Annotated in this window: 54 protein-coding genes (1 of these 54 only partly in view); 31 read left to right on the forward strand and 23 right to left on the reverse strand. The window is 72.6% G+C overall.

All coding sequences use genetic code 11. The features are described from left to right. Positions 1-80: 80 nt before the first annotated feature. The 4 genes from ACTWLT_RS20330 to ACTWLT_RS20345 form a co-directional block, all read right to left on the reverse strand. Positions 81-512, reverse strand: coding sequence for a hypothetical protein (locus ACTWLT_RS20330; protein WP_252417053.1), 432 nt, complete (start codon positions 510-512; stop codon positions 81-83). Between the two features lie 210 nt (positions 513-722). Next, complete coding sequence (locus ACTWLT_RS20335; protein WP_445319750.1) at positions 723-1,928, reverse strand: cation:proton antiporter; 1,206 nt, start codon at positions 1,926-1,928, stop codon at positions 723-725. Between the two features lie 5 nt (positions 1,929-1,933). Beyond that, on the reverse strand, positions 1,934-2,434 hold the full coding sequence (locus ACTWLT_RS20340) for a cation:proton antiporter regulatory subunit (protein ID WP_445319751.1): 501 nt from the start codon (positions 2,432-2,434) through the stop codon (positions 1,934-1,936). Between the two features lie 263 nt (positions 2,435-2,697). Then, complete coding sequence (locus ACTWLT_RS20345; protein ID WP_445319752.1) at positions 2,698-3,834, reverse strand: epoxide hydrolase family protein; 1,137 nt, start codon at positions 3,832-3,834, stop codon at positions 2,698-2,700. An 85-nt stretch (positions 3,835-3,919) separates the two neighbouring features. Here ACTWLT_RS20345 and ACTWLT_RS20350 point away from each other — a divergent pair, with 85 nt between their 5' ends. From ACTWLT_RS20350 to ACTWLT_RS20390, 9 genes are all read left to right on the forward strand, one after another. Beyond that, positions 3,920-4,573 carry a TetR/AcrR family transcriptional regulator gene (locus tag ACTWLT_RS20350; RefSeq protein WP_445319753.1) on the forward strand — a complete coding sequence of 218 codons (654 nt, stop codon included), beginning with the start codon at positions 3,920-3,922 and terminating at the stop codon, positions 4,571-4,573. 86 nt (positions 4,574-4,659) lie between these two features. Continuing rightward, the gene (gene clpB / locus ACTWLT_RS20355; protein WP_445319754.1) at positions 4,660-7,251 is read left to right on the forward strand and encodes an ATP-dependent chaperone ClpB; all 2,592 of its coding nucleotides are present in this window, start codon (positions 4,660-4,662) and stop codon (positions 7,249-7,251) included. A gap of 114 nt (positions 7,252-7,365) precedes the next feature. Beyond that, positions 7,366-7,746: a hypothetical protein gene (locus ACTWLT_RS20360; RefSeq protein ID WP_252417061.1), complete on the forward strand. Its 381-nt coding sequence runs from the start codon at positions 7,366-7,368 to the stop codon at positions 7,744-7,746. A 113-nt stretch (positions 7,747-7,859) separates the two neighbouring features. Then, entirely contained in the window at positions 7,860-8,462 is a 603-nt protein-coding gene (locus ACTWLT_RS20365; protein WP_445319755.1) for a DUF4178 domain-containing protein, read from the forward strand. A gap of 91 nt (positions 8,463-8,553) precedes the next feature. After that, complete coding sequence (locus ACTWLT_RS20370; protein ID WP_445319756.1) at positions 8,554-9,378, forward strand: hypothetical protein; 825 nt, start codon at positions 8,554-8,556, stop codon at positions 9,376-9,378. A gap of 72 nt (positions 9,379-9,450) precedes the next feature. After that, positions 9,451-10,116: a hypothetical protein gene (locus ACTWLT_RS20375; RefSeq protein ID WP_445319757.1), complete on the forward strand. Its 666-nt coding sequence runs from the start codon at positions 9,451-9,453 to the stop codon at positions 10,114-10,116. A 10-nt stretch (positions 10,117-10,126) separates the two neighbouring features. Continuing rightward, a complete protein-coding gene (locus ACTWLT_RS20380; RefSeq protein ID WP_252417065.1) occupies positions 10,127-10,936 on the forward strand; it encodes an SDR family NAD(P)-dependent oxidoreductase in 810 nt (269 codons plus the stop codon). A 169-nt stretch (positions 10,937-11,105) separates the two neighbouring features. After that, a complete protein-coding gene (gene pyrE, locus ACTWLT_RS20385) occupies positions 11,106-11,642 on the forward strand; it encodes an orotate phosphoribosyltransferase (protein ID WP_252417066.1) in 537 nt (178 codons plus the stop codon). Between the two features lie 57 nt (positions 11,643-11,699). Continuing rightward, the gene (locus tag ACTWLT_RS20390; RefSeq protein WP_007454255.1) at positions 11,700-12,077 is read left to right on the forward strand and encodes an ArsR/SmtB family transcription factor; all 378 of its coding nucleotides are present in this window, start codon (positions 11,700-11,702) and stop codon (positions 12,075-12,077) included. 167 nt (positions 12,078-12,244) lie between these two features. Here the strand turns inward: ACTWLT_RS20390 and ACTWLT_RS20395 are convergent, their stop codons facing one another. After that, on the reverse strand, positions 12,245-13,066 hold the full coding sequence (locus ACTWLT_RS20395) for a DedA family protein (RefSeq protein ID WP_252417067.1): 822 nt from the start codon (positions 13,064-13,066) through the stop codon (positions 12,245-12,247). A gap of 161 nt (positions 13,067-13,227) precedes the next feature. Between ACTWLT_RS20395 and ACTWLT_RS20400 the strand changes: the two genes are divergently transcribed. Together ACTWLT_RS20400 and ACTWLT_RS20405 are read left to right on the forward strand one after the other, a co-directional pair. Further along, complete coding sequence (locus ACTWLT_RS20400) at positions 13,228-13,707, forward strand: SigE family RNA polymerase sigma factor (RefSeq protein WP_445319758.1); 480 nt, start codon at positions 13,228-13,230, stop codon at positions 13,705-13,707. Positions 13,708-13,709: 2 nt separating this feature from the next. Further along, the gene (locus tag ACTWLT_RS20405; protein WP_445319759.1) at positions 13,710-14,768 is read left to right on the forward strand and encodes an LCP family protein; all 1,059 of its coding nucleotides are present in this window, start codon (positions 13,710-13,712) and stop codon (positions 14,766-14,768) included. A gap of 21 nt (positions 14,769-14,789) precedes the next feature. Here ACTWLT_RS20405 and ACTWLT_RS20410 read toward each other — a convergent pair whose 3' ends face one another. Then, positions 14,790-15,002, reverse strand: a complete 213-nt coding sequence (locus ACTWLT_RS20410) for a hypothetical protein (RefSeq protein WP_252417070.1) — start codon at positions 15,000-15,002, stop codon at positions 14,790-14,792. 122 nt (positions 15,003-15,124) lie between these two features. Between ACTWLT_RS20410 and ACTWLT_RS20415 the strand changes: the two genes are divergently transcribed. Both ACTWLT_RS20415 and fbaA read left to right on the forward strand, forming a co-directional pair. Continuing rightward, positions 15,125-15,508, forward strand: coding sequence for a phage holin family protein (locus ACTWLT_RS20415; protein ID WP_445319760.1), 384 nt, complete (start codon positions 15,125-15,127; stop codon positions 15,506-15,508). A 159-nt stretch (positions 15,509-15,667) separates the two neighbouring features. Continuing rightward, positions 15,668-16,693: a class II fructose-bisphosphate aldolase gene (gene fbaA / locus ACTWLT_RS20420; RefSeq protein WP_089018268.1), complete on the forward strand. Its 1,026-nt coding sequence runs from the start codon at positions 15,668-15,670 to the stop codon at positions 16,691-16,693. Positions 16,694-16,746: 53 nt separating this feature from the next. Here fbaA and ACTWLT_RS20425 read toward each other — a convergent pair whose 3' ends face one another. After that, positions 16,747-17,946 carry an LOG family protein gene (locus ACTWLT_RS20425; protein WP_445319761.1) on the reverse strand — a complete coding sequence of 400 codons (1,200 nt, stop codon included), beginning with the start codon at positions 17,944-17,946 and terminating at the stop codon, positions 16,747-16,749. A gap of 249 nt (positions 17,947-18,195) precedes the next feature. On the opposite strand from ACTWLT_RS20425, the gene ACTWLT_RS20430 reads away from it, so the two are divergent. Beyond that, positions 18,196-18,624: a DUF3151 domain-containing protein gene (locus tag ACTWLT_RS20430; protein ID WP_252417074.1), complete on the forward strand. Its 429-nt coding sequence runs from the start codon at positions 18,196-18,198 to the stop codon at positions 18,622-18,624. A gap of 52 nt (positions 18,625-18,676) precedes the next feature. On the opposite strand, the gene ACTWLT_RS20435 is transcribed toward ACTWLT_RS20430, so the two are convergent. Together ACTWLT_RS20435 and ACTWLT_RS20440 are read right to left on the reverse strand one after the other, a co-directional pair. After that, complete coding sequence (locus ACTWLT_RS20435) at positions 18,677-20,284, reverse strand: MinD/ParA family ATP-binding protein (RefSeq protein WP_445319854.1); 1,608 nt, start codon at positions 20,282-20,284, stop codon at positions 18,677-18,679. A gap of 777 nt (positions 20,285-21,061) precedes the next feature. After that, on the reverse strand, positions 21,062-22,078 hold the full coding sequence (locus ACTWLT_RS20440) for a diacylglycerol kinase family protein (RefSeq protein WP_445319762.1): 1,017 nt from the start codon (positions 22,076-22,078) through the stop codon (positions 21,062-21,064). 124 nt (positions 22,079-22,202) lie between these two features. Here ACTWLT_RS20440 and ACTWLT_RS20445 point away from each other — a divergent pair, with 124 nt between their 5' ends. From ACTWLT_RS20445 to purD, 3 genes are all read left to right on the forward strand, one after another. Then, entirely contained in the window at positions 22,203-23,492 is a 1,290-nt protein-coding gene (locus ACTWLT_RS20445; RefSeq protein WP_252417077.1) for an adenylosuccinate synthase, read from the forward strand. A gap of 325 nt (positions 23,493-23,817) precedes the next feature. Further along, a complete protein-coding gene (locus ACTWLT_RS20450; protein WP_445319763.1) occupies positions 23,818-24,306 on the forward strand; it encodes a DUF559 domain-containing protein in 489 nt (162 codons plus the stop codon). Between the two features lie 91 nt (positions 24,307-24,397). After that, positions 24,398-25,648 carry a phosphoribosylamine--glycine ligase gene (purD, locus tag ACTWLT_RS20455; RefSeq protein WP_445319764.1) on the forward strand — a complete coding sequence of 417 codons (1,251 nt, stop codon included), beginning with the start codon at positions 24,398-24,400 and terminating at the stop codon, positions 25,646-25,648. Positions 25,649-25,664: 16 nt separating this feature from the next. Here purD and ACTWLT_RS20460 read toward each other — a convergent pair whose 3' ends face one another. The 3 genes from ACTWLT_RS20460 to ACTWLT_RS20470 form a co-directional block, all read right to left on the reverse strand. Further along, entirely contained in the window at positions 25,665-27,227 is a 1,563-nt protein-coding gene (locus ACTWLT_RS20460) for an AMP-binding protein (protein WP_445319765.1), read from the reverse strand. Positions 27,228-27,448: 221 nt separating this feature from the next. Further along, positions 27,449-28,663 carry an acyl-CoA dehydrogenase family protein gene (locus tag ACTWLT_RS20465; RefSeq protein ID WP_445319766.1) on the reverse strand — a complete coding sequence of 405 codons (1,215 nt, stop codon included), beginning with the start codon at positions 28,661-28,663 and terminating at the stop codon, positions 27,449-27,451. 1 nt (position 28,664) lies between these two features. After that, positions 28,665-29,117, reverse strand: a complete 453-nt coding sequence (locus tag ACTWLT_RS20470) for an SCP2 sterol-binding domain-containing protein (RefSeq protein WP_445319767.1) — start codon at positions 29,115-29,117, stop codon at positions 28,665-28,667. A 69-nt stretch (positions 29,118-29,186) separates the two neighbouring features. Here ACTWLT_RS20470 and ACTWLT_RS20475 point away from each other — a divergent pair, with 69 nt between their 5' ends. Next, positions 29,187-29,825: a TetR/AcrR family transcriptional regulator gene (locus ACTWLT_RS20475; protein ID WP_252417082.1), complete on the forward strand. Its 639-nt coding sequence runs from the start codon at positions 29,187-29,189 to the stop codon at positions 29,823-29,825. Between the two features lie 17 nt (positions 29,826-29,842). On the opposite strand, the gene ACTWLT_RS20480 is transcribed toward ACTWLT_RS20475, so the two are convergent. Beyond that, positions 29,843-30,490, reverse strand: coding sequence for a DedA family protein (locus tag ACTWLT_RS20480; protein WP_445319768.1), 648 nt, complete (start codon positions 30,488-30,490; stop codon positions 29,843-29,845). Between the two features lie 170 nt (positions 30,491-30,660). Here ACTWLT_RS20480 and ACTWLT_RS20485 point away from each other — a divergent pair, with 170 nt between their 5' ends. Together ACTWLT_RS20485 and ACTWLT_RS20490 are read left to right on the forward strand one after the other, a co-directional pair. Beyond that, positions 30,661-31,812: a sensor histidine kinase gene (locus tag ACTWLT_RS20485; RefSeq protein WP_445319769.1), complete on the forward strand. Its 1,152-nt coding sequence runs from the start codon at positions 30,661-30,663 to the stop codon at positions 31,810-31,812. Next, entirely contained in the window at positions 31,809-32,450 is a 642-nt protein-coding gene (locus tag ACTWLT_RS20490; RefSeq protein ID WP_445319770.1) for a response regulator, read from the forward strand. Before ACTWLT_RS20485 ends, ACTWLT_RS20490 begins: the two co-directional genes overlap by 4 nt. A gap of 12 nt (positions 32,451-32,462) precedes the next feature. Here the strand turns inward: ACTWLT_RS20490 and ACTWLT_RS20495 are convergent, their stop codons facing one another. The 7 genes from ACTWLT_RS20495 to ACTWLT_RS20525 form a co-directional block, all read right to left on the reverse strand. Then, positions 32,463-33,080, reverse strand: a complete 618-nt coding sequence (locus ACTWLT_RS20495; RefSeq protein WP_445319771.1) for a DedA family protein — start codon at positions 33,078-33,080, stop codon at positions 32,463-32,465. Between the two features lie 71 nt (positions 33,081-33,151). Continuing rightward, complete coding sequence (locus ACTWLT_RS20500) at positions 33,152-34,414, reverse strand: adenylosuccinate synthetase (protein WP_445319772.1); 1,263 nt, start codon at positions 34,412-34,414, stop codon at positions 33,152-33,154. Beyond that, on the reverse strand, positions 34,411-35,370 hold the full coding sequence (locus ACTWLT_RS20505) for a hypothetical protein (protein WP_445319773.1): 960 nt from the start codon (positions 35,368-35,370) through the stop codon (positions 34,411-34,413). The genes ACTWLT_RS20500 and ACTWLT_RS20505 overlap by 4 nt, the downstream gene beginning before the upstream one ends. A 9-nt stretch (positions 35,371-35,379) precedes the next feature. Beyond that, the gene (locus ACTWLT_RS20510) at positions 35,380-36,351 is read right to left on the reverse strand and encodes a serine/threonine protein kinase (protein ID WP_445319774.1); all 972 of its coding nucleotides are present in this window, start codon (positions 36,349-36,351) and stop codon (positions 35,380-35,382) included. Beyond that, a complete protein-coding gene (locus ACTWLT_RS20515; protein ID WP_445319775.1) occupies positions 36,348-37,103 on the reverse strand; it encodes an NUDIX hydrolase in 756 nt (251 codons plus the stop codon). Before ACTWLT_RS20515 ends, ACTWLT_RS20510 begins: the two co-directional genes overlap by 4 nt. Before the next feature lie 93 nt (positions 37,104-37,196). Continuing rightward, complete coding sequence (locus tag ACTWLT_RS20520; RefSeq protein WP_445319855.1) at positions 37,197-38,114, reverse strand: MaoC family dehydratase; 918 nt, start codon at positions 38,112-38,114, stop codon at positions 37,197-37,199. 35 nt (positions 38,115-38,149) lie between these two features. Continuing rightward, positions 38,150-39,550 carry a 3-oxoacyl-ACP reductase gene (locus tag ACTWLT_RS20525; protein ID WP_445319776.1) on the reverse strand — a complete coding sequence of 467 codons (1,401 nt, stop codon included), beginning with the start codon at positions 39,548-39,550 and terminating at the stop codon, positions 38,150-38,152. A gap of 55 nt (positions 39,551-39,605) precedes the next feature. Here ACTWLT_RS20525 and ACTWLT_RS20530 point away from each other — a divergent pair, with 55 nt between their 5' ends. From ACTWLT_RS20530 to purB, 4 genes are all read left to right on the forward strand, one after another. Then, positions 39,606-40,898, forward strand: coding sequence for an acetyl-CoA C-acetyltransferase (locus ACTWLT_RS20530; RefSeq protein ID WP_445319777.1), 1,293 nt, complete (start codon positions 39,606-39,608; stop codon positions 40,896-40,898). Positions 40,899-41,079: 181 nt separating this feature from the next. Then, positions 41,080-42,099: a glycosyltransferase family 2 protein gene (locus tag ACTWLT_RS20535; protein WP_445319778.1), complete on the forward strand. Its 1,020-nt coding sequence runs from the start codon at positions 41,080-41,082 to the stop codon at positions 42,097-42,099. Beyond that, positions 42,092-44,455 (forward strand): hypothetical protein, encoded by a 2,364-nt coding sequence (locus ACTWLT_RS20540; RefSeq protein ID WP_445319779.1) that lies wholly within the window; start codon positions 42,092-42,094, stop codon positions 44,453-44,455. Before ACTWLT_RS20535 ends, ACTWLT_RS20540 begins: the two co-directional genes overlap by 8 nt. A 51-nt stretch (positions 44,456-44,506) precedes the next feature. After that, positions 44,507-45,931: an adenylosuccinate lyase gene (gene purB, locus ACTWLT_RS20545; protein WP_445319780.1), complete on the forward strand. Its 1,425-nt coding sequence runs from the start codon at positions 44,507-44,509 to the stop codon at positions 45,929-45,931. Positions 45,932-46,133: 202 nt separating this feature from the next. On the opposite strand, the gene ACTWLT_RS20550 is transcribed toward purB, so the two are convergent. After that, positions 46,134-46,697 (reverse strand): YbjQ family protein, encoded by a 564-nt coding sequence (locus ACTWLT_RS20550; protein ID WP_445319856.1) that lies wholly within the window; start codon positions 46,695-46,697, stop codon positions 46,134-46,136. A 24-nt stretch (positions 46,698-46,721) separates the two neighbouring features. Further along, on the reverse strand, positions 46,722-47,405 hold the full coding sequence (locus tag ACTWLT_RS20555; protein WP_445319781.1) for a S1 family peptidase: 684 nt from the start codon (positions 47,403-47,405) through the stop codon (positions 46,722-46,724). 355 nt (positions 47,406-47,760) lie between these two features. Here ACTWLT_RS20555 and purS point away from each other — a divergent pair, with 355 nt between their 5' ends. From purS to ACTWLT_RS20575, 4 genes are all read left to right on the forward strand, one after another. Beyond that, entirely contained in the window at positions 47,761-48,024 is a 264-nt protein-coding gene (gene purS, locus ACTWLT_RS20560) for a phosphoribosylformylglycinamidine synthase subunit PurS (protein WP_252417098.1), read from the forward strand. Continuing rightward, entirely contained in the window at positions 48,021-48,704 is a 684-nt protein-coding gene (gene purQ, locus ACTWLT_RS20565; RefSeq protein WP_252417099.1) for a phosphoribosylformylglycinamidine synthase subunit PurQ, read from the forward strand. The genes purS and purQ overlap by 4 nt, the downstream gene beginning before the upstream one ends. Positions 48,705-48,831: 127 nt before the next feature. Then, positions 48,832-51,522: a phosphoribosylformylglycinamidine synthase subunit PurL gene (gene purL / locus ACTWLT_RS20570; RefSeq protein WP_445319782.1), complete on the forward strand. Its 2,691-nt coding sequence runs from the start codon at positions 48,832-48,834 to the stop codon at positions 51,520-51,522. 4 nt (positions 51,523-51,526) lie between these two features. Next, positions 51,527-52,282, forward strand: coding sequence for a 2-phosphosulfolactate phosphatase (locus tag ACTWLT_RS20575; protein WP_252417160.1), 756 nt, complete (start codon positions 51,527-51,529; stop codon positions 52,280-52,282). A 150-nt stretch (positions 52,283-52,432) separates the two neighbouring features. Here the strand turns inward: ACTWLT_RS20575 and ACTWLT_RS20580 are convergent, their stop codons facing one another. Further along, positions 52,433-54,454, reverse strand: coding sequence for a carboxypeptidase-like regulatory domain-containing protein (locus ACTWLT_RS20580; RefSeq protein ID WP_445319783.1), 2,022 nt, complete (start codon positions 54,452-54,454; stop codon positions 52,433-52,435). A gap of 160 nt (positions 54,455-54,614) precedes the next feature. Here ACTWLT_RS20580 and ACTWLT_RS20585 point away from each other — a divergent pair, with 160 nt between their 5' ends. From ACTWLT_RS20585 to purM, 3 genes are all read left to right on the forward strand, one after another. Continuing rightward, positions 54,615-54,968: a sterol carrier family protein gene (locus ACTWLT_RS20585; protein ID WP_445319784.1), complete on the forward strand. Its 354-nt coding sequence runs from the start codon at positions 54,615-54,617 to the stop codon at positions 54,966-54,968. 170 nt (positions 54,969-55,138) lie between these two features. Beyond that, on the forward strand, positions 55,139-56,677 hold the full coding sequence (gene purF, locus ACTWLT_RS20590) for an amidophosphoribosyltransferase (protein ID WP_328422359.1): 1,539 nt from the start codon (positions 55,139-55,141) through the stop codon (positions 56,675-56,677). A 61-nt stretch (positions 56,678-56,738) separates the two neighbouring features. Further along, on the forward strand, positions 56,739-56,886 hold the start of the coding sequence (gene purM, locus ACTWLT_RS20595) for a phosphoribosylformylglycinamidine cyclo-ligase (protein WP_252417104.1). 1,007 nt of this gene lie beyond the right edge of the window; 148 of the gene's 1,155 nt are visible here — the first part of the coding sequence; its start codon is at positions 56,739-56,741; the stop codon falls past the right edge of the window.

The following is a 56,886-nucleotide window of genomic DNA, read 5'->3' on the forward strand; positions in this document are numbered from 1 at the left end:
TGCGGGTCGGGACGCGGTGGTTCTCGCGGCGGGGGTCCCGACCCGTTCGCCGTTCAAGGACCGCGGGTGCTCGTCCGGCCTCAGCCGAGGCGGCGGTTCTCGCGGACCAGGCCGCCCTCGCACCAGTCGCGGTAGACGAAGAGGTCCGGTCGGGCCAGCAGGACGCGGCCGTTGTGCGCCCAGATCTTCATCAGCTCGTCGCCGTCGCGCTCGGCCTGCTCGACCAGTTTGCGGAAGCGGCGCTTGGGGTGCGCGCGGAAGTTCGTCCGGATGCCGTCGGCCGCGTAGATGTAGAGGCAGTGCAGCGCGAAACGGCGCGCCGGGCAGGCGGGATCCATCGCCAGCTCGAAGAGCGTCAGCACCAGCCGGTCACCGGAGACCAGCAGGTCCCAGTCGGGTGGCATGGAAGCCAACGGCACCGAATCGGGCTGGTACGCCCAGGCTCGCAACTCCGCCGGAGTCGGATCGACGGGGTTGGCGAAGCCGTGGAACGTCGACTCCTGCACGCTCACCGGCCAACCTTCCGCTCTCGCCCGCGACGGCACCGGCCATCCGCGAACCCTGGCTGCTGCGGCGAAACGGTAACCCGCCGTCGGGTGCTGCGGTAGCCCTCGTTGGGAGCAATTCAGCAACCGTTGGCCTGGCCGGGCCAACTGGATGGTCGAGCGGACACACGCGCCGCCGCCGCCGCTCAGAATGCGGGAAACGGCGGCGGCGACGCGTCAGTCGCTGACCGGAACCGGCTCCCGCCGCTGGGCCGCCGCGCGGGTGCGCAGCCACCGCTTGAACCACGGGAAGTCGGGCAGGCGGGCCAGCATCGGCCCGGTCACGACGGTGATCAGAACGTACGCCGTGGCCAGCGCGGCCAACCGCGGCTCGACGCTGCCGGCGGCCACCGCGAGCCCGGCGATGACGATGGAGAACTCACCTCGGGGTACGAGTGCCAGGCCGGCCCGCCAGCGACCGGGTTCGGCGATGCCGACCCGACGGGCCGCGAGGTAGCCGGTGAGCGTCTTCGTGGCCATGGTGACCACGGCCAGCGCGAGCGCCGGCAGCAGCACCGGCGGGATGTCCCGAGGGTCGGTCACCAGGCCGAAGAAGACGAAGAACACCGCGGCGAACAGGTCCCGCAGCGGGGAGAGCAACTCGGTCGCGTGGTGTGCCACCGGGCCGGAGAGCGCGATGCCGACCAGGAACGCGCCGACCGCCGCCGAGACCTGGAGCTTCGCCGCGAGACCGGCGATCAGCAGGGTCAGACCGAGTACGCCCAGCAGCAGCGCCTCCGGGTCCTTCGCCGACAGGGCGGACGAGATCAGGTGGCCGTAACGGATGGCGACCACCAGCACGAGCAGCACCGTGCCCACCGCGATGGCGAGCGCGATGCCGCCACCGAGCAGGCCGGTCCCGGCCAGTACGGCGGTGACCAGCGGCAGGTAGAGCGCCATCGCCAGGTCCTCGATCACCAGGACCGAGAGGATCACCGGGGTCTCCCGGTTACCGAGCCGGCCCAGGTCGGCGAGAACCTTGGCGATCACGCCGGAGGAGGAGACCCAGGTGATGCCGCCGAGCACCAGTGCGGCCACCCAGTCCCAGCCGAGCAGCAGGGCGAAGGCCGCACCGGGCAGCGCGTTGAGTACGCCGTCGATCAGCCCGGCCGGGGCCGCCGAGCGGAGGTTGCCGACAAGTTCGTTGGCCGAGTACTCCAGGCCGAGCATCACCAGCAGCAGGATGACGCCGATCTCGGCGCCGACGGCGAAGAACTCCTCGCTGGCGTTGAGCGGGAGCAGCCCGCCGTGCCCGAACGCGAGCCCGGCGAGCAGGTAGAGGGGGATGGGCGACAGACCTACCCGGCGGCTGAGCCGGCCGAGGATCCCGAGCAACAGCAGCAGCGCGCCGACTTCGACGAGCAGTGTGGTGGATTCGTGCATCCGCCTCAGCCGTCCGGGTCACTGTCGGCGAGGATGGCGGACACGCCGTCGAGACCCCTGCGGGTCCCGACGACGACCACCACGTCGCCGGCTGCGAAGCGGAAGGTGGGAAGCGGCGAGACGATGACCTCGCCGTCGCGCAGCACCGCCACGATGGAGGCGCTGGTGCGGGTACGCGCCTTGGTGTCACTGAGTTGCCGGTTGACGTACCGCGACCCTGCCGGGATGGCGATCTGCTCGGTGAGCAGGCCGGCGGCCTGCTCGCGCAGCCCGGAGAGCTGACCGAGCATCAGCGACGCGCCGAGGATGTCGGCCAGGGCCTCCGCCTCGTCGTCCGTCAGCGGGATGTCCGCCTGGCAGGAGTCGGGATCGTCGGGATCGTAGAGGACAAGATCACGGCGGCCATTGCGGTGGGAGACAACGCCCAGTCGGCGTCCGGACTCCGTCACCAGATCGTGGCGTACCCCGATGCCCGGTAAGGCGGTCTGCTCGACACGTACTCGCACCCGCCAAGGCTACCGCTCGGTGAACAGAAGGCAGATCTTGCGCGGAACCGGCCCTTCTGGGCCGGACATGATCCACTCAGAATCGCTGACATCGGGGTGTCCCGGCAGTTCGGACGCCCCGATTTCCGGGAAGCCGAGTGGATCTACCGCCCGCCTGCCCCGCCGAGTTGGTGGGTGATGTCCTAACCGATTCAGCTCCATAGGCGCCGGACGCGCCGGTGCCCGTCCCGGCAGAGCAGGGCGGGCAGCCGAGCACGCGCTGGTCAGCGAAGGCTGGCGAAGAACGCGCGGATGTCCGCGACCAGCACTTCGGTCGCCTGGTGGGCCGCGTAGTGGCCCCCGACGTCACCGCGGCCGTCGACGTCGGTGTCGTACGCCGTCCACCGGACGATGTTCGCGTGGTCCCGGTCGGCGAAGCGGCGGATGGACTGGAAGTCGCCGGGGAACATGGCCAGCGCCGTCGGCACGGTGGTGGGGCCAGTCGTCGGCTGGTCGGCGTGTGCGTCCTCCCAGTAGAACCGGATCGCCGAGGCGGCCGTGCCGGTGAACCAGTAGAGCGCCACGTTGGCCAGGATGAAGTCGGCGTCCAGGCTCTCGTCGAAGAGTTGGGCGTTCCAGGCCAGCAGCCCGACCGGGGAGTCGGCCAGCCCGAACGCCAGGGTCTGCGGCTGCTGACTGTGGACCTGGTTGAAGGAGAACTTGTTCTCGTAGAACCACTGGAGGTGCGCGAGCGCCGCCTGGTCCGCCTCGGAGAGGTCGGCGAACTCGGCAGGGTCGCCCGAGGGGAACGAGAAAATCTGGGTGACGTGCACGCCGAGCACGCGCTCCCCGTCGGTCCGGCCCAACTCGGGGGCGATCATCGAGCCGGCGTCGTTGCCGACCGCGCCGTACCGGTCGTACCCCAGTCGGTTCATCAGCTCGGCCCAGGCGCGGGCGGTGCGGAACCGGTTCCAGCCGGTGCTGCGGGTCGGGCCGGAGAACCCGAAGCCCGGCAGCGACGGGATGACCAGGTGGAAGGCGGGCGCGTCGGGTGCCGTCGGCTCGGTGAGCGGGGCGATCACGTCCAGGTACTCCAGGACCGAGCCGGGCCAGCCGTGGGTGAGCACCAGCGGAGTGGCGTCCGGGCGGGACGACCGGACGTGCAGGAAGTGGATCTGCTCGCCGTCGATCTCGGTGACGAACTGCGGGTGGGCGTTCAGCCGGGCCTCGACCGCGCGCCAGTCGAACCCGTCCCGCCACCGGTCGGCCAGCGCACGCACCCGGTCGTTGCTCATCCCGTACGCGTCGCCGGCGCCCGGAAGGTCGGCGGGCCAGATGGTGCGACCCAGCCGGCCGGCCAGGTCGTCGAGGGCGGTCTGCGGGATCTCGACGCGGAAGGGACGGATCGCGGTGCCGGTCATCTCGGTACTCCTTCGGAACGGAATGTTTCGTTCTGCAATCACAGTAGCAGACCGGAACGATCCGTTCCACTGTTATCCTGGAGTCATGCCGACTCCCCCCGGAAAGACCGACGCGCCGCTGGCTGGTCGCCGTGCCCAGGCCGCGCGCAACGACGAGGTGATCCTCGAAGCCGCGCGCGAGGTCTTCCTCGACGACCCGAAGGCGCCGATCGCGGCCGTCGCCGAACGCGCCGGCGTCGGCATCAGTGCCCTCTACCGGCGGTACGCGGGCAAGGAGGACCTGCTGCGCCAGCTCTGCCACGACGGGCTGCGCCGGTACGTCGCCGAGGCCGAGGCGGCCCTCGCCGCGCCGGACGACTGGGCCGCCTTCGCCGGGTTCCTGGCCCGCGTGGTCGACGCCGACGTGCACTCGCTCACCGTCCACCTGGCCGGCACCTTCACCCCGACCGAGGAGATGGGTCGGGCCGCGATGCGCGCCAACGAGCTGGCCACCGTGCTGTTCGAGCGTGCCCGCGCCGGCGGGTGGCTGCGCCCCGACGTGGTCGTGCAGGACCTCGGGCTGGTGCTGGAGGCGTGCGCCGCGGTACGCGTACCCGATCCGGAGCGGACCGCGCAGCTGCGCCGCCGGCAGCTCGCGGTGCTGCTGGCCGGACTGTCGACCACTCCGGACGCGGATCCGTTGCCCGGCCCGCCCCCGGCGGCGGGGGAGTTCGACTGGCGGTGGCGCCGCCGCGAGTGATGGGTGTCACAGCGCTAGGGTTGAGTGGAATACGCTCAACTCTGGTTGTGTCCAACCCAATGGACAACGCCGATCCGGGGGAGCCCATGAACACCGAACGCCTCACCACCAAGAGCCGCGAGACCATCACGGGTGCCGTCGCACTGGCCAACCAGCGCGGCCACGCGACCGTGGAGCCGTGGCACCTTCTGCTGTCCCTGCTGGACACCGACGGCTCGACCGCCGCCGGCCTGCTGCGCGCCGTCGGGTCCGACCCCGCCGAGCTGCGCCGGGCCGCCCAGCGTGCGGTCGATGCCCTGCCCGCCGCACGCGGCTCCAGCATCGCCGAGCCCACGCTGGCCCGGGAGTTCGTCAACGCCATCGGCGCCGCCGAGCAGATCGCGCGGCCGTTGGGCGACGAGTACACCTCCACCGAGCACCTGCTGGCCGGCCTGGCCCGGGTGGGTGGTGCGGTGTCCGGCGCGCTGAAGTCGGCCGGCGCCACCGAGGACGCGCTGATCGCCGCCTTCCCGACCGTTCGGGGTGGAGACCGGCGGGTCACCACGGCCGACCCGGAGCAGACCTACCAGGCGCTGTCCAAGTACGGCGTCGACCTCACCGCCAGTGCCCGGGACGGCAAGATCGACCCGGTGATCGGTCGGGACTCCGAGATCCGCCGCGTCATCCAGGTGCTCTCCCGGCGTACCAAGAACAACCCGGTGCTGATCGGCGAACCCGGCGTCGGCAAGACCGCGATCGTTGAGGGCCTGGCGCAGCGGATCGTGGCCGGTGACGTGCCGGAGTCGCTGCGCGACAAGAAGCTGATCTCGTTGGACCTCGGCGCGATGGTCGCCGGGGCGCAGTACCGCGGTCAGTTCGAGGAGCGGCTGAAGTCCGTGCTGGAGGAGATCAAGAACTCCAACGGCCAGGTCATCACGTTCCTCGACGAGCTGCACACGGTGGTCGGCGCCGGCAAGGGCGAGGGCTCGATGGACGCCGGCAACATGCTCAAGCCCATGCTCGCCCGCGGTGAGCTGCGGATGGTCGGCGCCACCACGCTGGACGAGTACCGGGAGCACATCGAGAAGGACCCGGCGCTGGAGCGCCGCTTCCAGCCCGTGGTGGTCGGCGAGCCGACCATCGAGGACACGATCGGCATCCTGCGCGGCCTCAAGGAGCGCTACGAGGTGCACCACGGCGTACGGATCACCGACGCCGCACTGGTCGCCGCCGCCTCGCTGTCCGACCGCTACATCACCGATCGCTTCCTGCCCGACAAGGCGATCGACCTGGTCGACGAGTCCGCGTCCCGGCTCCGGATGGAGATCGACTCCCGGCCGGTCGAGGTGGACGAGATCGAGCGGGCCGTCCGCCGGCTGGAGATCGAGGAGATGGCGCTGGCCAAGGAGCCGGACGACGCCTCCGCCGAGCGGTTGGTGCGGCTGCGCAAGGAGTTGGCCGACAAGCGCGAGCAGCTCACCGCGCTCTCCGAGCGCTGGCAGACGGAAAAGAGCCACATCACCAAGCTCTCCACCGCCAAGGAGGAGTTGGAGCGCCTGGGGGGCGAGGCCGAGCGGGCCGAGCGCGACGGCGAGCTGGAGCGGGCCGCCGAGCTGCGCTACGGCCGGATCCCCGCGCTCAAGGTCGAGTTGCAGCAGGCCGAGGAGGAACTGGCCCGGCTCCAGGCCGACGGCGCGATGCTCAAGGAGGAGGTCGGCGCGGACGACATCGCCGCGGTCGTCGCCTCGTGGACGGGCATCCCGGCCGGCCGGCTGCTGGAGGGCGAGACGGCGAAGCTGCTCCGGATGGAGGAGTCGCTGGGCGGCCGGGTGGTCGGCCAGGTCGAGGCGGTGGGTGCGGTCTCCGACGCGGTGCGCCGGGCCCGGGCCGGCGTGGCCGACCCGGACCGTCCGACCGGCAGCTTCCTCTTCCTCGGCCCGACGGGTGTCGGCAAGACCGAGCTGGCCAAGGCGCTCGCCGAGTTCCTCTTCGACGACGAGCGGGCGATGGTCCGCATCGACATGAGCGAGTACGGCGAGAAGCACTCCGTGGCCCGCCTGGTGGGTGCCCCGCCCGGCTACATCGGTTACGAGGAGGGCGGCCAGCTCACCGAGGCGGTGCGCCGCAGGCCGTACTCGGTGATCCTGCTGGACGAGGTGGAGAAGGCCCACCCGGACGTCTTCGACGTGCTGCTCCAGGTGCTCGACGACGGTCGGCTCACCGACGGTCAGGGCCGCACGGTGGACTTCCGCAACGCGATCCTGATCCTCACCTCCAACCTCGGGTCGTCGGTGATCGGCGATCTGACGCTGGGCGAGGAACAGCGCCGGGAGGGGGTCCTCGCGGTGGTCCGCTCGCACTTCAAGCCGGAGTTCCTCAACCGGCTGGACGACATCGTGGTGTTCGCCGCGCTGCGCGGCGACGATCTGAGCTCCATCGTGGACATCCAGCTGGACCGGATGCGTAAGCGTCTGGCGGACCGTCGACTGGCACTGGACATCACCGAGTCCGCGCGTCAGTGGCTGGCCGAGCACGGCTACGACCCGATCTACGGCGCCCGCCCGCTACGCCGCCTGGTCCAAACCGCGATCGGCGACCAGTTGGCCAAGGCCCTCCTGTCGGGCACCATCCGCGACGGCGACACGGTCAAGGTCGACCTGTCCACCCCCACGAACACCCTCACGGTAACCCCCGCCTAACCCCCGCCCCACCCAGCGGTGATCAAGAGGTTTGCGTCATCGGGACGTCTTCTCATGACGCAAACCTCTTGATCAACAGGGTGGGGAGTGGATGGGCGGGGAAAGGATGGGGACATGTTCGGGATCGGGAAGAAGTGGGAACGGGAACTCGACGCCGCCGTTGACGAGTTGGTCGGCGCCGACACGCTCGCCTTTGGTGGGGTTGGCATCGCCGGCACGATGCTGCCGGTGACCGAGGCTTACCACCGGGTCGAGGCCGCCGTCGACGACCATCCCGAGGAGGTACGCCGACAGCTCGACCGGCTGCTGGCCGAGGGCTCGCCCGCCGGCCGCGCGTACGCGGCCACGCTGCTGGAGCGGATCGACCCGTCGGCGGCCCGGGCGGCCTGGACGTCGCTGCGGGACGACCCGACCGAGTTCACCACCTTCGTCGGCTGCGTGATGGATCGCTCCACGCTTGGCGACTACGCCGCCCAGCGGCTCGCTGCGGCATGATCCACTCGCCGGTCGGGGCTGCCCCCGGTGGCTGAGCTGTCGGCCACAGCACAAGCCTCCCCGGTGCCGATGGTTGTTACCGTTCGCGCCGACGTACCTGGGGAGGTGGTCGGGTGGACGCTCCGGTGATGTACCTGGTGGCGGCGGTGGTCGTACTCGCGGTGCTCGTGGTCGTGATCGTCGTGCGGTCGCGGCGGCGGGCGGCGGCCCGGCCCGCCGGGCGGCCCGCGCCCGGTCGGACAACGGAGGCGCCGCGCGGTGGCCCCCACCGTCTGGCCCCGGGCGACCGCGTGCGGATCCGCGACCGGGAGTACGCCGTGAGCGGCACGATCCGGCTGGTCGAGGGGGACTGGAGCTGGGTGCAGCACCTGCTCGACGACGACTCCGGCACCGGGCACCGGCTCTCCGTGGAGGACGGCCTGGACCTGGAGCTGGTGCTCTGGACCGCCGAGCCGGGCGCGACCGTCACCCCGGGCGCCCCGACCATCGACCTCGGCGGCCGGCGCTACACCTGGTCCGAGACCGGGCAGGCGCGCTACACCGCCATCGGCGAGACGGGGCTGCCGTCGGCCGGAACCATGCGGTACCACGACTACCAGTCCGGCGGCGACGCGCGGCTCTCCTTCGAGGCGTACGGCGAGGAGGGCTGGCGGGTGGCCCGCGGCGACCTGCTCGACCCCGCCGACCTGACGATCCAGCCCACCGGGGGCCGCTGAGGGCGACCCGACGGGCGCGCCGGGTTCGCCGCGGCATGCCAGAGTGGCCGGTTGTCGATACGGTGTGGGCGCGATCTAGGGAAGGAGAATCGTGGTCGATTCCCAGAGCACGCCGGCCCGCCAGCGGCCATCCATCGTGACGATTTCCAGTTATCTGCTTTTCCTGTTCCTGGCGTGCCAGGTGATCAGTCTGATCCTGACGCTCGCCACCGCGGGCAAGACCCGTGACGCGCTCCGTGAGGCGTACGAGGGCAGCACCGCCGAGGGCGCCGACCAGGTGGCGGACGTCTTCTACGCCATCGGCCTCGGCAGCGCCGTCCTGCTGCTGTTGCTCGCGGTCGTCCTGGGCGTGCTGGCCCTGTTCAACAACCAGGGCCGCAACGGCGCCCGGATCACCACCTGGATCGTCGGCGGCATCATGGTCTGCTGCGTGGGCGGCAGCCTGCTCAGCGGCGCGGCCGGCAGCTTCACCGGCGGTGACACCGGCGGCGACATGCCGAGTGCCGAGGAGATCCAGCGCCGGCTGGACGAGGCGTTGCCGTCCTGGCTCACCCCGGTCAGCATCCTGCTCGGCGTGATCAGCCTGCTCGCGCTCCTCGCGGCGCTGGTCCTGCTGGCGCTGCCCAAGGCCAACGAGTTCTTCCGCAAGCCCACCGCCGGCTGGGAGCCGCCGACTCCGGGCGCCAGCTACCCGGGCTACCCGCAGACGCCGGGTCAGCCCGGTTACCCGCAGGCCCCCGGCCAGCCGGGCTATCCGTCGAGCGGCGAGCCGGGCTACCCGTCGACGCCGGGACAGGCGACCGGGTCGGGTGAGCCGGGCTACCCGCCGCCGCCCTCCACCGGCCCGGCCGGCACCGACCGGCCGGACGACACGCCGCCGGGCGACCGCCCCGGGACGCCGCCGTCGACGAGTTGACGACTCGATAGACACGACGCCGAGGATCCCTCCGAGTAGGTTGCAACCCGACGCCTACCGGAGGGATTCGTCGTGTCGTACCCCGGATCGGCACCGCCCCGCCGGCCCGCCGTGGTCCTGCTGGCCTCGGCCGTGCTGCTGGTGATGGCGGTGGCCGCACTCGCGTACACCGTGGCCGACCTGGCGGTGCTGGGGCGGACGGTCGACGCGTTCCGCTCCGCCGCCCGGGGCACCTCGGCGAGCCCGCAGCAGATCGACGACGTGGTGACGCTGCTGGGGGCGTCCGCGGCACTGTCGGCGGTGGTGGCCGCGCTCTCCGCGCCGGTGCTCGTCGGCCTGGCCCTCGGGCTGCTGGCCGGTCGCTCCGGCGTCCGGGTGGCCACCTGGGTGGTCTGCGGGCTCGGCCTGCTCGCCGGGTGTTGCAGCGTGGCGGTGCTCATCGGTGAGCGGGCGGCACCGCTGCGGCTGGGCGACGGCGAGCGGGCCACGGCCGAGTTGCTGGGCCTGATCGCCGACGCGTACCCGTCGTGGTGGATCCCGTTGAACGCCGGGCTTTCCGTCGGACAGTGCCTCGGTTACCTTGTGGTAGCCACGCTGCTGACCCTGCCGGCGGCGAACGCCTGGTTCCGTCGGCGCCGTCCGACGGTGCCGACCATGCCGTCCGTTCCACCCGGGTTCCCGCCCACCCCGCACCAGCCCCCGCCGGCGCCGACCGCGCCTCCGTACCCGCCCAGGTGAGGACCAGCCCGTGACGCTCGACCCGACGACCGCCGAGCGACGGGCGCTGATCACCGGTGCCACCGCCGGTATCGGCGCCGCGTTCACCCGCCGGCTGGCGGCCGACGGTTGGCACCTGGTGCTGGTCGCCCGGGACGCGGGCCGACTGAGCGAACTGGCCGCCGAGCTGGGTGCCCGGTACGGCCGCGAGGTGGAGACGATCTCGGCGGACCTGTCCACCGACGACGGCTGTGCGGCCGTGGAGCAGCGGCTCACCGAGGGCACTCCCGTGCACCTGCTCGTCAACAACGCCGGCATCAGTCTGAACAAGCCGTTCCTGCGTTCCACCGCCGAGGACGAGGCGCGCCTGCTGCGGCTCAACGTGCACGCGGTCATGCGGCTGACCATGGCGGCGCTGCGGCCGATGACCGAAAGGCGGGACGGGGCAGTGATAAATGTCTCTTCGGTCGCCGGTTTTGGCGCGGTGATGCCCGGGTCGACCTACTCGGCCAGCAAGGCGTGGGTCACCAATTTCAGCGAGTCCGTCGGCCAGTCGACGCGCCCGTTCGGCGTCCGGGTGATGGCACTCTGCCCCGGCTACACACGCACCGAGTTCCACGAGCGGGCCGGCATCAACATGTCGAAGACGCCCGAGTGGATGTGGCTGCGAGCCGAGGATGTGGTCGACGAAGCCTTGCGTGACCTGCGCAAAGGCAAGTTGGTCAGCATCCCGGCCTGGAAGTACAAAGTGGCCGTTGCCGGTCTGCGGCACGCACCGCGCCGGCTGCTCCAGGTGGTCGCCCGGGACACCCGCGGCCGGATCGGTCGCGACGAGCGCTGAGCCTGCGCCAACCGGCCGGCCCCAGAGTGCTGTCGCCGGGACGTTGGCGCGCCGCAACCGGCCCGGTCGCTGAGCGTAGTCGAACATCGCCAACCGTCGGTCCCCCGGCGGGCTGATCAGGGTGGACCCCGCACGCGGCGTTCAGACTTGCGCAGTAACCTCTATCGCCATGGGGGACCACGACGACCTGCGTAAATTCATTACCGACCTGGCTGTGGTCCACGGACGGGTCGTGCTCTCCTCGGGGCGCGAGGCAGACTGGTACGTCGATCTGCGGCGCGTCACGCTCCATCACCAGGCCGCTCCGTTGGTCGGTCGGGTGTTGCTTGACCTCACCGCCGACTGGGAGTTCGACGCCGTCGGCGGGCTGACCCTGGGCGCGGACCCTGTCGCGTTCTCGATGATGCATGCCGCTCCGGCCGATCGGGCACTGGACGCCTTTGTGGTGCGCAAGGCGGGCAAGGCCCACGGTCTGCAACGGAGGATCGAGGGGCCGGAGGTGGCCGGCCGCCGAGTGTTGGCGGTGGAGGATACGTCCACGACGGGTGGAAGTGTGTTGACGGCGGTCGAGGCGCTTCGTGAGGCCGGGGCCGAAGTCGTGGGTGTGGCGGTTATTGTTGATCGAGGCGCCGGCGACGCGGTGCGAGCCGCCGGATTGCCGTACAGGGCGGCCTATACGTTGGCTGACCTCGGCCTTGTGGCGTAAAAGTTTGCCGATTCGGATCTGCTGATATGCAGGCGGATCGATGCTGCTGGTGGAAGGATGGAATACGTGGGAACTGCGTTGGCCGAAATGACTATGCCTCAGATCTCGCCGCTTGCCGGCGAGCCGATCGAACGTGCCGATGCCGAGCGTCTCGCCGGGGTCCTCAAGGCCCTCGCCGATCCCGCTCGGTTGCGGCTGCTCAGCCTGATCCAGTCGGCCCCAGAGGGCGAGGCGTGCGTCTGTGACCTGACGGCGCCGCTCGGCCTCTCTCAGCCGACGGTCAGTCACCACCTGCGTATCCTCACCGAGGCCGGCTTGCTGGAGCGGGAGAAGCGCGGTGTCTGGGCGTACTACCGGCTGGTCCCGAGTGCGATCGCGACGATCGCCGACCTGCTGACCCCGCCGCGTAAGCGGGCCACCAAGAAGGCCCGCTGAAGTAGGCACTGCACACCGTCCCGCGCCGGGACGGTGTCCGGTGGCGAGCCAGGGGTGGCGCCATCGGTGGGTGACACCTGCTCGTCCCCGGCCGCACCGCCGGAGGCCGGGTCCGAGATGCCGACGGCCGACCCCCTCACCGGGGGCCGGCCGTCGTCGTATCTCCCTCAGCGCTCCTGACCGTGCTCCGGACGCCGGCGGTCGTGCGGGTGGTCGTCGTGGTCGAACGTCTCGCGCACCGCCTCCACCGCGCCGACGGCGCTGGCCGCCGCGACCACGGCGACCGCCTCGCCGCGCTTGCGGGCCCGCCGGTCGCGGAGGAACTCGAAGAAGATCGGCAGCACCGAGATCACGATGATCAGGGCCACCACCGGCAGGATGTAGTGGTCGATCTTGTCCCCGATGGCCTGGTAGATCTGCTCGGCCAGCAGGTATCCGATCAGCAGGATGCCGTCCACCCAGAGCACCGCGCCGACGATGTTCCAGAGCAGGAACTGGCGGGCCGGCATGCCCAGTGCCCCGGCGACCGGGTTGAGGAAGGTCCGCACGATCGGGATGAAGCGCGCCAGCACCACGGCCTTCGCCGGGCCGAACTTCTGGAAGTAGTACTCGGCCTTCTCCACGTACTCCCGCTTGAAGAGCCGGGAGTTCGGCCGCTCGAACATCGGCCGCCCGTACCGCGAACCGAGCCAGTGCCCCAGCTGCGCGCCGACGATGGCGCAGATCGGGCCGCCGATCAGCAGGCCGGCCAGGGAGAGCCGGGTGCCGTCGCCGAAGATGGCGTCCGCCACCGGGGATGCGGCCACCCCGGCGAGGAACAGCAGCGAGTCCCCCGGGAAGAAGAAGCCCACCAGCAGGCCGGTCTCGGCGAAGAGGATCACCCAAACGCCGATCAGCCCGAAGGTCTGCAACAGTTCCTTGGGATCGAGCGGGTTCAGGGCGACGCTCTCCACGAGCGCGCGGGTCTTCTCAGCTGTGTCCACGGCCACAAAGGGTACCGAAGACCCGGTCTCGTACCGCGCCGGACCGGGCCGCACCACCCCTTGGACGTTCCCGCAGCGGAAGTTGACGAGCCGGAAGGTTCAGCGGTGTCTCCGCAACGTTCCGGGCGTCCGCTTCCGTCAACTGAGGCAGGAGCCCGGGAGGTGCAGTGACGTACGAGGAGTTCGCGGACACGCGGCTGGCCCCGCTGTTGCGGTACGCGGTGATGCTCACGGGTGATGCGCACCAGGCGCAGGATCTGGTGCAGGAGACGATGGTCAGGGTCCAGCTCAACTGGCGGCGGGTCGTCCGGGCCGACTCACCCGAGCGCTATGTGCGCCGGATGCTCACCAACCAGTACGTCGACTGGCGTCGCGGCTCCTGGATGCGTCGGGTGCTGCTGCGGGGGGAAGCCGACGAGGCGGTGGCGGCGCCCGCCGACCACGCCCAGTCCGCCGTGGACCGGGACCAGATCTGGTCCTGGCTGTCGCGGCTGCCGCGACGGCAGCGGGCCACCCTGGTGCTGCGCTACTACGAGGACCTGCCCGACGCCGAGATCGCCGACATCCTCGGCTGCGCCGTCGGGACCGTACGTTCGTCCATCTCCCGCGCCCTGGCCACGCTCCGGGCCGAGTACGTGGAGGCCTGACCATGATCGAGGACGACCTGCGTGCCGCGTTCGCCCGGCACGAGCCACTGACCCCGCCGACCGGCCCGCTGCGGGCCGCGATCGACCGGTTGGCGGCGGGCCGGCGGCGGCGCCGCCGACGCTGGCGGGCCGGTGGTGCCGCGTTGGCCGTGGCCGGCGTGCTGGGGATCGGGGTGCCCCTGCTCGCCCCGGAGCGCTCCGCGCCGCCGCCAACCGCCGACCTGCTCGGCGGGTCGAGCCGGCCGGTGGCGACCGGTGCGCTGAACATCCTGCTGCTCGGTCTCGACGGCGACGGGCGGGAGGCGTCGCGAGCAGACTCGGTGGTGTTGGTGCACATCCCGTCCGACCGGAGCCGCCCGTACCTGGTCTCGTTGCCGCGTGACCTGGGGGTGCCGATCCCGGGCCACGGGACCGACAAGCTGAACGCGGCGTTCCCGTTCGGTGCCGGGTTCGACCGGCCGGACATGTCCAAGGGCTACGAGCTGACTCGACGTACGGTCGCCGAGCTGACCGGGGTCCGGGTGGACGCCGGCGTGGTGCTGACCTACCCCGGGCTGCGCAGGCTCACCGACGCGGTGGACGGCGTGCCGGTCTGTCTGCCCCAGCAGGTGCGCTCCGTCCACACCCGGCGGGTCTTCCCGGCCGGCTGTCATCGCCTCGACGGTGCCGCGTCGCTCGACCTGCTCCGCCAGCGGCGTGGGCTACCCGAGGGCGGCCTGGACCGGGACCACAACGCCCGGCGCTTCGCCGCCGGCCTGGTCAGCCAGGCCGCCAAGCAGGGTGTGCTCACCAACCCGGTACGACTCTCCACGCTGCTGGGCACCGTCGGCCCGGATCTCCTGGTGTCACCCGACAGAGCCGCCGTGCTGGATGTGATCCGGCTCGCGCCCACACTGCGATCGGTCGAGCCGATCGGGCTCAGCCTGCCGGTCACGGAGCCCACCGGGCCGCCCTTTCACCTGCGCCCCGACCCGAAGCTCGCCCCGGAGTTCCTGACCGCGCTCCGCGAGGATCGGCTCGGCGACTGGGCGACCCGGCACCCGGAGCGGGTCGACCGCTGACGCTCCGACCGGGCTGCGGGGTCAGCGGTAGTCGTCCTCGTCTCCGCTGACCACCCGGGCCTGCTCCATGGCGTCCCAGTCGCCGACCTCCAGGCCGCGATGCGGCTCGGCGTCGGCGTCGGCGGGGCCGACCACCGTGGCCTGCTCGACCGCGTCGGCCGGCTCCGCCTCGGGATCGCGTTCGTCCGCGTCGAGGTGGTCGCCGGGGGTGAAGTCCTCATCGGGCTGACCCATCGTCCCTCCCGGGGCTCGGTGCACGGTTCCCACCCACCGTACGGGGTGTGCCGGTGCCGCGCCGGGAAGCCGAGTCGGCGGAATCAGCCCTCGGCGGCGTGACCCGGTGCCAGGATGGGGCCGTGGGCTTCCTCATCCGGCTGGCGATCACCGCGGTCGCGTTGTGGGTGACCACGCTGATCGTGCCCGGGGTCGACGTGCACGGCCGCTCGGGTGGCAACACCGTGCTCACGCTGATCGTGGTGGCGCTGATCTTCGGCGTGATAAACGCGGTGCTCAAACCGATCATCAGGGTGGTCGGTTGTGTCTTCTACCTGCTGACCCTGGGCCTGTTCGCGCTGGTGGTCAACGCGCTGCTCTTCCTGCTCACCGACCGGATCGCCCGCGGGCTCGACCTGCCGTTCCAGGTGGACGGTTTCTGGGCGGCGTTCTGGGGAGCGATCGTGATGACCGTGGTCACCTGGCTGATCAGCGTCATCGTGCCGGACCGCCTGGACGACCGTTGACCGGATCGCGGCGCGGCCCGACGGGTGGGCCAGGACCGGGTCGGTTGTTTCGGCGCACCTCACCTACGGGATACTGCCCGCGGAGGACAGCGCGGTCCGGCGCACCCATGAACAACAGCGGCCAGCACGGCCGAGAGTGGTAAGTAAGGAGCGTTCGACATGCCCATCGCTTCCCCCGAGGCTTACGCGGAGATGCTGGACCGGGCCAAGGCTGGCCGGTACGCGTACCCCGCGATCAACGTGACCTCCTCCCAGACGCTGAACGCGGCGCTCAAGGGCTTCGCCGACGCGGAGAGCGACGGCATCATCCAGGTCTCCACCGGTGGCGCCGAATACCTCAGCGGTCCGTCGATCAAGGACATGGTCACCGGCGCGGTGGCGTTCGCCGCGTACGCGCACGAGGTGGCCAAGAAGTACCCGGTCAACATCGCGCTGCACACCGACCACTGCCCGAAGGACAAGCTGGACGGGTTCGTCCGGCCGCTGATGGGCATCTCGCAGGAGCGGGTGAAGCGCGGCGAGCAGCCGCTGTACCAGTCGCACATGTGGGACGGCTCCGCGGTGCCGGTGGCGGAGAACCTGCAGATCGCCTCCCAGCTGCTCGACGAGGCCGCCAAGGGCAAGATCGTCCTTGAGATCGAGGTCGGCGTCGTCGGTGGCGAGGAGGACGGCGTCGAGAACGCCATCAACGACAAGCTCTACACCACCGTCGAGGACGGCCTGGCCATGGTCGAGGCGCTCGGCCTCGGCGAGAAGGGCCGCTACATGGCGGCGCTGACCTTCGGCAACGTGCACGGCGTCTACAAGCCGGGCAACGTCAAGCTGCGCCCGGAGATCCTCAAGCAGATCCAGGACGCGGTCGGTGCCAAGTACGGCAAGGACAAGCCGCTCAGCCTGGTCTTCCACGGCGGCTCGGGCTCCCTGCTGAGCGAGATCCGCGAGGCGCTGGACTACGGCGTGGTGAAGATGAACATCGACACCGACACCCAGTACGCCTTCACCCGGCCCGTCGCCGACCACATGCTGCGCAACTACGACGGCGTGCTGAAGATCGACGGCGAGGTCGGCAACAAGAAGCAGTACGACCCGCGTACCTGGGGCAAGGCCGCCGAGGCCGGCCTGGCCGCCCGGGTCGTCGAGGCGTGCGAGCACCTGCGCTCGACCGGCACCACGATGTCCAAGTAACGACGTCCCACCGACGGCCGGCTCCCCTGCGGGGGCCGGCCGTCGTCGTGTCGTCAGGCCGACGCGGTGAGCAGCCGTACGGCCTCCCGCACGTCGTCGGTCAGGTGGATCGTCGACGACAGGTCGCCGAACGGGGATGCGGCCAGCAGCGGGCGCAGCAACGCCTCCACCGGCAACTCCTGCGTCCAGTACGCCCGGTCCAGGAAGACGTACGCCCCACTCGCCCCGTCGGTGCCGTAGTAGGTCTTGGTGGCCGCCTGGAACACCTCCTGCACGGTGCCCGCCCGCCCTGGAGCGAAGACGATGCCGCCCCGGGCGAGCCGCAGGATGGTGTCCTCCCGGATGGCGTTCGAGAAGTACTTGGCGATCCGCCCCGCGAACAGGTTCGCCGGCTCGTGCCCGTACAGCCAGGTCGGGATGGCCAGCCCGCCGGCCCGCGCCCATCCCGCGTCGGTGCCGCGCTGCCGGGGCACGCCCGCGTACCGCTGCCGGACCGCCAGCGCGGTGGCGGTGTAGCGGTGGTGGTCGGTGAAGTCGGGCGCGGTGGCCAGCAGGTCGATCGCCGCGGTCAACTCCGCCGCCGGCTGGTTCGCCAGGAAGGCGCCGAGGTTCGCCGCCTCCATCACCCCGGGGCCGCCGCCGGTGACCACCAGCCGGTCGGCCCGGGCCAGCTCCCAACCCAGCACGGCCGCCATCCGGTACGCCGGGCTGCCGCGCCGCACCGCGTGCCCGCCCATGATGCCCACCACCGACTGCGGCCCGTGTGCGACCAGCCAGGCACGGGTGGCGTCGGCGAGGGCGTTGTCCACCCCGTGGTCGTGCAGCCGCTGACCGAGCGCCTCCTTGACGTCCGGCAGCGCGCCGCCATGCGCCCGGTAGTGCTCGTACACCCTGGTGTCGTACATGCCGGTGAACCCGCCCTCGGCGAACCCGGCGGCCAGGTCCTCGGGGGTGTAGAGGTGCGCCGGCTGGGTCGGGTACGGCAGCCCGGAGAAGGGCGGCACCACGTTCGCGCCGCGCCGGACCAGGTCGGCGCCGACGTCCCGGGACGCGAAGCGGCAGCCGACGAAGAGGGTGCCGGTGACCTCGACTCCGGTCAGGTCGGGCACCGGGGCCAGGTCGAGGCGCAGCCCCTGCACGGTCAGCCCGGTCAGGCGGCCGGTGGCCAGTTGCCGGTCGAACTCGTCCCGGGTCTGGATCTCGTCGGTGTGCAGGTGCGGCTCGATGACGTCCGCGGGAGGTGGGGTCGGCACCCGGCCATCCTGCCCGTCGGGCGGGGCCGGCCAAACCCCGGGCCAGGGTCGCAACGAACAGGAGCCCGGTGACCGTGGCCACCGGGCTCCTGCCTAACCGGGTCCTGGGGAGGCTCCGGACCATTAGTTGTAGTGGAAAACACCTGGCGGCGGCATAGGCCGCAGGCGTGACCAAACCCTCAGCCGTTCAGCCGAACGCGTCGGCCGACCCGCTCGCGTGTCGCACTGTCCAGCGGGTTGAATGGGGCGATGCAGAACCTTTTGCCAGAGCCACCGGCCACCCTCCTCCCGGCGAACGACGAGGCTGACGCCGCCCTGGCTGCCGCCGAGGCGGCCGGCACCGACGAGGCGTACGCCGAGGTGGCGGCCCGCTTCCCGACCTACAGCGCGGCCTGGGCGGAGCTCGCGGCGCGGGCGTTCGCGCAGGGCCAGGTGGTGACGGCGTACGCGTACGCGCGCACCGGCTACCACCGTGGGCTGGACCAGCTGCGCCGCAGTGGCTGGAAGGGTCACGGCCCGGTGCCGTGGTCGCACGAGCCGAACCGCGGCTTCCTCCGCTGCCTGTACGTGCTGTCCCGGGCCGCCGACGAGATCGGCGAGGCCGACGAGGCGGCCCGCTGCGCCCAGTTCCTCCGCGACTGCGACCCGGCGGCGGCGGACGCCCTGGCCAGCAACTGAGACCCGTCCCGACGGCCGGTCCGGCACCCACGCCGGGCCGGCCGTCGGCGGGTCACAGCCCTTCGGCGACCGCGGCGGCGATCTTCAGCCAGGCGTCCCGGGTGGCCGAGGAGAGCCCGCCGTACCGGATCGGCTCGCCACTGTCGATGAGTCGCTCGTACGGCGCCAGCAGCACCGCCCGGGTCCGGGCGGCGAAGTGCTCCTGGATGGCCGGCAGGTCGATCTCCTTGCGGGACGGCGGCATCGACACCACCGTCACCGCCTGCCGGACCAGCCTCTGCCGGCCGCTCTGCTCCAGGTGGTCCAGCATCCGCGCGGCGGTCTCCGCCGAGTCGTTCCGGGCCGACATGGTGACGACCAGTTGGTCGGTGGCGTCCATCGAGGCCTGCCAGTTCTGCGCCCGGACGTTGTTACCGGTGTCCACGAAGATCAGCTTGTAGAACCGGCTGACGACCTCCCGGATCTCCGCGAACGCGGCCGCCGTGAGCATCTCGCCGCCGGTGGCCGACTCGTCCGAGGCCAGCACGTCGAACATGCCCTCGCCCTGCGAGCGGACGTACTGCGACAGGTCGCCGACCCGCCCGTGCGCGCCCTGGAACTGACCGAGGTCACGCAGCATGTCCCGCACCGTGCGCGAGTGGAAGTCCTGCTGGGCACGCATCCCGAGGGTGCCCTGCGTCTCGTTGTTGTCCCAGGCCAGCACGTAGCCACCGCGCTTCTGCCCGAACGTCATCGCGAGCAGCAGGATGGCCACCGTCTTGCCGGCACCACCCTTCGGGTTGACCACGGTCACCTGCCGCAGCCCGCCGAAGTTGCGGCGCACCATCTCGATGTCCCGCTTGAGCTCCTGCTCCTGACGGCCGGGAGCCAGTCGGAGCAGGCCCATCTTGTTGACGACCGCGCGTACGCCCATGGTGGCGACCGGGTCGGCGGGCCGTACCTGCCGACGCCGGGCGAAGTCCTCGGCGGTGGGCGCCGCCGTGGTCTCCGGTGTCCAGGTGGCGTCCGGATAGCCGGTGGACGGCACGCGGGTCACCCCCTCGGCCTCCTGGTACTGCTGCGGCGGCGCCGGCGTGGCCCCGGGCGTGCCCTGCTGCCAGGGCGGCGGGTACCAGCCCGGCGACGGCGGGAACGGCCCCGGCGGGGCCACCGGCGCACTCTGCTGCGGCACCGGGTTGTTCGGCGGGCCGAACTGGGGCACGTCCGGTGGGGGCGGGATGGGCGTCGGACCGGTCTGGCCCGGGGTCGCCCCGGCGTACGTCTGCCCCGAGTAGGTCTGCCCTGGGTACGTCGTGCCGGGGCCGGCGTGCGGGGTCGGGCCGCCGGATTGCGGCGGGTTGGGCGGAGCCGGGATCGGCGGTGCGGCGGCGGTCTCGTCGCGGGCCGGTCCCGACGTGCCGGCCGGTCGCTGCGGTGGATACGCCCAGGGCGACTCCGTGGTCGGCCGCGCCGTTGGCACGGCGGGGCCGTCCTCGCCGGTGCCGGTCTCGCTGTCCGGGGTCGCCACCGGATCGGCCGCTGCGGCATCGGCGGTGGCGGGGCGCTCGACGGGCACGGCGGCCGCCGGGCGGTCCAGGGTGAACGGCTGATCCAGGTCGACGCCGCCCGGCACGATCGGCGGCGCGGGAACAGCCTGGTCACCGGCCTGCCCCGGCGCCACCGCCGGGGCGGGTGCCCACGGCCCGGGGCCCGCTGCCGGCTCGGACGCCGCTTCGGGTGAGTTGTTCGTCGGCGCGGAGGCGATGCCCGGCGGGCCGCCGGTGGCCCCGGTGCCTCCGGAGGTCCCGGTGGCACCGCGAGCCGACTCGGCCGCGGCTGCGCCGGCCATCTCGCCGCCGGCAGGCTCGGTCGACCTTCCCTGCGGACCGGCGGCAGCGACCACCGCGCCGTTCGCGGCGGAGTCGGTCGTCGGCGGGCCGGAAACGGCGTCCGGAGTCGGCGGGGCGTCAGCGGCCGCCGGGCCGGGAGCGTCGGGTGTCGACGGGTCGGCCGGCGGCGTCCAACTCGGCTGCGGCGGGGCCCAACTCGACCCGGTGGCGGACGGGCCGTTGACCCCCCAGCCGCCCGGAGGCGGCACGGCACCCGTGAGAGACGGGTAGTCGGCCGGCGACGGCGGCGCCGCGGCCGGTGCCCCGGGTTGCCAGGGGACCGCCGGACCGCCCGTCCCCGGTGCGGCCACCGGCGGCAGAACGGGCGACGAGTCCCCGGCCGACGACGGTCCTGCAGGCCGGTTGGCCACCGACGCCCACGGCGGCACGGCGCCACCCGCGCCGGGATCGGCTGGATCAGATGGCCAGAGTGGTTCGATGTCCCGCTCCGGCACCGGCTGCTGGCCGGGCACCTGCGCCCGGTCGGCTTTGTCGTCCATTACGGCCTCCCCAGTCCTCCTGCGAGGATAGGCCCACCAGCCGACGAGGGCCGGCCGGCGCAGCCCGGGTCAGATCGACCAGACCGCCCAGGCGCCCGGCTCGATCCACCAGGACCGCTTCCGGGTCAGCTCGCCCTCGACGCCGTCGTCGAGGTAGGGCACCTTCCCCTCCCGGGGCAGCACCGACACGGCGCGCCCGCGGGCCCGCCGCACCTCCAGGCGTACCCGCTTCCTGCCGAGCGCCGAGCGGACGACCACCGGCACCGCCACCGCGACCTCGACCTGGCCGTCGGCCGGGTCCGGCGCCGCCAGGAGGGCCACGTCGTCGAGCCGGGCGTACCCGCCGGCGTTGCCGATGGCGCACGCCGACAGCGGTTCGTCACCGTTGGTGAGGACGGTGTCGTCCACCTCCACGCGGGCACGCCAGTGCAGCGGCCGACCGGCGTCGTCGGCGGCACCGAGCAGAGCGCCGTCCAGGGTCACCGAGCCGCCGTCGTTGCGCAGCAGGTCCAGCCGGCGTGGCGTGCCGTCCAGCACCGCGGCGGCCACCGCCGCCGGGTCGCGGGGCAGCCCGAGCTGCGCGGCCAGGTCCCGGTGGGCGCCGCCGCGCGCCGGGTCGAGCGGAAGTACGGCCACCGGCGGCAGGTCGGGCACGGTCCGGTCACCGGGCAGGTCCGCCGGACGGCGACTCGGCGCTGGCGCGTACCGCCGGACCAGCCGGCGCAGCACGGCGCGCAACTGGGCGTCGCTGGCCGTGGCCACGACCAGGCGGGTCTTGCCGTCCAGGTCCGGCCAGGTGAGGCCGTCCGGGCGGGGCGGGCCGTCGAGCTGCGCCAACACCTCGTCGATCTCCGCGTTCGAACGGGCGGTGACCGTCTGCACCCGGGCACCCCGGGCGTTCAGCGCGTCAGCGCAGGCCAGCACCGGTACGCGGGGTCGCTCGGTGGCGCACCCGTCCCCGTCGCGGGTCTCGGTCCCCGGGTTGGTGTCGGCATCGGTCGCGCCGCCGCAGCAGGCCCCGCCGCTGCCGCAGCCCCCGGGAGCGTCCCGCTCCGAACCGAGGGTGAGCAGCACCACGTCGTACACGGAAAGAGCCTCCTGCCTCTCGCCGCGACCCCTGCCGGCCGCGCCGTCACTACTTGTTAACCTGACACCCCGGGCTCGCCAACCGGTCGCCACCTGGCACCCGAGCCTTCTGGAGGCGGAAAAGATGCCAGCGATCGTGCTCATCGGCGCTCAGTGGGGCGACGAGGGCAAGGGCAAGGTTACCGACCTGCTGGGTGAGCGGGTCGACTACGTCGTGCGCTACTCCGGCGGCAACAACGCCGGCCACACGGTGATCACCCCGGACGGCCAGAAGTACGCACTGCACCTGATGCCCTCCGGCGCGCTCTCGCCCAACGCGATGATCGTCATCGGCAACGGTGTGGTGGTCGACCCGAAGGTGCTGCTCGCCGAGATCGACGGCCTGGCCGAGCGTGGCGTCGACGTGTCCCGTCTGCGGATCTCCGGTGACGCGCACCTGATCATGCCGCACCACCGGGCGCTGGACCGGGTGATCGAGCGCTACCTCGGTTCGTCCCGGATCGGCACCACCGGCCGGGGCATCGGCCCGGCGTACGGCGACAAGGTCGCCCGGATCGGCATCCGGCTCCAGGACCTGCTCGACCCGGGCATCCTGCGGAAGAAGCTGGAACTCGCGCTGCGCGAGAAGAACCAGATCCTGTTCAAGGTCTACAACCGCAAGGCGATCGACCTCGAGGCGACCGTCGAGGAGTACCTGGAGTACGCGGAACGGCTCAAGCCGTACATCGCGGAGACCCGGGCCATGCTCTGGGACGCCCTGGACCGGGGCGACACGGTGCTGCTGGAGGGCGCCCAGGCCACCATGCTCGACATGGACCACGGCACGTACCCCTTCGTGACCTCGTCCAACCCGACCGCCGGCGGCGCCTGCGTGGGCGCCGGCATCCCGCCGACCGCGATCAACAAGGTGATCGCGGTCAGCAAGGCGTACACCACGCGGGTCGGCGCGGGCCCGTTCCCGACGGAACTGTTCGACGCCAACGGCGCGCACCTGCGCAAGATCGGCGCGGAGTACGGCACCACCACCGGCCGTGAGCGCCGCTGCGGCTGGTTCGACGCCGTGGTCGCCCGGTACGCCTGCCGCCTCAACGGCGTCACCGACCTGGTCATCACCAAGCTGGACGTCCTCACCGGGCTGCCCAAGGTGCCGATCTGCGTCGGCTACGAGATCAACGGCGTCCGGGTCGACGACATGCCGATGAGCCAGACCGACTTCCACCACGCCAAGCCCGTCTACGAGGAACTCGACGGCTGGTGGGAGGACATCACCAAGGCCCGAAGCGCGGACGACCTGCCAGAGAACGCCCGCCGCTACATCGCCCGCGTAGAGGAACTCTGCAACACCCGGGTGAGCGTCGTAGGCGTAGGCCCAGGCCGAGACGAAAACGTCCTCCTCCACCCCCTCCTCCCCTAACCCCACCGGCCCCCGGCCCGGCATCCCCTCCGCCCCCGCACCCCCTCCGCCCCGGTGATCAAGAGGTTTGCGTCAGGATCCCACTCGGAATTGACGTGAACCTCTTGATCAACACGTTTGTGGCGGGGTTGTCCACAGGGGCCCGGGGGGTTATCCACAGGGGCTTTGGGTGGGTGGGGTTCGCGGGCAGGGTTGGGTGGTGGGGCCACGACCTCAGCGCGCCCTGGCGCCGTGGCTGATCGTGCACCAGTTGACCGTCGGTCCCGAGGACATCTCTGAGGTCGGGGGTCTCCGCGCGACGTCTCCGCTCCGTACCGTCTCGGACGTGATCCTCCAAGTCGATCGTTATCCCGCGGTCTCGGTCCTCGACTCGGCGCTGAACCAGGGCCGGATCACCTCGGAGCAGCTGGCGTTGATCCCGAGCCTGATCCATGGGCGGCGGGGAGCGGTCGCGGCGCGGGCCTGTCTGCCAGAGGCGGACGGTCGGGCCCAGTCACCGTTGGAGACCCGCGCCCGCCTGCGCTGCGTTGACGGCCGGGTTCGACCGGACACCCTCCAGCTGGAGATACGCGATGACGACGGATGCCTGCTCGGCATTGGTGACCTGGGCTGGCGCGGTCCGAGGGTGATCGCGGAAGCGGACGGCCGGGACGCGCACGACAACCCGGAGGCGGTGTTCGCCGACCGCCGCCGGCAGAACCGCCTGGTCAACGCCGGCTGGACCGTCCTCCGCTTCACCTGGTCGGACACCCTCCGCCCCGATTACATCCCGTGGACGGTCCGCCAGGCGATGGCCGCCGCCCGACGCCGTTGACCATGACGTTATTGCCCCGACACGCCGGGATGGCGGGCAACAACTTCATGATCAACGAGGGGAGGTGGTGGGGACAGTAGGATCTGGCACCGTGCGGGTTCTTTTGGTGGGTGGTGGGGGGCGGGAGCATGCGCTCGCGCTTCGGTTGGCGGCTGATCCGGCTGTTTCCGCGCTGATCGCGGCGCCGGGCAACCCGGGGATCGCGGACGTGGCCGAGTTGCGGACGGTCACTCCGACCGACCCGGCTGCCGTGGCCGCGCTGGCCGTGGAGATCGCGGCCGACCTGGTGGTGGTCGGTCCCGAGGCGCCTCTGGTCGCCGGGGTCGCCGACGCCGTACGCGCCAAGGGCATCGCCGTGTTCGGCCCCTCGGCCGAAGCCGCCCGGCTGGAAGGGTCCAAGGCGTTCGCTAAGGACGTGATGACCGCCGCCGGTGTGCCGACCGCCCGGGCGTACGTCTGCACGGACGAGGCGAGCACCGCGCGGGCGCTGGACGAGTTCGGCGCGCCGTACGTGGTGAAGGACGACGGGCTCGCCGCCGGCAAGGGTGTGGTGGTCACCGACGACCGGTCGGCGGCGTTGGCGCACGCGCGGGAGTGTGGCCGGGTCGTGGTCGAGGAGTTCCTCGACGGCCCGGAGGTCAGCCTCTTCGTGGTCACCGACGGCGAGGCGGCGCTGCCGCTGCTGCCCGCGCAGGACTTCAAGCGGATCGGCGACGGCGACACGGGCCCGAACACCGGCGGCATGGGGGCGTACGCACCGCTGCCCTGGGCCCCGGACGGGCTGGTCGACGAGGTCATGCGTGACGTGGTCCACCCCACGCTGGCGGAGATGCGCCGCCGGGAGACCCCGTTCGCCGGCTTGCTCTACGTCGGGCTCGCGATGACGCCGACCGGCCCTCGGGTGATCGAGTTCAACGCCCGCTTCGGCGATCCGGAGACGCAGGTGGTGCTCGCGCTGCTGGAGACCCCCCTGGGTGGGCTGCTGCACGCGGCGGCCACCGGCACGCTGGCCGAGCATCCGCCGCTTCGCTGGCAGCCCGGCGCAGCGGTCACCGTGGTGCTCGCCGCCGAGGGCTATCCGGCGGCGCCGCGTACCGGTGACGTGATCACCGGCGCGGACCGGCCGGGCATCATACACGCCGGCACCGCCCGCCGCGCCGGCGACGGCGCGTTGCTCTCCGCGGGCGGCCGGGTGCTCTGCGGTACGGCCACCGGCGCTGACCTGGCCACCGCCCGGGCGGCCGCGTACGCGCTGCTGGACGGGGTGGAGCTGGCCGGTTCGCAGCACCGCACCGACATCGCCGCCGCGGCGGTGGACGGCCGGGTCACGATCCCCGGCTGACCCTTGGCGGGCGACGTCAGCTGAAGTACCGGCGCAGTTCGCGGCTGAGCACCTTGCCGGTGGCGTTGCGGGGCAGGTACTTCACGTAGATGACGTCCCGGGGGACGGAGAAGCGGGCCAGGTAGTGCCGGACGTACTCGCGGACGGCTTCGGGGTCGAGTGTCTCGCCGGGGTGCAGGGCGAGGAACGCGGCCAGCCGCTGGCCGTACTCGGGGTCGGGTACGCCGATCACGGCCGCCTCGCGGACCTGCGGCAGCCGGGCGATCAGATCCTCCACCTCGGACGGGAAGACGTTCTCGCCGCCGGAGACGATCATGTCGTCGGCCCGGCCGTCGACGAAGAGCAGCCCTTCGGCGTTGAGCCGGCCGAGGTCGCCGGTGTCGAGCAGGCCGTCCCGGCTCTCCCGGCTGTTGCCGGAGGTGTAGCCCTCGAAGAGCATCTCGTTGCCGACGAAGATGCGCCCGACCCGACCGTCGGGGACCGGCTGACCGGCGTCGTCGAGCATCTTCAGCAGGGTGCCGTGCGGCGGCCGGCCGGCGGTGGTGGGCGCCTGGCGCAGGTCGTCCGGGCCGGCGATGGAGGCCCAGGAGACCTCGGTGGAGCCGTAGAGGTTGTACAGGACGTCCCCGTAGACGTCCATGAACTTCGGTGCCAGCCCGCCGGGCAGGGCGGATCCGCTGACCGCGACGACCTTGAGAGGGGGGCGCGGGTCCGGTGGGGGCACCTCCATCAGCCGCTGCACCATCACCGGTACGGCGAACAGCGCGTCGCAGCGGTGTGCCACCAGGGCGGCGAGCGTGGCTGCGGGGTCGAAGCGGCGGTGGAGCACGATGGTGGCCCGCAGGGCGAAGCAGACCTGGAGGGCGGCGAACCCCCAGGTGTGGAAGATGGGTGCGGCGATCATCACGCGGTCGCGGGTGTGCAGCGGAATGCGGTCGATGATGGACACCAGTGGGCCGAAGCCGTTGGGGGTGGGGCGGCGGGCACCCTTGGGCGCACCGGTGGTGCCGGAGGTCAGCACGATGATCCGGCCGTCCCGCTCGGGCGGGTGCAGCTCGCCCGGCAGCGCGCCGGCCACCAGTTCCTCACGGGCGCGTTCGTCGAGGCGGGGCAGCTCGGCGGGGAGCCCGAGGACCCGCTCGGCGAACTCGTCGTCGTGCACCAGCAGCCGGAGCCGCTGCTCTTCGGCGACGGTGGCCAACTGGGCTGCGGAGAGCCCGGTGTTGACCAGTACCGCGTCGACGCCGAGCAGGGTGGCCGCGACGATCGTCTCGATCAGCCCGTGGTGGTTGCGGCAGAGCACGCCGATCCGGTCGCCGGCCTGTACGCCGAGCCCCGCCCGCATCGAGCGGGCCATTCTTTCGGCTCGGTCGAGCAGGTCCTGGTAGGTCAGCTCGACGCCGTCCTCGTCGATGATCGCCGGGCGGCCGGGGTCCCGGGCGGCTGCCTGGCGTAGTTCGCCGGCCAGGCTCCATCCCCATTTGCGCAGGGCGCTGAGCTGGGAGGCGACCCGGATCGGCCGGCCGGGGGTGAGCAGCCCGCGACGGGTCAGCGTGGCGATGATGAACGGCAGGTCCATGCCGCAGACCTCCTCGGGGGTGGTGCGCGGACGGGGCAGGGGACTCCCCGTCCGTCAGGGCGTCTTCCTTGATCATGCACTGGGTGCCGTGTCATGCCCAGTCGACGGCGGCGCGGGGTGACGAAGACGGCACGGATCGTGGGATCAGGGGCGGCCTGCGGGAGGACGCCCGGCACGCCCGGCCGGGTCCGGCGAGCCGGACCCGGCCAGGGCCTGCCCGGTCAGCGGATCTGCATCCCGGAGATCGCCCGGGAGATCACCAGTCGCTGGATCTCGGAGGTGCCTTCGAAGATGGTGTAGATCTTCGCGTCCCGGTACCAGCGCTCCACGGGGTGGTCGCGCAGGAAACCGGCACCGCCGAGCAACTGCACGGCCTTCTCGGTGACCGACACCGCCACCTCACCGGCCTTGAGCTTGGACATCGACCCCTCGCCGGCGGTGAAGGGGCGGTTGTTGCGGCCCATCCAGGAGGCCCGCCAGACCAGCAGCCGCGCCGCGTCGATCTCCATCCGCATGTCGGCCAGCGCGAACGCGACCGCCTGGTTCTCGATGATCGGTCGTCCGAACTGGACGCGGTCCTTGGCATAGTCCAGGGCGTACTCGTAGGCGGCCCGGGCCACGCCGAGCGCCTGCGCGCCCACCGTGGGTCGCGACAGCTCGAAGGTGCGCATCGCGGCCTGCCCGCTGGCCCGCTGCCCGGAGCGCGCCCGGTCGAGGCGTTCCAGCAGGGCGTCGCGGCCGCCGAGCAGGCAGCGGCCGGGCACGCGTACACCGTCGAGGAAGACGTCGGCGGTGTGCGACGCGCGCAGGCCCAGCTTGCGCAGCTTGCGGGTGGCGGTCAGGCCGGGGGTGCCCGGCGGTACGACGAACGCCGCCTGCCCCCGGGAGCCGAGCGTGGGGTCGACCGAGGCGGTGACCACGTGCACCCCGGCGATGCCGCCGTTGGTGGCGTACGCCTTCTGGCCGTTGAGCACCCACTCGTCGGTGGCCTCGTCGTAGACGGCTCTGGTCCGCATCGCGCCGACGTCGGAGCCGGCCTCGGGCTCACTGGTGCAGAACGCGGCGACGGCCGGCGAGTCGACGTCGCCGAAGCACTGCGGCACCCACTCGACCATCTGGTCGGGGGTGCCGGCGCCGTAGATGGCGGCGACGGCCAGCGAGGTGCCGAAGATGCTCAGGCCGATGCCGGCGTCACCCCAGAAGAGTTCCTCGCTGGCGATGGGCAGGGAGAGCCCGGTGGGGTCGGCCCAGCAGGTGGCGAGGAACTCGAAGCCGTAGAGGCCGACCTTGGCGGCCTCCTGGATCACCGGCCACGGGGTGTCCTCGCGCTCGTCCCACTCGGCGGCGGCCGGGCGCACGACCTCGGCGGCGAAGCCGTGCACCCAATCGCGCAGGTCCCGCTGTTCCTCGGTCAGGTCGAGCGAGAACTCGGTCATCTCAGGCCTTGGGGATGTCGAACAGGTTGGCGATGTTGGCGGCGAGGCCGAGGTCGCCCTTCGCCTTCAGCTTGCCGGTCATGAACATCATCACGGGGTTGGCGCCGCCGGAGACGATCTTCAGGAACTCCACCGGGCCCATGGTGAGGCTCAGCTTCGGGTCGTGCTGCGGGGTCTCGTTCACCTCGCACTTGCCGTCGGCGATGACCACCTCGTAGGTGTCGCTGCCGCCGTCCGGGCGGCCGGTGATGACCCAGTGGATGACGGCGTTGGTGGAGCCGGCCCGGTCCGCGCGGAACAGCGACGGCATCCGGCTGAACACCTCGCCCAGGATCTTGCCGCGCAGGTCACCGGACATCACCTGGGCGATCTTGTCGTCCGGGGTGGACTTGACCAGCTGGGCGAACTCCTTGGGGCCGACGTTGGCGAAGGTGGCCGGGTCGAAGTCAGTCATGAGATGCGCCTTCCGGGAAGATTTGGCTACTCGCGCGTAACCCTACGCACGAGTAGGTATGCTCGCAAGGTGTCGACCCCTCCCGCCTTCAAGCGCCTGCCACGGGCCGTCCGTGAGCAGCAGATGCTCGACGCGGCGGTCAAGGTCTTCTCCCGGCGCGGCTTCCACGCCGCGAGCATGGACGAGATCGCGGAGGACGCGGGCATCTCCAAGCCCATGGTCTACGCGTACCTCGGCACCAAGGAGGAGCTCTTCGTCGCCTGCCTGCACCGCGAGGGCACCCGGATGATGCAGGCCATCGCCGGCGCCGCCGCCCCCGACCTGCCGGCCGACGAACGGCTCTGGCGGGGGCTGCGGGCGTTCTTCGGCTTCGTCGGCGCGCACCGCGACGGTTGGGCCGTGCTCTACCGCCAGGCCCGGGGCGAGCAGCCGTTCGCCGGCGAGCTGGCCACCATGCGGGCACGGCTGGTGGAGGTGGTCGCCGGGATGCTCGACCACGCGCTGCGCGCCGAGGGCCGCGAGATCGCCGCGATCGACCTGGAGGTCGTCGCGTACGCGCTGGTCGGCGCGACCGAGTCCCTGGCCGACTGGCTCGCGGACCACCCCGAGGCCGACCCGGAGCGGACCGCCACCCGGATGATGAACGTGGCCTGGCTCGGCGCCGGCCAGCTCCTGCACGGCGTCACCTGGCGCCCGCCGGCCGACTGACGGCCCCCGACCCGCCGTCACCGCGCCCGTGTCCGGCTCACCGGCCCGGTCGTCGGCACCGCTGCCGAAGGCCGGCGACGCCGGAGCAACCAGCGGACCACCTCGACCACCAGGGTCACGGTCAGCGCGAGACCCAGCCCGAGCAGCAGGCCACGCAGCGGGTCCTGCTCGAAGGCCAGCCCACCGAGATAGCCGACCAGCGCCGAGTAGAGCCCCCACGAGCCGGCGGCGAGCGCGTCGAAGGCCAGGAACCGTCGCCGGGGATAGTGGACCGCGCCCATGGTGAGGGTGACCGCGGTCCGGCCACCCGGTACGTAGCGGGCGACGGTGAGGATCAGGCCGCCCCGGGTGGCGATTCCCCGGCGGGCCCGTTCGACGGCGGTCCGACGTCGGCCGTGGGGCGGGAGCCGGTCGAGCAGCCGCCCGCCACCGCTGCGACCGATGGCGTACGAGACGTGGTCGCCGACCAGTGCCCCGGCGGCGGCCACCAGGATCAGCGCGGGCAGGTACGGCGCGCCGGAGGCCGCGAACACTCCAGCGGTGATCACCGCCGTCTCGCTCGGCACCACCGGGAAGAAGCCGTCGAGCACCGCGATTGCGAAGATCGCCAGGTACACCCACGGCGAGGACATCGTCTGGTGCAGCAGGTCGAGCAGGTTATCCATGATTCCGATGCTGGTGCCGCCGTCGGCTCCCGCCATCGGCCAGTGGTCAGCCGTGCGATGTCACTTAGGTAGCGTCCGGCCCGGACGGCGGGTAGGGGTCTTCCCCCACCGCACCCGGGTCTGCGGGCGCGGGGCCGCCCGTTTCCCCGGTGGAGACCTACGCTCGCTGCGTGGCCTCCAGCTCCGTCGTGCTCCGGCGGGTCGTCGAGCGGTACGCCCCGCTGCTGCTCGCCGTCGTGGTCGCCGCCGCCGTCTGGGCCAGTGCGACCGGGGCGATCGGGGTCCGCTCGCCGCTGCCGACCGTCGTCGTGCTGATCCTCGCCGGGGCCTCCGGTTGGGCCGCCGGCCTGGTCCGGGCCCGGCGTTGGCCGCTGTTCCTGGCCGCCGCGGTCAGCTGGTTGGTGCTCGCCGCCGCGGCACCGGGGGTGGTCGCCTCGTACCAGGCCGGCCTTCGGCTGCGTGGCCGGCGGCTCACCGATTTCCTCCTCGGAGCCGCCCTGGTGCTGGCCGGTGGAGTGCTGGTCGGGCTGGCGGTGGGCGGCGTGCGCCGGCTCACCACCGCCACCGTCGGCAACGTGCTGCTGCTCGCCACCTGTCTGGTCGGATTTCCGCTGGTCGTCGGCCTCTGGGTAAGGGCGCGCCGGGACACGCTCGCCGCACTGCGGGACCGGGCCGAGCGCCTGGAACGCGAGCAGGAGGCCCGTGCCGACCGGGTCCGCGCCGAGGAACGGACCCGGATCGCCCGGGAGATGCACGACGTGGTGGCACACCGGGTGTCGCTGATGGTGGTGCACGCCGGGGCGCTGGAGGTGACCGCCGCCGAGCCGGAGACCGTCGAGGCGGCCGCGCTGATCCGCAGGACCGGCAGGCAGGCGCTCACCGACCTCCGCGAGGTGCTGGGGGTGCTGCGACAGGCCGATCCGGCCGTGGCGCCGGAGCGAGGGCTCGACGCCCTGGACGAGCTGATCGGGGAGTCGCGTGCCGCCGGGCTCCGGGTGTGTCGGCGGGACGAGGGCGCTCCGACGGCACTGCCGGCGACCGTGGAACGCACCGCGTACCGGGTTGTCCGGGAAGGGCTGACCAACGTGCGTAAGCACGCCGCCGACGCCGAGACGACTGTCTGCCTGCGTCACCTGCCCGACGGGCTGGAGGTGGTGGTCCGCAACGGCCCGTCCGAGGGCGGGCCCTCGCTGCCCGGCGCCGGGCACGGGCTGCTCGGGCTGCGCGAGCGGGTGGAGTTGCTCGGCGGCCGGCTGGAGGCCGCACCGGTGGACGGCGGGTTCCTGGTTCGCGCACTGATCCCGGTGGCGGGTGCGGCGTGATCCGGGTGGTGGTGGTCGACGACGAACAACTGGTCCGCGCCGGCCTGCGGCTGATCCTGGAGGCGGCGGAGGACATCACGGTGGTGGGCGAGGCGGCGGACGGCTCCGGCGCGCTGGAGCAGGCCCACCGGTTACGCCCCGACGTGGTGCTGCTCGACGTGCGGATGCCGGGCGTCGACGGGCTGACCGTCGCGGCCGACGTGGTCGCCGCCGGACCGGAGGTGATCATGCTGACCACCTTCGACCTCGACGAGTACGTGCACCGGGCGCTGCGGGCCGGGGCGGTGGGCTTCCTCCTCAAGGACACTCCGCCCCGGGAACTCGCCGTCGCCGTCCGCAGGGTGGCCGCCGGGAACGCGATGCTCGCCCCGACGGTGACCCGGCGCCTGATCAGCTCGTTCGCCGACCGTGGGCCGGCACGCCGGGACGCGGCGCGTCAGCGGCTCGCCCCGCTCACCGCGCGCGAGCTGGAGATCGTCCGGGAGGTGGCGCGCGGGCACGGCAACGCGGAGATCGCCCGGCGGCTGACGATGAGCGAGGCCACCGTGAAGGCGCACGTCAGCCGGGCGCTGGCGAAGCTCCAGGCGGGCAACCGGGTGCAGTTGGCGATCCTGGTGCACGACGCGGACCTGCTGTGACGGCTGCGCCGGTCAGTTGCGGGCGGCGGTGCGGCGGCTTGCGCGATGGCGGAGCCAACGGACGCCCTCGATGCCCAGCGTGACGATCACCGAGAGGGCGATCCCGGCGAGGATGCCCTTGACGGGGTGCCGCTCGAAGGCCAGCCCGCCGAAGTAGCCGAGCAGCCCGCAGTACAGCGCCCAGGTGACCGTCGCGATCGCGTCATAGAGCAGGAACGACCGGCGGGGATAACGGACCGCGCCCATGGTGAGGGTGACCGCGGTCCGGCCGCCCGGCACGTACCGGGAGGTGGTCAGGATCAGCCCGCCGCGCCGTTCCAGCGCGCGCCGGGCCCACTCGGAGCTGGCCCGCCGACGGCTGTCGTCGGGAAACCGGGCGAGCCGGTTCGCGCCACCGCCGCGCCCGATGGCGTACGAGACGTGGTCGCCGGCACAGGCGCCCAGCGCGGCGGCGACGATCACCGCCACCAGGTTGGGGTTGCCGCCGGTGGAGAGCACGGCGGCCGTGATGACGGCTGCCTCGCCGGGTACGGCCGGGAAGAACGCGTCGACCGCCGTGAGCCCGAAGATCAGCAGGTACACCCATGGTGAGGCGACCAACTGTCGGAGCAGGTCGAGCGCGGAGTCCATGCCCCCATGCTCGCCGGGCGCGACCCGCCCGGTGGCCGAGTCGCCGGATCACCCGGCCATGCCCACGGGTGTCAGGCCGAGCGGACCAGGGCCGGTGGGGCGAGCAGCGGGCCGTGCGGGGTCTTGTCGCCGGCGGTGGGGCCGTGCGAGGTCAGCACCACCGACGCGCCCAGCTCCGCGCGTACCGCCTCCGCCCAGTCGGGCGGCGGGTCGTCGTACACCGGGCGGGAGCGCAGCAGACGGGCGGTGAGCGCGGCCTGCCGGTCCAGGTCGCCGGGTGGGCCCGGGGTGAGCCGGTCGGTGGTGTCGTAGCGGCGGCAGATCCGCAGCCCTGGTCCGGCGAGGTCGAGGTGGGTCAGTGCCAGGCCGTCGACCCCGCCGGCCGCGGCGAGGGCGTACCGGTGGGCCACCGCGTCGAAGTGGCCGAACCGGAACCTGCCCTGCCACGGGTTCGTCGGGTTGCGCGGGTCGGTCAGTGCCAGGCCCGGGTCCTCGGTCACCAGCGGACCGGGCCCGTGCCGGGTGGTGACCAGCCGGAGCACCCCGATCCGGGTCGCGCCGCCGGGCAGGCCCGCCTCGGCGAGCAGGCTGTCGGCGTTGGCGAACGTGGTGGTGCTCCACGTCGTGTACGGGTGGAAGCCGTGCCACTCGTCGAGCAGCACGCCCTGCGCGCCCTCGAAGACGCAGGTCCCGGCGCGCAGCGCCCCGGCGAGCCAGGTCCTGTCGACGATCGCGACCCGCCCGGCGAACCCGGTGAACGCGGGCAGGCAGTCCTCGACCGGTGGCGCGTCCAGCGGGCCGAGTTCGGCGGTCAGCCGGTCCCGCAGGGCGGTCAGCCTGCGGCGCAGCAGCGCCGGGCTGCCGCAGTCGGCGACCCGGGGCGCGTCGTCGGGATGGGCGAGACCGTACGCCACGGCCTCGCCCACCCCGAGCCCGCAGGAGCCGTGCCGGTCGGCTCCCCGGGCGATCTCCCGGGCCCGGTTGGCGGCCCGGTGGTACGGGGTGGCGAGCAACGCCTCCCCGTCGACCGTCAGTCGGTCCAGCGCGTCGGGCACCCCGACCGTGGCGAGATGGTCGGCCTCGCCGGCCAGCGCCAACGGGTCCACCACCACGTGCCGCGACAGGTGCGTACGGACCCCGGGATGGAACGTGCCGGCGCCGAACTGCGCGAACGTGTGGTGCCGCCCATCGCGCAGCACGACGTTGTGCGCCGCCTGCGCGCCCCCGTTGAAGCGGATCACCGTGTGCACGGGCCGGGTGGCGCAGAGCCAGTCCACCACGGTGCCCTTGCCGGCGTCGCCGTAGCCGAGGTCGACCACCGCCACGTGCCTCACAGCCGGGTCACCCCACCGGTGGTGTCGCGGAAGGCCGGCAGCGTGGACACCTCGGCCCGCCGCCCCCGCCCGAGGCGGGCCAGCGCCTTGGACACGGTGCCGGCGGCGCCGGAGCCGGTGTGGTCCAGGTGGCGGAGGCCCTCGTCCAGGTCGATGGCCTGCTCGCCGAGGCCGATGGTGAGCGCGATGGTCTCGCAGACCGCGTCGAGGTCGTCGAGCACGACGGCGTTCTGCCCGAGCAGGTCCCGCCAGAAGTCGAGCACCTTGGCGTTGCCGGCGTAGTGGCTGCCGGCGGGGAGCAGGTAGTAGGTGTCCCAGCGGCGGGTCACCTCGTCGACGACCTGTCGCAGCGGTACGTCCTCGGCCAGGTCGTCGCCGATCAGGCGGGCCACCTCCCGGGCCTTCACCCGGGGGTACGCCAGCTCGTCGCCGATGATGAACAGGTACCCGCGCCGGCCGCGCTTCTCCCAGCTGTCGGTGACGGTGTGTCGGGCCATGAAGTACATGGCCAGCTCGTACGACTCGGTCATCTGCCCGCCGCCACCGCCCTCCAGCACGATCCGCCCGAGGTCGTCGTCCATCCGGTTGTCCGACTCGAACTGGCCGACCTGCAACGGCACCCGGTCGCAGGTGGCGTCGCCGATCGCGCCGAACATGATCTGGGGGTCGTTGGCGTAGCCCTGCCGTTGCAGCAGCCCGAGCAGTTGCGGCAGCTTGGTCTGCAGGACGCGCGGCACCGTGAGCATCGAGCCGGTCACGTCGAAGAGCACCGCGACGGGCGTCGACTGCGGGTGCTCGTCGGAGTCGCGGCTCTCGCGCGTCGCGTCGCGGGGGTCGAGTGCGGGGTGCACGGTGCGCGCCCCGCTGTCGCTGTAGGAGAAGGCGCTCCTGCCGGTGGACCGGCGGTAGCGGTCGGCGGCGTCGTACACGTCGGTGGACCAGATTCCACTGCCCATGACAGCTCCCTAGGGGGTGAGGGTGAAGGGTCGGAAGGTGCGCGGCCCGTAGAGCCGGTCCAGCACCTGGTCGAGTTCGCGGAGCAGGCGCCAGGCGTCGTCGGGCCGGTCCTGGAGGAATCGCTGCCGGCAGCCCTGGGCGAAGCCGAGCAGCTCGCGCGGCGCGTGGCGGTTCAGCAGCGAGGTCATGCAGCGGGTGGCCATCCAGATGTCGGTGCCCGGCCCGCAGGGCTGCTTCCTGGGGACCTCTGGCGGGTACCAGTCCTCCTGGCCGGGCACCAGCGCCGGGACCGTGCCTCCGACGGGGGCGGAGAAACACCAGTCGACCAGCACCACGCCGTGGGCGTCCGGCTCGATCAGCACGTGTCGCGGCAGGACCGCGCCGTGCGTCACGCCCGCCCGGTGGGCCAGGCCGAGCGCCACCAGCAGCCGCCGCCACATCCAGGCCACGTCCCGGGCGTCCAACCCGTCGGGGTACGCGCGCCGCACCTCGTCGAGGTCGTGCAGACCGGGCGCGGTGGCGAGCACGTTGATCCGTCGTTCGGCGCCGGAGGCGGCGTCGCGGTGCCGGAATTCGTCGACGAGCCGGGGCACGTACGGCAGGTAGCGCGGGTCGCCACGTTCGGCGATGGTGCGCAGGGCGTGCGCCTCGCGGGCCATCAGGTCGTTGTCGGTGGGCCGTCGGGGGAGCTTGAGCAGCCGGTCGTCGCCGACGTCGTAGAGATCGGCCAGGTCACCCGTGTGGACCGGCACGCCGAGGCGGTAGTCGCCGAGGACGGTGACCTGCCGGGCCTGCCACCGGGTGGTGACCTGGATGAACGCCTCGGTGGCCTCGGCGCGTACCGCCGGGTCGGCCGGCAGACGGTCGGGGTGCAGGGCCGCGACCAGCTCGCGGTAGCGCCGGGCCGGCTGGTCGGTGCCGAACAGGTCGGCGTCGGTGCGAGCCGCCGTGACCAGGCCGATGGCCTCCGCGGTCCTCATCGCACCGTCTCCTCCCGGGCGGGGCGCAGCAGCGCCGGGTGCAGCAGCCGGGCGTCGCCGGCCCGGTAGAGCCGGGCGCGGGGGCCGCCCCGGGCACCGCCGCGCTCGGTGCTGGCACCCGTGCTCTCCACGAACCCCGGCACGGACAGCACCTTGCGGTGGAAGTTGCCGGCGTGCAGCGGGTGACCCCAGACCGTCTCGTAGACGGCGCGCAGCTCGCTGATCGTGAACTCGGCGGCGAGGAAGCGGGTGGCGAGCGGCGTGTATTCCAGCTTGGACCGCGCCCGCTCCAGGGCGTCGTCGATGATCCGGCCGTGGTCGAACGCGAGCTGCCGGCTGGTCAGCGCGGTCACCGGCAGCCAGATCGCCTCGTCGGCGTCGCTGCCGGCGGCCGGGTCCGGCAGGTCGGGGGCGAACGCGAGGTGGGCGACCGACACGACGCGCATCCGCGGGTCGCGGTCGGGGGCACCGTAGCTGCCCAACTGCTCGAGGTGTACGCGGCGAAGCCCTTCGCCGCCGAGCCCGGTCTCCTCGGCCAGCTCCCGCCGGGCGCCGGCGGTCAGGTCCTCGTCGGGACGGACGAAGCCGCCGGGCAGCGCCCAGTGCCGTTCGAAGGGCGGCTGCCCGCGCTGGATCAGCAGCAGGTGCAGCGCGCCGTCGCGAATGGTCAGTGCCACCACGTCGACGGTGACGGCGACCGACGGGTAGGCCCGGGGGTCGTACGCGGCCAGGAAGTCCTGCTCGTCAACCATGTCTCTCTCAATCTGAGAACATCTCGATCTGAGAAGAACTTAGCGCAAAAAAACACCCCTGCCAAGCCTCGAGTCCGGTTTGGCAGGGGTGCGTCAGCGCACGAGACCCGCCAGGTGTGGTCGGCCGCGCGGGTCGTGCAGCGCGAACCCACCGTCGGGCAGGAGGGCGAAGCTCACCGTGCTCGGCAGCGGTACGGGCAGCTTGAAGGCGACCTCGACGGTGTAGGCGTCCGGCAGCCGGTTCTCCAGCGCGGCCAGGCAGCGGGCCTTGCTCCACATGCCGTGCGCGATCGGCCGGCGGAACCCGAACAGCCGCGCCCCGAGCAGGGAGGTGTGGATCGGGTTGTGGTCCCCGGAGACCCGCGCGTACTCGGTGCCGACGCGAGGCTCCACCCGCCAGCGGGCCGTGCCGGCCGGCGTCTCCGGGCGTCCGCTCCGGTCGCGCCGCTCGCCGCCGCCGGGCATCCGCTCCCGACCCAGGTACGTCGAGACGCCGCGCCAGACCTCCTCACCGTCGACCGAGGCGACCAGCACCACGTCGACCTGCCGCCCCCGGTCGTGCGGGCGCAGGTTCTCCGCGTACGTGGTGAAGTCGAGGGTCTCGTCGGCGGTGACCGGACGGTGCACGGAGATCCGGTTGCCGACGTGCACCACGCCGGTCAGTGGGATGGGGAACTCCGGCGCGGTCATCAGCCGCAGGGTCAGCGGGAAGCCCATGACGTGCGGGAACGTCGCGGGAAGCCGGTCGGTGAGCCGGAATCCGCAGACCCGGTCGTAGTCGGCCAGGTGCGCCCGGTCGACGGTCACCCCGCTCACGGTCAACTCGACCGCCGGCAGACCGGGTCCGCGCCGCCCTCCCCCCAGGCCCGGCAGCGCACCGAGCAACGCCCGCCGGTAGAGCGCACCGGCCGCCGGCATCCGGGGCAGTTCGGTCGCGGTGCGGCTGCCCTCCGGCCGGCCTGCCGCGGCCAGGGTCTCCGCCGACAGCGCCTCCGTCGGGCCCTCGATCAGCTCGTGCAGGGAGACGTCGTCGTCCGTGCCACCCATCACGCCCCCAGCAGGCTCTGGCCGCAGACCCGGACCACGTTGCCGCTGACCGCGCCGCTGGCCGGCCAGGACAGCCAGCCGATCGTCTCGGCCACGTCGACCGGCAGCCCGCCCTGGGCCAGGCTGTTCATCCGGCGTCCCGCTTCGCGGACGACCAGCGGAATGCGCGCGGTCAGTCGGGTCTCAATGAAGCCGGGTGCCACCGCGTTGACGCTGATCCCCTGGTCGCGGAGGGCCGGGGCGAGCGAGCCGACCAGCCCGATCACGCCGGCCTTGCTGGTGGCGTAGTTGGTCTGCCCGCGGTTGCCGGCGACCCCGGCGATCGAGGAGACCGCCACGATCCGCCCGCCGGCCGGGATCAACTCGCGCTCCAGCAGCACGTCGTTGATCCGCTCCTGGCTGGAGAGGTTGACGTCGATGACCTGGTCCCACCGGTCGGCGTCCATCCGGCCGAGCGTCTTGTCCCGCGTGATGCCGGCGTTGTGGATGACCACGTCGACCCGGCCGTGCCGGGTTGCCAGGTGTTCGGCGAGCCGGGTCGGCGCGTCCGGCGCGGTCAGGTCGAGCTGGACAGCCGTGCCGCCGATGTCGTTCGCCACCGCGGCCAGCGCGTCCCCGGCGGCCGGGATGTCCAACGCCACCACCTGCGCGCCGTCGCGGGCGAGCACCCGGGCCAGCGCGGCGCCGATGCCCCGCGCGGCGCCGGTGACCAGCACGACCTGCCCGTCGAGTGGGCGGTCCCAGTCGGCCGGGGCGCTCGCGTCGCCAGCGCCGACCCGGATGACCTGCCCCGACACGTACGCGGACCGGCCCGACAGAAGGAACCGGAGGGTCGCCTCGAGGCTGGTGAGCGTGCCGGTGGACTGATCCGGTCCGCACGGGTCGGCCGTGGTGACACTGCCGTCGCGGGTGACGTGGACGAGTTGCGCGGTGATGCCCCGGCCGAACTCCTTGCCGATGCTCCGGACCAGCCCTTCCAGGGCGCGCTGGGCGGTCGCCTCGCGGGGCGTCGGGCACTCCTCCGGCGGGGTGCCCAGCACGATCACCCGACCGCTGGGCAGCACGGCCCGCGCCTGGGGGTGGAAGAAGTCGTAGAGCTGGCGGAGGTCGGTCGAGTCGGTGATCCCGGTGGCGTCGAAGAGCAGTGCGCCGTACCGCTGCGGGGTGTCGGCGGAGGCGGTGGCGGCCGGGTCGGCCAGGTCGACCCCGGCGGCGGTCAGGATCTTGGCGACCGGTCCGGCGAGCCGGCTGCCGGTGGCCGCGCCGAGCAGGGCCGGCCCGGGCAGCAGCGGGTCGCCGGGGCGGTGCCGGCGCAGTCGCGGTGGGTCGGGCAGCCCGAGGCGCTTGACCAGCGCGCGGCCGGCGGCCGATTGGACGAAGCTCGCGTACCTGTCGGTCATGGGCGTAGCCTACTGGCGAGTAGGGTTCGAGCAACACCTGTTGAGGAGGCGGATCGTGCAGAGCATCCGACGTGTCGCTGTCATCGGGGGCAACCGCATCCCCTTCGCCCGTTCCAACTCCCGCTACGCGGACGCGTCCAACTCGGACCTGCTCGGCGCGGCGCTGGACGGTCTGGTCGCCCGGTACGGACTGGCCGGCCAGCGGGTCGGCGAGGTGGTGGCCGGGGCGGTGCTCAAGCACTCCCGCGACTTCAACCTCACCCGCGAGGTGGTGCTCGGCTCCCGGCTCGACCCGCACACCCCGGCGTACGACATCCAGCAGGCGTGCGGCACCGGCCTGGAGGCGGCGATCCTCGTCGCCAACAAGATCGCCCTCGGGCAGCTCGACGTGGGCATCGCCGGCGGCGTCGACACCACCTCCGACGCGCCGCTCGCGGTCAACGAGGAGATGCGGCGCACGCTGCTCAAACTCAACTCCGCCCGCACGCTCGGCGAACGGCTCAAGGTCGCCGCGAAGCTACGGCCGCTCCAGCCGTTCAGGCCGGACATTCCGCGCAACGCCGAGCCGCGTACCGGCCTGTCGATGGGGGACCACGCCGCCCGCACGGCGCTGCGCTGGCAGATCGACCGGCGGTCCCAGGACGAGCTGGCGCTGCGCTCCCACCAGCGACTGGCCGCAGCGTACGACCAGGGTTTCTTCGACGACCTGATGACGCCGTACCTCGGGTTGACCCGCGATGCGAACCTCCGCCCCGACACCAGCCTGGAGAAGCTCGGCTCGCTCAAGCCGGTCTTCGGCACCCGGGGCCCGGACGCCGAGCAGGCGACCATGACCGCCGGCAACTCCTCGCCGCTCACCGACGGCGCGTCCACCGTGCTGCTGGCCAGCGAGGAGTGGGCGAGTGCGCACAACCTGCCGGTGCTGGCCTGGTTCAGCTGGTCGGAGACGGCGGCGGTGGACTTCGTGCACGGCGACGAGGGGCTGTTGATGGCCCCCGCGTACGCGGTGCCCCGGATGCTGGCCCGGGCCGGGCTGACGCTGCAGGATTTCGACTACTACGAGATCCACGAGGCGTTCGCCTCGCAGGTGCTGGCCACGCTCGCCGCCTGGGAATCGCCCGAGTTCTGCAAGGACCGACTCGGCCTGGACGCGCCGCTGGGCACGATCGACCGGGACCGGGTCAACGTGAACGGGTCGTCCCTGGCCGCCGGGCACCCGTTCGCCGCCACCGGCGGGCGGATCGTGGCCACCCTGGCGAAGCTGCTGGCGCAGCGGGGCGGCGGACGCGGGCTCATCTCGATCTGCGCGGCGGGCGGTCAGGGTGTGACGGCCATCCTGGAGCGCTGAGCCACCGGCCACCGCGCCCGATCGTCCCGAGCCGCCCCTTACCGGGTCATCCGCAAGCAGACGTTAACGGTCTGTTCAGGACCCGGCCCGCTGGTGGGAAGTTCGCCACGCCACGGTGATCGCTGCCGCACCCTCGGTGCGGCACCGATCACTCCTGCGTGCGGAACGGGGCCGTAACACGATGGAGTCCGTCGTCCCCGGGATGACCACCCTGTCGGTGGTCATCCCGATGTTCAACGAGACCGCGGTCATCCCGGCCCTGGTCACCCGGCTGCGGCCGGTGCTCGACGCGCTCGGGATCGACTACGAGGTGGTCGCCGTCGACGACGGCAGCCGGGACGACACCGTGGCGGTGCTCTTCGACCACGCCCGGGACTGGCCGCAGCTGAGGGTCGTCCGGCTGCGGCGGAACAGCGGCCACCAGGCGGCGTTGACCGCCGGACTCCACCGGGCCGTCGGCCGGTGGGTGGTCAGCCTCGACGCGGATCTCCAGGATCCGCCGGAGGCCATCGCCGACATGCTCCGGGCGGCCCGCGAGGACGGCGTGGACGTGGTCTACGGCGTTCGCGCCGACCGCAGCACCGACACGGTCTTCAAGCGCAACACCGCCCGGGTCTACTACTGGCTGATGCGCCGGCTGGTCGGTGCCGACCTGCCGGCGCAGGCCGGTGACTTCCGGCTGCTCAGTCGGGATGTGATCGAGGTGCTGCGCCGGTTGCCGGAACGCGCCCCGGTCTACCGGCTGCTGGTGCCGTCGCTCGGTTTTCCCAGCGCCGAGGTGCGCTACGTCCGTGCGGCACGGGTCGCCGGCCAGACGAAGTACCCGCTGCGCCGGATGATCGCCCTGGCCTGGGAGAGCACGGCGAACTTCTCCGCCGCGCCGCTGCGACTGGCCACCTGGCTGGGGATGTGCAGCTTCCTGCTCTGCCTCGGGCTGATCGCGTTCGGCATGGTCGCGTACGTCGCCGGCGCCACCATCCCCGGCTGGACCTCGATGTTCGTCGCCGTGCTGCTGCTCAGCGGGGTGCAACTGGTCTGCCTCGGCCTGCTCGGCGACTACGTCGGGAGGATCTACGCCACCGTGCAGAACCGGCCGGCCTTCCACGTCGGGTTCGACTCGCTCGACGACGTCCCGCGTGCCGCGACGGTCGGGCCGATCGGTGACGAGTCACGCGCGCCCGTGGTCGGCGCCCGTGGCTGACACCCTGCTGGCCGGGCGGGTCGACACCCCGACGCCGGTGTCGCGGCGGAACGCCCTCCGGCCGGTCCTCACGGGACTGCCCTGGGCGCTCGCCGTCACCGCCCTGCTGGTGCTCTGGTGGCGCGGCGGCGTGCCCGTCCCCGACCTGGCCCGGTACGCCGCGTACTGGACGTTCGCCCTGGTGCTGCCCGGGACCCTGGTGCACCGCGCGCTGCGCGGCGGCCGGGGCAACCTGCCGGAGGACCTCGCCCACGGCGCGGCCACCGGCCTGCTGCTCGAACTCGTCGCCTGGGCGTCGGCCGCCGCGACCGGCCAGCAGTCCCTGCTGCGCTGGTGGCCGCTTCCGGTGCTGGTCGCGTTCGCCGCCGTACCCGCGTTGCGCCGGCACTGGCGGATCGGCGAACGCCGGCCGCTGCCGATCGGTTGGCACTGGGCGATGGGCGGGGCGCTGCTGCTGGTGCTGGCCTGGGGGTACACCCAGTGGCGGATGGTTCCGCTGCCCCCGGTGCACGGCGGCTACTACCAGGACCTGCTCTACCACCTGGGGCTGGTGCAGGAGCTGACCCGGGCGATGCCGTTCGAGCTGCCGCACGTCGCCGGCGAGGAGTTGCGCTACCACTACCTCTCCGACGCCCACGTCGCCGCCGGCAGCATGATCACCGGCATCTCACCGCCGGTGGTGCTGCTGCGACTCTGGCTGGTGCCGGTGATCGGCACGGCGGTGGTGCTCGCCGCCGGGCTGGTCCGGGACCTGAGCGGCGCCGCCTGGACCGGCCCGGTGGTCGCCGTCGCCGGCTTCCTCGGGACCACCGTCACGCTCGCCTCGCCCGCCGGCGCGTCCGGTGAGATGCCGCTGTCGTACGCCAGCCCGTCGCAGACCTACGTCCTGGTGCCGCTGCTGCTGCTCACCGGGCTCTGTGTGGAGGTGGCGCGGGGGCGTGGCCTCGGCCGGGCCTGGCCGCTGGTCCCGGCGCTCGGGCTGGTCTGTGCGGGGGCGAAGTCGAGCGCCTTGCCGCCGCTGATCGCCGGCCTGGGTCTCACCGCGGCTGTGGTCTGGTGGCGGGAGCGACGCGTGCCGCGGCCCGCGCTGGTGGCGTTGGCCTGTCTGGTGGCGGCGATGGCGCTCGGCTTCCGACTGTTCGCCGGAGGTGGCGCCTCGACGCTGCGGGTGCAGGCGTTGGCGCTGCTGCACTTCACCGCCCCGTACGCCGAGACGCTCGGTCGGGGCGACGGGATCTGGCCGGCCGCGCCACTGCCGCCGGGCATCAACGACGGTGGTGCCCTCGGGTGGCTGCTGGCGTTCGCCGTGGTCGGGTGGTGGGTGCTGGGCCACGCCCCCCGGTGGGTCGGGATGATCCTGCTCGTCGACCGGAGGCAGCGGGCCGATCCGGCGGTCTGGCTGCTCGCCGGCACGGTGCTGGCCGGGGCCGCCACCACCTGGGTGTTCCAGCACCCGTCGGTCAGTCAGATCTACTTCTGGATGGGCGTCATCCCGGTCGGCGCGGTGCTGACCACCTGGTCGCTGGCTGCGGCCCGCGTGCCCTGGCCGGTGCTGGTGTCGACTGCCGGAGCGGGTGGGCTGGTGGCGCTCGCCGCGGCCGGCGCGCTGGGTGGGCTCGTCGTGCCGGCCATCGGCCGTCCCGACCGCAGCATCGAGGGGTGGCTGCGGGTGCTGGGCGCCTCGGCGATCCGGTACGCGGTGTTCGTCGCGCTGGCCGCGGCGCTCGCCGCCGGGGTGGCGGCGCTGTGGCGGCGGCGGGTCCCGTCGTCGGGGGGTCGTCGGCGGGCGGCCACGGTGGCGGTCGCCGGTGTCACCGCCGCGCTGCTCGGCGCCAGCATCGCGGTCAGCGTGTCCGGGACCCTCCGCTCGGTGGCGAGTGAGCCCGGGCCGGCGAGCGGCCCGCAGCCGTACGCGCTGACCGCCGACGAGATGCGCGCCGCGTTGTGGCTGGACGCGAACGCCGCCGCCGACGACGTGGTCGCCACGAACGTGCACTGCCGGCCGGTGCGGACCACCCCGCACTGTGATGCCCGGGCGTTCTGGGTGACCGGCCTCGGCGGGCACCGGGCCGTGGTGGAGAGCTGGGGCTACACCGACGCGGTGGTGGCCGCGCACGGTGTGGCCAACCTGGGGTACGCCCGGCAGAGCTTCCCCGACCAGGAGCTGTTCGCACTCAACGAGCGGGTCTTCACGGCGCCGGCGACGGCCGACCTGGACCGGCTCCGAACGGCGTACGGCGTCCGGTGGATCTTCGCGGACACCCGGGCGGGTGCCGTGTCGCCGGAGCTGGCGCGGCTGGCCCCGGTGCGGCTGGTCTCCGGCCCGGTCACGGTCCACGAGCTGACCGGCCCCTGAGCCGTCGGCCCGGTCCGGGTGCTGACCAGCGCGTGCGGGACAATGAGGTACGTGACGACGATCCCCAACGTGCTCGCCAACCGGTACGCCTCGCCCGAGTTGGTCGCCCTCTGGTCCCCGGAGGAGAAGGTCCGGATGGAGCGGCGCCTCTGGCTCGCCGTTCTCCGCGCTCAGCGCGACCTCGGCGTGCCGGTGCCGGACGGCGTGGTCGAGGCGTACGAGCGGGTGCTGGACCAGGTCGACCTCGCCTCGATCGCCGAGCGGGAGCGGGTCACCCGGCACGACGTGAAGGCCCGGATCGAGGAGTTCAGCGCGCTCGCCGGGCACGAACACGTGCACAAGGGGATGACCTCCCGGGATCTCACCGAGAACGTCGAGCAGTTGCAGGTGCGCGCCTCGCTGGAGCTGATCCGGGACCGGGTGGTGGCCACCCTGGCCCGCCTCGCCTGGCTCGCCCACGAGCACTCCGAGCTGGTGATGACCGGCCGTTCGCACAACGTGGCGGCGCAGGCCACGACGCTGGGCAAGCGCTTCGCGTCGGCGGCGGAGGAGCTGCTGATCGCGTACGAGCGGTTGGAGGACCTGATCTCCCGCTACCCGCTGCGTGGGATCAAGGGGCCGGTCGGCACGGCCGCCGACCAGTTGGACCTCTTCGACGGCGACGCCGACAAGGTGGCCGAGCTGGAGCGCAGGGTCGCCGAGCACCTGGGCTTCTCCCGGGTGCTGGACAGCGTCGGGCAGGTCTATCCCCGGTCGCTGGACTTCGACGTGCTGGCCGCGTTGGCGCAGACCGCCGCCGCGCCCTCGTCGCTGGCCACCACCATCCGGCTGATGGTCGGCCAGGAGCTGGTCACCGAGGGCTTCAAGCCGGGGCAGGTCGGCTCCAGCGCGATGCCGCACAAGATGAACACCCGCTCGTCGGAGCGGGTGAACGGCTTCGCGGTGATCATCCGGGGTTACCTGTCGATGGTCGGCGAACTGGCCGGTGACCAGTGGAACGAGGGGGACGTCTCCTGCTCCGTGGTCCGTCGGGTGGCCCTGCCGGACGCGTTCTTCGCCGCCGACGGGCTGTTCCAGACCTTCCTCACCGTGCTCGACGAGTTCGGCGCGTACCCGGCGGTGATCAACTGGGAGCTGGAGCGGTTCCTGCCCTTCCTGGCCACCACGAAGATCCTGGTGGCGGCGGTCCGGCGCGGCGTCGGCCGGGAGGTCGCACACGAGGTGATCAAGGAGCACGCGGTCGCGGTGGCGCTGGCCATGCGCGAGAAGGGTGCCCCGGAGAACGATCTCTTCGACCGGCTGGCCGCGGACGGCCGGCTCGGCCTGTCCCGCGCCGACATCGACACCCTGGTCGCCGACCGGACGGCCTTCGTCGGCGCCGCCTCCGCCCAGGTGGCAGCGGTCACCCGCCGCATCACCGAGGTGGTCACGGCCCACCCCGAAGCCGCCACCTACTCCCCACCCCCCATCCTCTAACCCACCCCACCCCACCCCACCCCACCCCCACCGGCCGCCCGCCTGCCCGCCCGACTAGTTGATCATGAAGTTGTTGCCCCGACACGCCGAGGTGGAGGGCAACAACTTCATGATCAACAGGGCGGGGCGGGGCAGGGCAGGGCAGGGCAGGGCAGGGCAGGGCAGGGCTGGGCTGGGCTGGGCAGGGCAGGGCTGGGCTGGGTCAGTCGCCGGTGGGGGTTTCGGCGGCGGTGCGGAGGTTGGGGGCGCTGGCTGGTTCGGCGATGCCGCCCGGTGCTTCCACGACGCCCGGCTGCTGCGCCGTTTCCGCCGCGATCGCGGGCTGGTCGGAGGGCATGACGTCCGGCATGACGGGTGCGACGATCACGGCCGTGCCGTAGGCGCAGATCTCCATCCACATCTCGCCGCAGTCCCGGCTGTCGAACCGCATGCCGATCACCGCGTTCGCGCCCAGCCGCAGGGCCTCCTCGCCGAGCCGGGCCACCGAGTCGGTGCGCCACCGGGTCAGGTTGTCCGGTGCCATCGGGTCGTACGCGCCACCGCGCAGGTTCTTGACCCCCTCGCGGTACGGGTTGCGCGTCCTGGCCATCGATGACACCACCTCACCGAGAATCTGGCGGATCTCGTAGCCGGGCAGTTGCTCCGTCGTCACGACCAGCACGTTTCCGATGCTGTCAGGAGCGGCGCGACCCGATCGTGTGCATTGTTCACCTGATCGGATGCTGCAAAACGACGCGGCGCGGACGGCCGGCACGCCGCCGACCATCCGCACCGCGCCGGGCGTTAACCGTCAGACACCGGCCACCGAGGTGATCCAGGCGCGGTTGTACGCAACGCTGCCGTAGTTCTGGATGCTGGAGCCGTCGGCCGTCGAGGCCACCCCGACCTGCTGGCCGTTGTAGAACTGCGGGCCGCCCGAGTCGCCCCGCCAGGCGTTGCCGTTGATCCGGGTGCTGCGGATCGCCTGCCCGCCGTACGCGTCGGTGGCGCTGTTGCTGGTCACCCGGACGGTGGCGGTCTTCAGCTGGGTGGACGCCGAGCAGCCGCTGTAGCAGGTCATGCCCCAGCCGTAGATCGAGTTCGTCGAGTTGATCGGCGGGTTGCTGCTGGCCAGGCTCACCGCGGAGGTGGTGACGGCGCTGGAGAGCCGCATGAGCGCGAGGTCGTAGCGGGTGTAGGTGGCGCTGACCGTGCGGGTGACCCCGCCGGAGGTGCGGTTCACGCTTCCGACGCGCACCGACATGGTGCCGCTGATGCAGTGCCGGGCGGTGAGCACCCACTGCGCGGCGATGACGCTGCCGGAGCAGGTGAACGAGCCGTTGCTCATGACCGCGGCGGCCCAGGGCGCGGACGAGACGGTGCCGCCGCCGATGATGGGTTGCGGGCCGGCGGGGGCGGCCACGGCGCCGGACGAGGCGCCGAGGACGCCGACCAGCGCGGCGCCGAGCAGGGCGAGCAGGGGACGGATGCGCATCGGGTGGACTCCTTGGACGGGGCGGGCCCGGGGTCGCCGGGCGCGGGAGGGCGGCAGCGGGGATTCCCGCTACCGCTGACATCGAACCGTGTCGATGTACAGTAGGGCGCGCGGCGGCCGTTTTCAAGGATCGGATCGAGATTAACAAATGTAACGGTTTGGCGACTCGTGGCGCTGCATATCCCCTGGTGAGACCTCGTTTCCCGCCTGACGGCCGGTCCCGGAGGCCGGTTATGTCGATCACTGCCTGAACTGCGCCCGGCCGGTGCGTCCGGGACGGAATCTGCCAGGTACGCTGGCTGCGCTCGCCCGTTGTGGGTCGGCACCCAACTGCGTACACAGTCAGGAGTGCCCAGTGCCTCGCGTCGTCGTCGACGTCATGCTCAAGCCCGAGATCCTCGATCCGCAGGGCCAGGCCGTCGCAAACGCGCTGCCCCGGCTCGGCGTCAGCGACGTCGCCTCGGTTCGGATCGGCAGGCGGATCGAGATCGAGTTCGCCGGTGAACCAGACCTGGACCGTGCCCGGGAGATCGCCGACAAGCTGCTCGCCAACCCGGTCATCGAGGACTTCACCGTCCGCCTGGTCGAGGCCGACGAGACCGCGGACGCCCGCTCGTGACCGCCCGGGTCGGTGTCGTCACCTTCCCCGGCTCGCTCGACGACGGGGACGCGGCCCGAGCCGTCCGGATCGCCGGCGCCGAGCCGGTCCGGCTCTGGCACGGTGACCCGGATCTGCACGGGGTCGACGCCGTCGTGCTGCCCGGCGGCTTCTCCTACGGTGACTACCTGCGCTGCGGGGCCATCGCCCGGTTCGCGCCGGTGATGGAGACGATCGTGGACGCCGCCCACGGCGGCCTGCCGGTGCTCGGCATCTGCAACGGCTTCCAGATCCTCTGCGAGGCGCACCTGCTGCCCGGCGCGCTCACCCGCAACCAGCACCTGCACTTCCGCAACCGGGACCAGATCCTGCGCATCGAGTCGGCCGGCACCGCGTGGACCAACGCGTTCCAGCCCGGCCAGGAGGTGCTGATCCCGGTCAAGAACGGCGAGGGCTGCTACGTCGCCGACACCGCGACGCTGGACCAGCTCGAAGCCGAGGGCCGCGTGGTCGCCCGCTACGTCGGCGGCAACCCGAACGGGTCGCAGCGCGACATCGCCGCGATCACCAACCCCGCCGGCAACGTGGTCGGCATCATGCCGCACCCCGAGCACGCGGTGGAGGCGCTCACCGGCCCCTCGCTGGACGGCCTCGGCTTCTTCACCTCGGTCCTCAAGCACCTGGTGGGGGCGCCGGCGTGAGCGGGAGGAGTGAGCCGGGCCCGCGAGCCCCGCAGTCGCGGACGAAGTGCGGAGCGGTGACCGGCGGCACGATCATCGGTCAGCTCAACCGCCGGTCAGGCGGGCACGAGCGCAGCGAGGAGAGGTCATGACCACCCATCCGGACCCGGTACGCGACACACCGGAGGCGTACTCCGCCCCGGCGCAGCCGACCGAGTCGCTCCCGGCGCAGCCCGCCGCCCAGCCGGCCGTAATCGACTGGACCGAGGGCGTGGACACCGTGCCGCGTGCCGGTGGCACCCCGGGCGAGCTCCAGCCGTACACCGAGCTGGGTCTCCGGGACGACGAGTACGACCGGATCCGGCAGATCCTCGGCCGTCGCCCCACCCAGTCCGAGCTGGCGATGTACTCGATCATGTGGAGCGAGCACTGCTCCTACAAGTCGAGCAAGGTGCACCTGCGCCAGTTCGGTGAGAAGGCTCCGCACAGCGACCGGCTGCTCGCCGGCATCGGCGAGAACGCCGGTGTGGTGCAGGTCTCCGACGAGCTGGCCGTGACCTTCAAGGTCGAGTCGCACAACCACCCGAGCTTCGTCGAGCCGTACCAGGGCGCGGCGACCGGCGTCGGCGGCATCGTCCGGGACATCCTCGCCATGGGCGCCCGCCCGATCGCCGTGATGGACCCGCTGCGCTTCGGTGCCGCGGACCACCCGGACACCGCCCGGGTGCTCACCGGCGTCGTCGCCGGTGTCGGCGGCTACGGCAACTGCCTCGGCCTGCCCAACATCGGTGGTGAGCTGGTCTTCGACCCCTCCTACCAGGGCAACCCGCTGCTCAACGCGCTCTGCCTGGGCGTGCTGCCGGTCGACCGGCTGCAGAACAAGGCCGCCGCAGGCCCCGGCAACGTGGTCGTCCTCATGGGCGCCAAGACCGGCCGGGACGGCATCGGCGGTGTCTCGGTGCTGGCCAGCGCGACCTTCGACGAGGCCAGCGAGCAGCGCCGCCCCGCCGTTCAGGTCGGTGACCCGTTCACCGAGAAGCTGCTCATCGAGGCATGCCTGGAGCTGTACGACGGCCAGCTGGTCGTCGGCATCCAGGACCTCGGCGGCGCCGGGCTGACCTGCGCGCTCACCGAGACCGCCGCCGCTGCCGGTACCGGCATGCGGGTCTGGCTGGAGCGGGTGCCGCTGCGCGAGCCGTCGATGGACCCGCACGAGATCCTGGCCAGCGAGTCCCAGGAGCGGATGCTGCTGGTCGTCGAGCCGGACAAGCTCGACGCGGTGCTCAAGACCGCCGAGAAGTGGGGCGTGCTCGCCACCGCGATCGGTGAGGTCACCCCGCCGGAGGCGGACGGCAGCCCGGGACGCCTGCTGATCACCTGGCAGGACCACCTGGTGGTCGACGTGCCGCCGGGCTCGCTGGTCGACGACGGGCCGGTCTACGCCCGACCGATGCGCGAGCCGGCGGACCTGATCCTGCTCCAGGCCGACCGGGCCGAGACGCTGCCCCGCCCGGCCGACCCGGAGGCGCTGCGGGAGACCGTGCTGCGCATGATCGCCTCGCCGAACCTGGCCGACAAGACCTGGGTCACCGAGCAGTACGACCGCTACGTGCTGGGCAACACCGTGCTCGCCCAGCCGGAGGACGGCGGCGTGATCCGGATCGACGAGCGGACCGGGCTCGGCGTGGCGCTGTCGGTGGACGGCAACGGCCGGTACGCCCGGCTCGACCCGTACAACGGCACCAAGCTGGCGCTGGCCGAGGCGTACCGGAACGTGGCCGTGACCGGCGCGAAGCCGATCGCCGTGACCAACTGCCTCAACTTCGGCTCGCCGGAGGACCCGGGCGTGATGTGGCAGTTCGCCGAGGCCGTGCGCGGCCTGGCGGACGGCTGCCTGGAGCTGGGCATCCCGGTGACCGGCGGCAACGTCAGCTTCTACAACCAGACCGGTGCGGCCGCCATCCACCCGACCCCGGTGGTCGGCGTGCTGGGCGTGCTGGACAACGTCGCCGACCGGGTGCCGATGGGCTTCGTCCCGCGCGCCGGTGGCGACCACGACCAGCTCTACCTGCTCGGCGAGACGAACGTGGAACTCTCCGGCTCGGAGTGGGCCTGGGTGACGCACGAGCACCTCGGCGGCATCCCGCCGCAGGTCGACCTGGCCCGGGAGAAGGCGCTCGCCGACCTGCTGGCCGAGGCGGCCCGGGTCGGTCACCTGACCTCCGCGCACGACCTCTCCGACGGTGGCCTCGCCCAGAGCCTGGTCGAGTCCTGCCTGCGTCGCGGCGTCGGTGCCCGGATCGCGGTGCCGGAGCACTTCACCGGCGGCTCGATGCCGTTCGTCTACCTGTTCAGCGAGTCCGCCGCACGGGCGCTGGTGTCCGTGCCGCGCGGCCACGACAAGGCGTTCGCGGCGCTCTGCGCCGAGCGGGGCGTGCCGTTCGAGCTGATCGGTGTCACCGACCCGGCCGGCGGTGCGCTGGAGGTGCACGGCCAGTTCCGGATCGGTCTGGACGAGCTGCGCGCCGCGCACACCGCGACGTTGCCGCGCCTCTTCGGCGGTGCGACCGCCGTCGAGGTGCCCGCTCCGGCGGCTGGCGTGGCGGGCGCGGTCGAGGCCGTGCCGCTGCCGGTCGAGGAGGCCGAGCCGGTGGACACGGCGGCGGTGGCCACCGAGCCGATCGCTTCGGCCGGCCCCGCCCCGCAGACCGGTGCCGTCGAGCCGGTCGCCGAGGTGTCGGGCCACCGGGCCGAGCCGGAGCAGCCGATCGCCGCCGAGCCCGGCGGGTCGTCCGAGTCTGACTCCGGTGTCACCGAACCGTCGCCTGACGAGCGCTGAGGCGTTGGCGGCGGCCGTCTACGGCCAACCCGGTTCCGGTGCCCGGTTCGACTGGGGGCTGACCGGGGCGGCCGAGCTCGGTCGCGTCTGCGCGGCGTTGGTGGTGGTGGACGTGCTCTCGTTCACCACCTCCGTGGAGGTGGCGGTCGCTCGCGGCATGCGCGTGCACCCGTTCCCCTGGGGTGAGCAGGCCGCCGAGTACGCGCTGCGGGTTGGCGCGGTGGCCGCGGTGGGCCGTCGGCGGGTGACAGCGGAGCATCCGTGGTCGCTCTCGCCCGCCGCCCTGAGTGCCGCGCCGGTGGTGGCGGACCTGGTGCTGCCCTCCCCGAACGGCTCGGCGATCAGTGCCGCCGCCAGTGCCACCGGGCTTCCGGTGGTCGCGGCGTGCCTGCGCAACGCCCACGCCGTCGGGCGTTGGCTGCGCCGCCAGGGGTACGGCACGACGGACGCTCCGATCGGTGTGATCGCCTCGGGGGAGCGGTGGCCGGACGGGTCGCTGCGCCCGTCGGTGGAGGACCAGCTCGGCGCGGCCAGCGTCCTCGATGCCCTCTCCGGCGTGCCGGGTGGGCTCTCCGTGGAGGCGGCGATGGCGCTCGCCGCGCTGGCCAGCACCCCGGACGTGCCCGCCGCGGTGCGGGGGAGCGTCTCCGGGCGTGAGTTGACCGAAGGTGGCTTCGCCGAGGACGTGGAGGTCGCCGTCCGCGTCGGCGTGTCGGACGTCGTGCCGGTGCTCCGCCAGGGCGTGTTCTCCGCCGCCTGATCACGCATCCTCGCTGATCGACTCGGCGTCCCTGAAGTCGCGGTGTCCAGGTGGACGGAACACTGCGATTTCAATGACCACGAGTGGATCTCGCGATAGCGAAACGGCTACCCGGATCTCCGGGTAGCCGTTTCCCTGCGCTGTGGTCGGTCAGTCGTCCAGCCAGTCGAGGCGTCGACCGCCCCGCTCGGTCGGCGGAGGGCCGTCCGGACGGGCCCGACCGGGCTGCTGACCGTAGCCGCCCTGCTGGTCGTAGCCGGCCCGGTCGTCGTAGCCGCCGCGCTGCGGCGGGGGCTCCTGGCCGTAGCCGCCCTGGTCGTAGCCGCCGGCCTGCTGGCCGCCGTAGCCACCCTGCTGGTCGTAGCCGCCGCCCTGGTCGTAGCCGCCACGCTGCTGCGGGGGCTCCTGGCCGTAGCCGCCCTGGTCGTAGCCGCCGGCCTGCTGGCCGCCGTAGCCGCCCTGGTCGTACCCGCCGGCCTGCTGGCCGTAGCCACCGGTGGGCTCCGCCCCCCGGCCGCTGTACGGGGTCGTCGGGTCGGGCTGGCCGTAGCCCTGACCCTGCTCCGGCTGGTAGACGCCGGTGGCGTACGGGTCGGCCGGGGCCGGGTACTGCGTGCTGTCGCCGGTGTACCGGCCGGTCGGCTCGTCGAAGCGCTCGCCGTAGGCCGCGCCACCGGCGGGAGCCGGCGGGTATCCGGCGGCACCGGCCGGGGCCGTGTAGTCGCGGCTGCCGTAGCCACCGCCGGAGGACGGCGCGTTGCCGTAGCCGGGGGCGGGAGCGCCGCCGTAGCCGGCGCCGGAGCCGGGTGCGGCACCGTAGCCGTCACCGGCCGCGCCGGCACCGTAGCCACCCTCGGGGGTCGTCGCCGAGCCGTAGCCGCCGCCCGAGGCGGGAGCGTTGCCGTAACCGCCGGCACCGTAACCGCCGGGTGCCGGCTCGTCGCCGTAGCCGGTGCCACCCCAGCCCTGCTGGCCAGCGGCGCCGTACGGCTGTGCGGGCGCGGCGTACGGGTCGGGCGGGACGTCGTCGACCACCGGACGGTGCATCATCGTCGGCGCCTCGCTCAGCGCCGCGCCACCGACCATGGTCGGGTCCGGTCCGCCTCCGGGCCGACCCACCACCCGGGTCTGGTCGTCGGCCCCACGGAAGCCGCCGCGCGCCGCCGGCACCGCGCCGGCCGCCCCGGCACCCGCCGGGGCGTCCTCGTCGTCGCCGTTCTCCTTGCGCTTCATCCACAGCAGCACGATCGTGCCGACGCCGGCGGCAACCAGCAGACCGCCCAGCAGGATGATCATGTACGAGCCGATCCCGCCGCTGTCCTCGGTGTTCGCGGCGTTCGCGGGCGCGCCCGGGCTGGCCTCCTCGGACGGCTCCTCGGCGCCCTCCTCGGTCGTCTCCTCGGTGGGGAGGGCCTCGGCGGTGGGGGACGGGGTGGCGCTCGGCGTCACCTCGACCTTGATCGCGAGGCTGATCCGCTGCCCGGTGATGGCCTGACCGGCCGTGGCGTTGAGGCTCTTGGTGGCCAGCACGTTGTCGAAGCTGGCGCCCAGGTCGATGCGACCCGGCGCGATCGGCTTCTCGCTGGTGCCGGTGAAGCGGAAGTTGCCGCTGCCGTCGCTGGTGGTGTCGTAGCGGTGGCCCGCGCTGTCCTGCAGCATGACCACGGCGTTCGGCACGGCCTTGCTGTCGGCCTGCACGACGACCTTGCCGGAGACCGACCGCACGGTCTGGTTCTGCGGCGGTGGCGGCGGCGCGGCCTTGCCCTTCACGGTCAGCGAGACGGTGGCGGTGTCGGGGCCTGACTCGGCCTCGACGGCCACGGTGACGGTGGCGGTCGCGTCGCCGGCGTTGTCATTGGCCGCGATCCTGACCAGCACCGACTTTGTCGGGTTGCCGAGAACGCCGCCGAAATCGAATTCGCCGCAACCACCGGCGCAACTGACGCCGGACGGCAGGCCGGAGAGGCTGATCTTCCCCTTCTCGTCGCCGTTACCAGGCGTGACGCGCACGGTGATCGTGGCGTCGCTGCCGGCGTTTACGGAGATCGAGTTTGGGGAAACATCGACGTCTGCGGCCATTGCTGGTGTGGCGGGGACGGCGAGCAGAGCGCCGGTAACCAGCGCTACGACCACACCGGCCCGCTGATACCAGGCACGTCGGTGTGTTGACACGTCCACCGCCTTCCGGGCTGACTTCCCTTGACCGGCGGGGCGCCGGGCCGGGGATCATCACGGTACGAATACGCCGTCGGCAACTATGCCTTGTCTTGCTGGATCGGCGCGACCCAGGGCCAGCGTCACATGGTCTACCTGCGGGTCGTATCGTCCCGTCGTGTCCTCTCCGTACAGTAAGTCCGCCGCCGTTACGGCCGCGTTGTCGGCGCTTGACGAGGGGCGTACGCCCGAACGGCCGGTGCTCCGGGAGGCGGTCCGGTCGTTGTTGGCCGTCCTCGCGGAGCGCGCCCCCGGCCGATCGGTGGAGGTGCGCGTCCCACCATACGGGGCGATCCAGTGCGTTCCCGGTCCTCGACACACCAGGGGAAACCCGCCAAACGTGGTCGAGATGAGCCCGGAGACGTGGTTGGCGCTGGCCACCGGGCGCATCGGTTGGGCCGAGGCGGTTACCGACGGTCGCGTCCAGGTGAGCGGCGTCCGCGCGGACCTCTCGGCACACCTGCCCCTCTAGCTGCCCGGATGTCCGGGTGATCGTCACGGTCGGCAGGGGAAACGTGACTTTATGTATCGATAGCTGTTCGCGTACACTGTCAGGCGACGACAGTGGTCCCGGCACGAGGAGTGTGGATCCGCCCCGTGATCCCCGCCAGGCCGGTCCAGACCAGCATGAGGGAGCGGTAGGTGCCCCGAGGCGACGGCCGGCTGAGCCACGACCTTGACCCCCAACGACCCGGCCCCCAGGACGCCTGCGGCGTCTTCGGCGTCTGGGCCCCCGGCGAAGAGGTCGCCAATCTGACCTACTTCGGTCTCTACGCCCTTCAGCACCGCGGCCAGGAGGCGGCGGGCATCGCGGTGAGCGATGGCTCCGGAGTGGTGGTCTACAAGGATCTCGGCCTGGTGGCCCAGGTCTTCGACGAGCCCACGCTGGCCAGCCTGCGCGGCCACCTGGCGATCGGGCACGCGCGCTACTCCACGACCGGCGCCTCGAACTGGGAAAACGCCCAGCCGACCATCCGGTCGACCAGCTCGGGCACGACCATCGCGCTGGCTCACAACGGCAACCTGGTCAACACCGCCGAGTTGGAGAAGGAGGTCGCCGAACGCGGCCTCGTCGCGGACGGCTCGACCAACGACACCTCCCTGGTGACCATGCTGCTGGCCAGCCGACCGGACCTGTCGGTCGAGGCGGCCGCGATGGAGGTGCTGCCGCAGCTGCGGGGCGCGTTCAGCTTCGTCTTCATGGACGAGTCGACCCTCTACGCGGCACGCGACGCGCACGGCGTGCGCCCGCTGGTGCTCGGTCGGCTGGAGCGCGGCTGGGTGGTTGCCAGTGAGACCGCCGCGCTGGACATCGTCGGCGCCAGTGTGGTGCGCGAGGTCGAGCCCGGCGAGCTGATCGCCATCGACGAGGACGGGCTGCGGTCCACCCGGTTCGCGGCGCCGGAGCCGAAGGGCTGTCTCTTCGAGTACGTCTACATCGCCCGCCCGGACGCCACGATCGCCGGTCGCAACGTGCACGCGGCGCGGGTGCAGATCGGCCGGCAGTTGGCCAAGGAGCACCCGGTCGAGGCCGACCTGGTCATCCCCGTGCCCGAGTCGGGCACGCCGGCCGCGATCGGCTACGCGGAGGCGTCCGGCATCACCTACGGCGCCGGCCTGATGAAGAACCCGTACGTGGGGCGCACCTTCATCCAGCCGTCGCAGACCCTGCGCCAGCTCGGCATCCGGCTAAAGCTCAACCCGCTGCGGGAGAACGTCCGGGGCAAGCGGCTGGTGGTGGTGGACGACTCGATCGTCCGCGGCAACACCCAGCGGGCCATCGTGCGGATGCTGCGCGAGGCGGGGGCGCTGGAGGTCCACGTCCGGATCTCCTCCCCGCCGGTCAGCTGGCCGTGCTTCTACGGCATCGACTTCGCCACCCGGGCCGAGCTGCTGGCCAATGGGTTGGACAACGACGGCATCCGGCGTTCCATCGGAGCCGACACGCTGGGCTACGTTTCGCTTCCCGGCCTGATCGCCGCGACCGAGCAGCCGAAGACCCGGCTGTGTCGGGCGTGTTTCGATGGGGAGTACCCGATCGAGCTGCCGGCCGGCAACCTGATCGGCAAGCACGTGCTCGAAGGGGTGGGCCGACGGGTCGCCAACTCGGCGCCGGAGGCTCCGCACACCAACGGCTCGCTCGTCGCCACTCCTGGTGGCGTGACCGCAAACCGCCCGTAGCACCAACCGGCGCGGCCCGGCCACCGCCGGCGCGGCACCGAGAACCACAAAGGGGAGAACCGTGACGCACGTGTCCGAGCGCAGCGGCGCAGGAAGCAGCCCGACCGGCGCCGGCGGCGACCGCCAGCCCTGGACGGCCGGCGCCGGCCGTCAGGCGCGCAAACGCTCGGTCTCGTACGCCGACGCCGGCGTCTCCATCGACGCGGGCG

This window comes from Micromonospora yongxingensis (assembly GCF_052601155.1).

Excerpts from the sequence above, each read along its gene's own strand:
- ACTWLT_RS20335 (WP_445319750.1), bottom strand. The coding sequence starts at position 1,928 with ATGCACGAATCCACCACACTGCTCGTCGAAGTCGGCGCGCTGCTGCTG.
- ACTWLT_RS20345 (WP_445319752.1), bottom strand. The coding sequence starts at position 3,834 with ATGACCGGCACCGCGATCCGTCCCTTCCGCGTCGAGATCCCGCAGACC.
- ACTWLT_RS20350 (WP_445319753.1), top strand. The coding sequence starts at position 3,920 with ATGCCGACTCCCCCCGGAAAGACCGACGCGCCGCTGGCTGGTCGCCGT.
- clpB (WP_445319754.1), top strand. The coding sequence starts at position 4,660 with ATGAACACCGAACGCCTCACCACCAAGAGCCGCGAGACCATCACGGGT.
- ACTWLT_RS20360 (WP_252417061.1), top strand. The coding sequence starts at position 7,366 with ATGTTCGGGATCGGGAAGAAGTGGGAACGGGAACTCGACGCCGCCGTT.
- pyrE (WP_252417066.1), top strand. The coding sequence starts at position 11,106 with ATGGGGGACCACGACGACCTGCGTAAATTCATTACCGACCTGGCTGTG.
- ACTWLT_RS20390 (WP_007454255.1), top strand. The coding sequence starts at position 11,700 with ATGGAATACGTGGGAACTGCGTTGGCCGAAATGACTATGCCTCAGATC.
- ACTWLT_RS20405 (WP_445319759.1), top strand. The coding sequence starts at position 13,710 with ATGATCGAGGACGACCTGCGTGCCGCGTTCGCCCGGCACGAGCCACTG.
- ACTWLT_RS20410 (WP_252417070.1), bottom strand. The coding sequence starts at position 15,002 with ATGGGTCAGCCCGATGAGGACTTCACCCCCGGCGACCACCTCGACGCG.
- fbaA (WP_089018268.1), top strand. The coding sequence starts at position 15,668 with ATGCCCATCGCTTCCCCCGAGGCTTACGCGGAGATGCTGGACCGGGCC.
- ACTWLT_RS20430 (WP_252417074.1), top strand. The coding sequence starts at position 18,196 with ATGCAGAACCTTTTGCCAGAGCCACCGGCCACCCTCCTCCCGGCGAAC.
- ACTWLT_RS20445 (WP_252417077.1), top strand. The coding sequence starts at position 22,203 with ATGCCAGCGATCGTGCTCATCGGCGCTCAGTGGGGCGACGAGGGCAAG.
- ACTWLT_RS20460 (WP_445319765.1), bottom strand. The coding sequence starts at position 27,227 with ATGGACCTGCCGTTCATCATCGCCACGCTGACCCGTCGCGGGCTGCTC.
- ACTWLT_RS20465 (WP_445319766.1), bottom strand. The coding sequence starts at position 28,663 with ATGACCGAGTTCTCGCTCGACCTGACCGAGGAACAGCGGGACCTGCGC.
- ACTWLT_RS20470 (WP_445319767.1), bottom strand. The coding sequence starts at position 29,117 with ATGACTGACTTCGACCCGGCCACCTTCGCCAACGTCGGCCCCAAGGAG.
- ACTWLT_RS20480 (WP_445319768.1), bottom strand. The coding sequence starts at position 30,490 with ATGGATAACCTGCTCGACCTGCTGCACCAGACGATGTCCTCGCCGTGG.
- ACTWLT_RS20495 (WP_445319771.1), bottom strand. The coding sequence starts at position 33,080 with ATGGACTCCGCGCTCGACCTGCTCCGACAGTTGGTCGCCTCACCATGG.
- ACTWLT_RS20505 (WP_445319773.1), bottom strand. The coding sequence starts at position 35,370 with ATGGGCAGTGGAATCTGGTCCACCGACGTGTACGACGCCGCCGACCGC.
- ACTWLT_RS20510 (WP_445319774.1), bottom strand. The coding sequence starts at position 36,351 with ATGAGGACCGCGGAGGCCATCGGCCTGGTCACGGCGGCTCGCACCGAC.
- ACTWLT_RS20515 (WP_445319775.1), bottom strand. The coding sequence starts at position 37,103 with ATGGTTGACGAGCAGGACTTCCTGGCCGCGTACGACCCCCGGGCCTAC.
- ACTWLT_RS20525 (WP_445319776.1), bottom strand. The coding sequence starts at position 39,550 with ATGACCGACAGGTACGCGAGCTTCGTCCAATCGGCCGCCGGCCGCGCG.
- ACTWLT_RS20535 (WP_445319778.1), top strand. The coding sequence starts at position 41,080 with ATGGAGTCCGTCGTCCCCGGGATGACCACCCTGTCGGTGGTCATCCCG.
- ACTWLT_RS20550 (WP_445319856.1), bottom strand. The coding sequence starts at position 46,697 with ATGGTCGGCGGCGTGCCGGCCGTCCGCGCCGCGTCGTTTTGCAGCATC.
- ACTWLT_RS20555 (WP_445319781.1), bottom strand. The coding sequence starts at position 47,405 with ATGCGCATCCGTCCCCTGCTCGCCCTGCTCGGCGCCGCGCTGGTCGGC.
- purL (WP_445319782.1), top strand. The coding sequence starts at position 48,832 with ATGACCACCCATCCGGACCCGGTACGCGACACACCGGAGGCGTACTCC.